This is a genomic window from Bacillus sp. N1(2025) (genome assembly GCF_053470005.1).
This window is the reverse complement of sequence record NZ_JBLTJB010000005.1, coordinates 226,451-284,121: the sequence shown is the minus strand read 5'-3', so window position 1 is coordinate 284,121 and position 57,671 is coordinate 226,451. Positions and strand designations below refer to the sequence as shown.

The following is a 57,671-nucleotide window of genomic DNA, read 5'->3' as shown; positions in this document are numbered from 1 at the left end:
GAATGAGGCAAAGACATGAGAAAGGCTTTTTCCGGTACTGCTGCCGTTTCGATAACCCCTTTCACAAGCATCCGGCACTTCTGCGTTTTTGAGCGGCGGTATGGTATACTAGCTGTCAAATGAATGGGCTTGGAGGACAACATGAGAATTTTAAAGTACGCGATTTTAGGGCTTTTGCGAAAAGGCGAATTGAGCGGATATGATATATCGAGCTATTTTAAGGAAGAGCTCGGCCAGTTTTGGAGCGCAAAGCACAGCCAGATTTATCCGGAATTAAAAAAACTGACGGCTGAGGGATTTATTACGTTTCGCACTGCGATTCAAGGAACGAAGCTTGAGAAAAAAATGTACACGCTGACTGACAAGGGAGAGCTGGAGCTTGCTGCCTGGCTGACGAAAAAAGACCCGATTCCGGAAACGGTGAAGGATGAATTTATGCTGAAGGCTTATTTCATCTCAGCTTTGACGCAGGAAGAAGCGGATGAGCTATTCACCGACCAGCTCGTAAAGCGGCAGGAGAAATTGTCCGATCTGGAAAACAGTTATCAAGAACTGATGACATCGTCCGCGGAGGCGGATTCATTTTCTTCTCCTGATTTCGGCCATTATCTCGTGCTGACAAAAGCGCTTGAGCGGGAACGGAATTATATTTCCTGGCTTGAAGATATTTTGGCTCTCATCAAAAAAGCATAAACAAAACGGGGCGGCTCTGTATCTGCAGGCCGCCTGTTTACGTTCTGAGAACCGCATTGATAAACGAATCAGCCATTAAAATAAGAAAAAGCAGACTGAAATACACAATCGAATAAAAAAACATCCCCTTCGACCATTGCGTGTCATCCGCCGCCTGAAAGCCTTTGATGCTCCGGTACAGCCACATGGCTCCGAGCAGGAGAGCGGACGCGGTATAAAACGGGCTGACGTCTATATAAAGAGGAACGAGCAGCGAAACCGCAGTCAGAACGGCGATATAGCGCAACATTTTTATTTTTGTGACGCGATTGCCTTTTATGATCGGCAAAAGCGGAATGCCGGCGGCACGATACTCTTCCTTTCGCCTGATTCCGATCGCCCAGAAATGCGGCGGCTGCCACAAAAACATAATCGCGTATAACAAAATTGCGGGCATATCAATGTACCCGGTCAGCGCGCAATAACCGATTAAAGGCGGAGCCGCCCCCGGAAAGCTGCCGACAAATGTGCTCCAGACGGATTGTCTTTTAAACCAAAGCGTATAAACGACGGCATACAGCAAAAATGCAAGCAGCCCAAGAACGGCGGTCAGTACATTTAGCGAAGCAAGCATGATGAATCCGCATGCGCCGAGACATGTGCCGTACAGGATCATGACCGGCGGCGGTATTCTCCCCGTGACGCTTGCGCGGGTGCGGGTTCGCGCCATCTTTGCGTCCATGCCGCGGTCAAAGAAGTTATTAAAAACAGTGCTTGATGCCATGACTAACGCCGTTCCGATCATAGCAACCGCCATGGCGGCAAATATACCGGGCCCTCCGCCCGTCCTTTCCGGCTGAAGCCATGCGATCCAAAATCCGCCCAATGCGGCGAGTGAATTTGAGATGATAATCCCCGGTTTGGCAAGAATGATAAAGTCCTTGACCGTCATCCGGTTTCCGTTATGCTTCATAGACTGTTCCGTCTGTGCTGCATTTGAGTTCATTTGTTCAGGTTCTCCTTTTTCGGCTTATCATATCAGGAAGAATCAGGAAGTACAATTGTTTTGGACATTTTTCACACAATTGTAAATTGTGTACGAAAAGCCGCATCTTGTGACCGGATGCGGCTTTTGCCTTTTTCTATTCAAAGTCTGCCCATACGGCTCCCCGATCTGCTGAACGGACACAGTTTTCAATCCAGCGGATGCCCTGAGCTCGGGCCGGCGATGGCGGCCTCTACGCGTCATTTTTGCGCCTCACTGAGATGTTCGCTCTCTTAAGTCACAGATGTTCTTCTTTACCGAGCCTTTTCAAGAAAACTTCAGAAAAATAAAAACCCTTGCCGGTTAGACGGCAAGGGTTGTTTCTTACAGTGTAAATGCGATATCCGCCCCTGATACAGGGTCTTTGACGAATACGCCCTCTTCTTTTTCTCCGATCTCAAAGCCGGCATCGGTCAGCGCTTTTGTCACACGTGACAGCTCTTTTTGATGCGGCAGCGCGATGGTGTAATAATCCAGCCCGCTTGCATTTCCCGGTTTCGGCGGCGCATGTTTTCCGGCCCATATATTCAGACCGATGTGATGGTGATACCCTCCCGCCGAAACAAACAGAGCGGACATGCCCGCGTAATTGCCGACAATGTCAAAACCGAGAATATCGGTGTAAAACGCTTTGGCTTCCTGTAAGTCCGTCACATGAAGATGGATGTGGCCGATAACAGTTCCTTCTGGGAGACGGCTTTTCCGTTCAGCTCCGGCTTCTTCCAAAAGCCCGTCCACATCGACGGGCGCCGTTTGCATGACATAATTGCCCTCTGCATCCCGGCGCCACGTGCTGCGGGGACGATCGGCGTATATTTCAATACCGTTGCCGTCCGGATCAGACAGGTAAAGAGCCTCACTGACCGCGTGATCCCCCTGACCGAGCGCGATGCCGTTTTCAATCAGCCTGGCCAATGCGATGCCGAGTTCTTTCCGGTCAGGCAGAAGTATCGCGAAATGGTACAGGCCGGTGACAGACCGCTCCGGCAGAACGACGGCGCTTGGATTTTCTTCAAGCACCAGCAGAACGCGTTTTCCGTCTGCTGACAGTCTTGCTGAACGATCTGTCTGCGAGATGACTTGAAAGCCGATTACATTCCGGTAAAAGTCGAGCGAGCGTTCCATATTTTTAATGGTCAATTTGACATAACCGATTGCCGTATCTTGATGAATGCCGGTCATTTGAACGCCTTCTTTCTTATGCTGAAAAAGTTTCTCCCTTTTTTGATTTGAAAAGGAGCTGATCCAATGAAAGCAGACGGCTTCCTGAAAGCGCTAAGTGAATTGACGCAACCAGTAAGATGAAATCAAATTCCGATCCGCCCATAAATGGTGAGGAAAGCTTCGCCGTGAAAATGGCGCCGACTAATGTGACGGCAAACAGAACGCCGATAATGCGCGTTGCCAAACCGAAAAAGATCAGAACCCCGCCGACAAGCTCAATCGTCGCGATGACATAGACCATAAAGGCCGGAATCCCGATGCTCTGGAAAAATTGCGCAGTTCCTTCCAACCCTTGAAACTTGGATAAACCGTGAACAAAAAAGATAATACCTGTTACAACCCTTAAAAGCAGTGTTCCTGTTTCGAATGATTTATTCATAAAATCCTCCTTGAAAATTATTATCACTTACTTTATGTAAGCTAGTATATATACATAACTTATTTACGTCAAGTAATTTTGTTACATTTAACGAAAATAACTTAAAAGTACTATTTGCCTTCGCGAAAAAAAGACCTCCGCACTCTGTCGGAGGTCTTTTTCCCTATCTATGATTCCCGGAACTGGCTTTCATATAATTCTTGGTAAAACCCGTTCTGGCTGAGAAGTTCGGCATGGGTCCCTTTTTCAGCCATTTCGCCGTCTTTCAGTACAAGAATCTGATCGGCTTTTTGAATCGTGTTCAGCCTGTGAGCGATGATGACGCTTGTTCTGCCCGCCATTAAACGGCCGAGCGCTTCTTGTATTTTCACTTCCGTCACCGTATCAATGTTGCTCGTCGCTTCATCCAAAATGAGCAGCACCGGGTCCGCCAGCACAGCTCTCGCGATGGAAATAAGCTGTTTTTGTCCTTGGCTGATGCCCGCGCCGTTTTGGGTAAGGACGGTATCGTAGCCTTTCGGGAGCCGTTCGATGAATCCGTGGGCATTGGCGGCTTTTGCGGCTGCCTCCACCTCTTGATCAGATGCGTCCAGACGGCCGTAACGGATATTTTCCCTGATGGTGCCCTGAAAGAGAAAGGAATCCTGCAGGACAAACCCCATGTTTTTTCTCAGACTGGATCTCGTCAGTTTTTTGATGTCCGTTCCGTCAATGAGAATTTTTCCGTTATTCGGCTCGTAAAAACGGGCGATCAGGCTCGTAACGGTTGTTTTACCCGCTCCGGTCGGTCCGACGAAGGCGATTGACTGTCCTTTCGGAACGCTGAAGGACAGGTGTTTTAAGATCAGGCTGTCTTCCTGATAGCCGAAGGAGACATCTCGGAATTCAATTTCTCCCGTTTTGATCGGCTGGTACAGCGCATGCTCTTCATCTTCCCGCTCCTCTTTTTCATCCAGCACGTCAAACACCCGTTCAGCCCCGGCGATGGCCGATAACATCGTATTGAACTGATTGGCTAAATCATTTAAAGGGCGCGTGAACTGCCGCGAGTATTCGGCGAATACGACGATGGCACCGATCGAGATCCATCCCTTCAGCGCAAACAGCCCGCCGACCGCCGCTATAATCGTAAAGCTTAAATTGTTTAAAGAGTTCATGACTTTCGGAATGAATCCCGAAATTGTCTGCGCCCAAAACCCCGATGATTGTAACGCCGCGTTTTTTTCTAAAAATTGTTCCATGACGCGGTCTTCCCTCGAATAGGCTTTAATGACCTTCGCCCCTGATATCGACTCTTCAATAAAACCGTTCAGCTCGCCGAGGTTTTTCTGCTGCTGTTTAAACAGCAGTCCCGTCCGGTTGGTGATCCATTTAATGCTCAAAAGCATGATCGGAATAATCAAAAGCGTGATCAATGTTAAAAGCGAACTCATGTACAGCATGACGGCGATTGTGCCGACGAATGTAATGACGCTCGACAGCACTTGAATGACGGATGTATTTAAAGTGGAGCTGACATTTTCGATATCATTGGTGACCCGGCTCATCAAGTCCCCGAGCCGCTGTTTATCAAAAAACGGAATCGGCAGCTCATGCAGATGGGTAAACAGCTCGCTCCGCATTTTAAACACGGTGCTTTGCGAGATATTGATCATCCAATAGTTTTGAAACCATAAGGACAATGATTGCACGAGGTAAATCACAAACAGTATGAACAGCACCCCCGCCAATCCGTCTGTCGTCTGTCCGACGATAAAATGATCAATCGCTTTCCCGATGACGAACGGTCCGAGCAGGCCGAATATGGCGCTTATGACTACCATGATGATCACAAGGGTTAAAAGCCCTTTTTTCTCGGCTACATAAGACCAGATTCTGCGCAGCGTGCCTTTTGTATCTTTTGCTTTCGCGCGTTTTCTGCCGCCTTCATTTGATTTGAGCGGTATTTTCGGATATCGGAAAGGTTTACGAATGTCTTTTTGCATTGTCAGCTCCCTCCTTTCCGAATTGTGATTCATAAATCTGCCGGTACAGATGAGACTGTGCCATCAGCTCTTTGTGCGTGCCTTTGGCCAGCAGTTCGCCGTCTTCAAGCAATAAGATGGTGTCAGCCTTCATCGCAGTCGTTATTTTCTGCGTAATAATCAGTGTCGTGCATTCATAGGATCTGATCGCTTGTAAAAGCTTCGCTTCCGTCTGAAGATCGAGCGCGCTCGTACTGTCATCTAACAGCAGGAGGGACGGCTTTCTGATAAAAGCGCGCGCGATGGAAATCCGCTGCTTCTGCCCGCCTGACAAATTGACGCCCCGCTGTCCCAGCACCGTGTCGTATCCGTTTGACAGCTTCATAATCGTTTCATGGATTTGCGCGTCTTTGGCCGCTTCCATTACTTCATCTAGTGAAGCATCCTCCCGCCCCCAGGCGATATTTTCACGGATGGTGCCCGAAAACAGAAGCACTTCCTGCGGAACATAGCCGATTTCCCTGCGCAGGCCGCAAGCGGAGAATTCACCGATCGGTTTGCCGTCTATGAAAATACTGCCCGAATCAGCCGTGTACAGACGCGGAATCAGCTGAAAAAGCGTTGATTTTCCTGAGCCTGTCGCGCCCATAATGGCAACCGTTTCTTTCGGGCTGGCAGAAAAGGACACTTGATGCAGCGCGTCTTTTTCCATGCCCGGATAGCGGAAGGACACTTCGCGAAACTCAATCCCGCCTGCAAGCGCCCGTGCCGGGTCCTGCCCCGTTCCCTCGCCGCCTTCTGTTTCCAGCACCTCGCCGATTCTTTCCCCGGAAGCCTTCGCCCGGGAAAATACCATGATGAGAAAAGGAAGGACGGACAGCGCGCCTGTAATCCGCGTCGCATAGTTAATGACGGAAACGACATCGCCGACCTGCGCTCCGCCCTGAGCAATGCTTTTGGCGCCGAACCATAAGATAAACAAAATACAAATGTTCATCAGCAGCATTAAAATCGGCATCGCCGCTTCCACGAGACGAAAAGCGGAGACCGTTTTTTCCATCAGCTTCGTATTCGATTTCAAAAAACGTTTCACTTCGTGGTTTGCACGGAGGAGCGCTTTAATCAGTTTGATCGCCGTCAGGTTTTCCTGCATGATCGTGTTGACCTGATCAAGCCGCTTTTGCACAGACCGAAACAGCGCGCCGCCTCTTTTCAGCACCCACAGCAAAAACAAAAGCAAAATCGGCACCGTGATCAGCAGAAAAAACCCGAGTTTCGCATTGACGGTCAGCGAGAGAATAATGCCGCCCGCGATCATTAACGGCGCACGAAGCATAAACCGGAGACTCATGAAAAGCATATTTTGGACCTGTGTCACATCGTTTGTCAGCCGGGTGATAAACGATGTGGATGAGAATTGCGCAAACGTCGAATAAGAGAAGGATTGAATTTTTTGAAAAATCCCTTTTCGCGTATCATACGCATAGCTCTGGCTGATGTGGGCGGAGTAGAATGAATTTAAAATGCCCGATGCGAATGAAACAGCGGTCAGTCCGATCATCACGCCGCCCCACAGCCAAACCGTACCGAGATCCTGCTTTAAAATTCCTTCGTCAATGATTTTCCCGATCAGCAGGGGCTGTATCAGCTCTACCGCAAGCTCGATGAGCATGAAAAACAGAGCGATTCCCGCCAAAAGAGAATACGGTTTTACATATGATAAAGCCTTTGACATGTGTAAGCCTCCAAATCCTTTGTTCAATATTATTATTTTATGCCTTTCCGGCAAATGAATAAAGAAATTTGGTGTGCCGTTTTTTCAATAATCTGCGAAAAAGATAAAACCTTCCCGGGGAGGGGAAGGTTTTGACCTTATTGATCCAATTGCTGTTCAATACGCTCCCGCATTTGCGGAACGCCTAATCCGACAATGACCTGAAGCGCCCTGCCTTTTCTGACGACGCCGTGGGCTCCCAGCTCTCTGAAATCGGCGTCACTTTTGACCTTTGATTCATCAGCGACAGTGACGCGGAGACGGGTGGCGCAGTTGGTGACCTCCGTAATATTGTCCTTTCCGCCCAGCGCTTCAATATACAAAGCGGCTGTATCCCGCTGTGTTTCGTCTGCCGCCGCTGTTTCTTTTGAAGCCTGCTTCCGTTCTCTGTACTCCTTTTTCGAATAGAGCTTTGTTTCCTGCCCTTCCTCTTTTTCTCTGCCCGGTGTGGCGATGTTGAATTTGAGAATGAGGAAACGGAAGACGAAAAAGTAAATAGCGGTAAAACACAACCCGATGATGATCTGGTATACATACGTCAAGCCGTGGCTTGACGCCAGCGGGATCCAGTTCAAGGTCGCAGCTTCGATCAAACCGCCTCCCATATTTCCGACGACGCCGGCCATATACATGACGGTTGCCATGGAAGCGGCAAGCAAAGCATGAACCGCAAATAAAAACGGCGAGATAAAAAGGAATGTAAATTCAATCGGCTCTGTAATTCCCGCGACAATGGACGTCAAGGTGACCGGGATCAATAGGCCGGCGACGATTTTTTTCTTTTCCTTTGAAGCCGTGACGTAAAAAGCGAGCGCGATTCCCGGAATGCCGAAGATTTTCGAGTTGCCGTGAAGCGCGAAGCCCCCCTGCGGGAACAATTCTTTCAGCGGTTTGACGCTTTGAGAGTATTCCCCGAGATGCTGCGCCCAATAGGTGACGATACCGCCTTCAGCCACAGCCGGACCGTAAACAAACGGCGAGTAAATAAAATGATGCAGACCGGTCGGGATTAAAATCCGCTCCAGGAACGTGTAAATCCACACGCCGATCGCCCCGGAAGAAACGAGAAAACTTTGCAGCGATCCGATTCCGGACTGAACCATCGGCCATACGTATGCCACCGCAAGTGAAATCGGTATCATAATGAAGAAAGAAATGATAACGATGTATGAAGATCCTTGAAAAATCCCCAGAAAATCCGGCAGTTTTTTATCAAAATAACGATTGTGCAAATACACGACAATAGATGAAATAAAGATGGCGCCGATAATATTCGTATCAAGCGTTTTGATGCCGGCGATCATCGTCAGCCCGCTCGTTCCGCCGGCTTCCTGAGTCATATCGACATGAAAAGCCCCGCCCCAAACCGTCAGAATCGCATTGATAAAGTAATTGAATGTCAGATAAACTGTAAGCGCTTCCAAACAGGCTCGTGCCTGCGCTTTTTTCGCTAAAGCGACAGGTATGCCGATCGCAAACAGGAGCGGCATTTGATTAAAGACGGTCCAGCCGCCCTGTTCAATGACGTACCAGCATTGATACCAAAGCCCGTCAGGATCAGCCAGCGGCCCCATCAGCGTTTTATTTTTAAACAGCGTACTCAGACCGACAATAATACCGGAAAATGCAAATAATAAAACAGGCACAAACATCGCGCTGCCGAAGCGCTGGACTTTTTGCATCATTTCACGTGACCTCCCGCTATTTATCAAAATTTTCGAGCTCTTTATAATCAACATATGCACGGAATAACGCTTCGCCCACCAGAAAAAACGGGGCAAATGCGACGATTTCCGTTTTATCGCTTAACGTCACCGGCTTGCTGGTCGCATAAAGATTATACGGCGTCGTTTGCGCCAGTACGTTGTTTTTCAGATTGGTGATTGAAATAAACGGAACTCCCTTTGCGGACAGGGTCCTTACCTGCGGAATTAATTCGGGTGTTTCACCTGATAAAGAAATAATGATGAATACGTCATCAACCTTAAAATCATCACACATGATATCAAACTCTATAATGTCCTGAATTAAAATCAGATACTTCCGCCGGGATACAAACATCCGCTGCAGCTCACGGGCGCACACCCTCTGAGCCGTGCCCGATCCGTAAACGAAAATCCGTTTTGCTTCATCTATCAGCCGGCACATCTCCGTCATATCTTTTGACTTCACGTATTTTACATTGGCTTCAATATCATCCAGCAGCTTTTCAAACGTCATATTCTCGCCCTCTTCAGGCTGATCCTCCCATTTCAGAAAAACCCGGAATTCACTGTAGCCGCTGAAGCCCAGTTTTTGGGCGAGCCGCAGGATGGAAGACCGAGAGACATTGCAGGCTTTCGCCATGTCATTGATACCGAGATGGTAGCACGTATGTTTATGATTCAATATATATTTTAAAATATAAAAATCGTTGTCATTTAATTTCGCGTAATGCTGGTTAACCAGTTCTTCAAGACTCATCCCAAAAATCCCCCCGTTTTCTTTCTATTATATAGAATAACAGATAAAGAAAACGGGGACGATTGTCATCAAGAAATATGAGATGGACTTACATCAAGTTCAGGCCAGTAGTCCTTATTAGCCTCCATCAGATCTTCAAGAATCAGTTTTGCCACACGGGCGTTCGGCACTGTTTTTGACAGGATCAGCGCCTGCCACAGCTTTTGAAATGACCGCTCTTCCCACGCTTCAGCCGTCAGTTTTTCGACAGACACCTGCTGTTCCATCAGGCCTTTTTGAAATTGCGGTATGTTCCCGATTGAGAGCGGTTCAGGTCCGTTTGAACCTACGAGACAAGGAATCTCAACCATGGCTGACGGATCAAAGTTTGCGATCGCGCCGTTATTTTCAACGATTAACAGCATTCTCTCCCCTGTGTTGTAAGCGATGGCCCGGGCAAGGTCGACGATATAGGAAGCATGATCATCAATTTTAATTTCACTGTTCTCCGATGATTGTTCGCGCGTAATCATATCGCATTGGCTGAAAATGAAAGCTTCGCGCCCTTCCATGACTTCGTTGGCTCTCGTATGGTTCGGGTTTGATTTTTTCACCATATCATCCGGGAATAAGTAATATTGCAGATATGTGTTCGGAAGCGTATCCGGGTCAGCCGCCTGAACGTCGCACGCTTTTTTGAATGTGTCATTCCAGCTTGCTTCAGTCTGTTCGGCCTCCGTCTTCGGAACGTAGCCGTATTCACGGACATGCTCTTTCAGCTTCGGCATTAAATCATTGCCATGCCGGTCTGTGATGGACGTCCACCAGCCAAAGTGGTTCAAGCCGTAGTAACGGACGTTCATTTCTTTCCGTGAAGATAATCCGAGGATGTTCGCCATGCGATCCTCAATTCCGACCGGCATGTCGCAGATGTTCAATATTTTTGAATTCGGTCTGAGGCGCCGTGTAGCTTCAGCCACAATCGCCGCCGGATTGGAGTAATTCAGCATCCATGCGTCAGGCGAGTACGTTTCCATATAATCAAGAATCTCCAGAACACCGCCGATAGAGCGCATGCCGTATGCGATTCCGCCCGGCCCGCATGTTTCCTGGCCGACCACGCCGTACTTCAGCGGGATTTGTTCATCGAGCGCGCGCATCGCATATTTTCCGACGCGGATATGCGCCATGACGAAGTCAACATCCGTAAAAGCCGTCTCTGGGTCATCAGTCGCCAAAAATTCAATGTCCGGCGCTTTTTCTTTTATGAATACCTCACACGCACCCGCAATCCGCTCCTGCCTTTCTTTATCATTGTCATAAAGTTTCAGCTTTCTGATCGGAAACTCTTCCAGGTGATTCAAAAGCATTAATACAATTCCGGGGGTAAATGTGCTGCCGCCGCCTGCAATAACGATTGAGAATGATTTGTCTGTCATGTGAAGCCCTCCTCTGATAACGTTTACATTTTATTTATATCATGAGAAGGTCCGATCTGTACCGGGTTTGGAGGAGTTAGATCATTTAATCATTTTTAGTTATTTTTCTCAAAAAGCGGGAAAGTTCCCACAGGTACGAAAGAGGCCTGCTGTCATCAGCAGACCCATTCTCAAAAATGCTCTTGTAAATCAGAAAGCAGCACTTCCTGCTCAAATTGTGGATTTCCGATCGGAAAAATTCTGGCTGTTTCCTTGTCTTCGTTGACATGCTGAATATAAATCGGGACTCCTTCATATGTCACATACGCCATGGCGGCGGATTCCGAAATGTCTTTCGCACGCTGTGTATTCACGTTTCAAACCTCCTTTAGGCCTTACACATAACGTGTCCGGCAGCCAAGAGAAGTATGCTTGTTTCTTACAATTGTCCGGCGGTGAGTTTGAATTTTTTGAGGCGTTTGTAAAACGTGCTCCGCGGGATTCCGGCCATTTTGGCGGCCAGCGTGACATTCCCCTTCGCTGATTCAAGCGCGTTTACGATGATGTTTTTCTGAATGTGCTCCCGGATGGAGACGGGGGACGCTTCTTCCTGTTCATAAGACTCGGCCGCCTCTTTAAGACCTGACGCTTCAAGCAGGGCTGCGATGGGGCGCCCTGACAGCCGTCCGTCCGGGAACATGACGGAAAGACGTTCAAATACATTAAACAATTCCCTGATATTCCCCGGCCATTTCCGGCTCTTTAATAGGTCTAAAAAGTCATCAGGAAGCTCCCCCCGCCAGCCGCGATTTCGCTGAAATTCAAGGAAGAGTCCGGGAATGTCTTCGGTGCGTTCTCTTAATGGAGGGAGATGGATCGGACAGACGTGAAGCCGGTAAAATAAATCTTCTCTCAGCTTTTTGCATTCGACAAGCTGTCTCAGATCAGTGTGGGTGGCAGTGATGATTCTGATGTCGACGGGAATCTCTTTTGTCCCGCCGACCGGGGTGACTTTCCGTTCCTGCAGCACCCGTAACAGAGCGACCTGCATGGAGTGTGATATTTCTCCGATTTCATCGAGGAAAAGCGTGCCTTTATCGGCTTTTTGCAAAGCGCCGTTATGTCCTTTCCGTTTGGCCCCGGTGAAGGCGCCTTCCGAGTAGCCGAACAGTTCGCTTTCAATCAGCTTTTCGGGGACCGCTCCGCAATTGACGGCGATAAACGGACCGTTTTTCCTGGAGCTGTTGTTGTGAATCGCCCGGGCGGCAACCTCCTTTCCCGTCCCGGTTTCTCCCGTAAGACAGACGGTTGCGTCCGTTCGGGCGACAAGCTCCAGCTGCTGGAGCATATGTCGGGATGACGGGCTTTTGCCTGCCGCACCATGGAATATAAAAGAAGGCTTTTCTTCTCGTTTGGACAAGTAAATGCACGTGCAGCCGTTCTCCTCCCGCTTCGCCTGCTTGATGTGAAAGCCCTGTTCCTCAAGCTCGCGCAGCGTATGTCCGGTAAAATGCTGAACGGGACGGCTTGCGGCGATAACCCGGCTCATTTCATTGCAAAGCACGATCGGATCGTGAGACCGGGTAAGCCCGGCGAATTTGCTGATCATGTCAAGTTCTGTCATTTTGATCTTTAGGGCAAGCTCCCGTTCCGCCGTATAAGCGATGGAGGAGGCAATTCCGAGCATAAAAGGCTGAGCGCGGGCGGCGGGGCAGGAAATATCAATGACACCCGCCAGCCGTCCGTCTTCATAACGGATCGGCGCGGCGGAACAGCTCCATTGATGAGAAGCGAGCGAATAATGTTCAGAGCCGTGTATCATGACCGGCTCATTTGTATAAAGAGCCGTCCCGATCGCATTCGTGCCGACGGCTGTTTCCGTCCAGCGGGCGCCTTTTAAGAAATTGATGCGGTTCGCTTCATGAATGGTGCGCGGGTGGCCGTCAACTGAATGGACAACGCCGTCTGAATCAATCAGGAGAACCATCATTTCCATTTCCCGCATTGCCGTTTTCATTCTTTCTGCATACGGCGTTGAGGCCGCTAAAAATAACGCATGCTTTTCGGCCTGCCTTTCTATATGATCTGCCGGCATTACATTCGGCCCCTTTTCGAGATAAGGATTGACGTCGGCTTTTTTGCAGCGGTGCCATGAGGCGGCCACCCGCTTCTGAATACGGGATTCATCAAGCACGCCTTCTTTCACAAAGCGCTTCCAGGTTTTAAAATCATTCCGAATGACATTCATTGTATTCGCTCCCCCCTGTTCAGACCATCTTTTCATATATTGTAGGGGAAAAATAAAGCGCTTTCAACGAAAAATACCCCTTCTCATCTGAGAAAGGGTATTCCGGTTATACAGAATGCACCGCAAGTCCGGTGACATTCAGCAGGGCTTCCTGAAGCGTTTCTGACAGAGTCGGATGCGCCGCGATAAAGTGCTCCGACATATCCGCCGTCATTTCACCGTTCATCATCATGACCGCCTGACCGATCAATTCCGTCACGTCCGGCCCGATCATTGACACGCCGACGATTTCTCCGAATTCCGGTTCGGCAATGATTTTCATTTTGCCGCCATGCTGATGTTTAATTAACGCTTTTCCGTTAGCAGAAAATGAACATTCTCCGATTTTCACATCTCCGTATGTTTCTCTCGCCTGTGTTTCCGTCAGCCCGACAGCGGCCATTTCCGGCGATGTATAAATACAGCGGGGCACCGCCCGCATATCGACTTTGCTGTCCTTTCCCGTGGCATGCGCGGCGGCTGTGATTCCTTCATGAATGGCGGCATGCGCGAGCTGCATTCCTCCGGCCGCATCGCCGCATGCGTATATATGAGGCACATTGGTCTGCATATGGTCATTGACTTCAATACCGCGCGGAGAATACCGGATGCCGGCCTGCTCCAGATTCAGCTCTTGCAAACGCGGTTTTCTCCCGATTGCAACCAAAACGTGATCAGCCTGCGCCTCAAATTCTTTGCCGTCTTTTGTCCACACGGCAGTTTTCCTTTCTTTATCAATCCGTTGAAGGGCGGCTTTTGTCTGAATATCAGCCCCGCTGTCTCTTAAAGAGTCTTCGAAAACGGCGGCGATTTCCCCGTCTTCTGCCGGGAGCAGCCGGTCAGCCGATTCAATCACCGTCACTTTCGTTTTAAACCGGCTGAATAAAGAGGCAAATTCACAGCCGATCACACCTCCCCCGACAATAAGCAGAGAAGAAGGGATTTTCTGTAAAGAAAGCGCATCTTTGCTGTCGATCACCCAATCGCCGTCAAATGGGGCAAACGGCAGCTCCGCCGGTTCAGATCCGGATGCAATCAATATCCGATCCGCTTCCAGAATGTCTTTTGCGCCTCCTTCTCCTTCAACAAGCAATGTCTGCTCTGTGAGAAATGAAGCTGTCCCGCTGATGACTTTAATCTGATTTGCTTTCATTAAGTATTGAATTCCCTGCACGAGCCGGCTGACGATTTGCCGTTTGCGCCCCTGCATGCGGGCCCAATTGAGTGTAATGTTTTGCGGCAGTTCGATGCCGAATGTATTTGCATGCCTGATTTTATCGAGCACATTCGCGCTTTCCAAAAGCGACTTTGTCGGGATGCATCCCTCATTGAGACAAGTGCCTCCAAGCGGCCCTTTGTCGATCAGAACGACTTCTTCTCCCCTCCGCGCGGCAGTCACGGCAGCTGCATATCCGGCAGGCCCGCCGCCGATAATGGCTAGTGTCAATCTCTTCACCCTCTCTATAAAATCAATCCGGCCGGCTCTTCAAGCAGCGCTTTGACCGTTTTCAGGAAGTCCGCAGCCGGTGCGCCGTCACATACTCTGTGATCAAAGGTAAGGCTCAGCGGCAGCATGGTGCTTTTGACAAGCTCATCTCCTTTAAACGCCGGCGTTTCATAGCTTGCGCCCACTCCGAGAATACCGGCTTCAGGCGGATTAAGAATCGGGGTGAAATGCTCAATTCCGTAACCCCCGAGATTTGTAATAGAAAATGTCGATCCGCGCAGGTCATCTCCGGAAGCATTGCCTTCCCGCGCCCGTTGTGCCGATGTGCTGATGTGATCCGCAAGCTCAAGGAATGAAAGCTTTTCCGCATCCCGGATCACCGGCACGACGAGACCGTTTTCAAGAGAAACCGCCATCCCGAGGTGGACATATGGATAGGTGATGATCCGCTCCTCTTGATAAGAGCTGTTCAGCTCAGGATGCTGTTTCAGCGCAAGCACCGCGGCCCGGGATACGAAATGTGTGACCGTCAGTTTAACACCGCTCCGCTTTTTCGCGCTGTCGGCGAGCTGCCGCTGCCATTTTACAAGCTCCGTAATGTCCGCTTTCATCGTCAGCGTCAGCTGGGCGCTGTTTTGCAGGCTTTTGTGCATTCGGTCTGCAATCACTTTTCTCATCGCTGAAGCCGGTTTTCCCTCCGGCTGTGCCGTCTGAACCGAAGACTGCGGTTCAGATTCCGTCTTCATGGCCTTGATGACGTCAGCTTTTACGATTCTGCCTCCGGGCCCCGTCCCGTTCAGCGTATCAACTTTCAACCCGGCTTTCTCCGCCATTTTTCGGGCAACGGGAGATATTTTCACGCGGTGTTTACGCTTTTGCCCGGCTTTAGGAGCGGGCATATGTTCAGGTTCAGATTGCGGTTTCCCTGCATTTTCAGGAGCCGGCGCCTCCTTCTCCCGCACTTCTTCGCCGTTTTCCCCGATATAACAGATGGGCGTTCCCGGCGGGACTCCTTCTCCCTCTTTGACTTTAATATGAAGAAGCGTGCCGCTTTCAGGCGCTTCTATTTCCATTTCTATTTTTTCCGAGTTGATGCTGGCGATGCTTTCTCCCTTTTCAACCGGGTCGCCGACTTTTTTATTCCAGACGGATACTTCACCTTTCTTCATCGCCATTCCCAGCTTCGGCATTACTACTTTTACAGCCATTCTATATCCCTCCTTTAATTCATTGCCGGCTCGCCAAGCAATTCAAGCGTGACGCTGACAATTTGGTCTGGTGTCGGCAAATATTGATCTTCAAGCACCGGCGAAAACGGCACCGGTGTATGCGGCGCTGTAATCCGCTTAATCGGCGCATCAAGCAAATCAAAGCCCTTATCGGCGACAATCGCAGCAATATCCGTGGCGATGCTGCAGCGCGGATTGGCTTCGTCTATGATGATCAGCCGGTTTGTTTTTTCTAACGATGTGAAAATCGCTTCCTCATCTAAAGGAGACAGACTCCGGGGATCAAGCACCTCGGCGTCGATGCCTTTCTCAGAAAGCTGCGCAGCCGCTTCAAGCGCGGTATTGACCTGCTTGCCGACCGCAAACAGCGTGATGTCGCTGCCTTCGCGTTTGATATCCGCTTTTCCGAGCGGGATTGTATAATAATCTTCCGGCACCTCGCCCTTCATGTTGTAGGACGTTTTATCTTCAAAAAAGAATACCGGATCATTGTCTTCTATTGCCGAAAGCAGCAAACCTTTGGCGTCATATGGATTGGACGGCACAACCGTCTTCAGACCCGGGATGCTGGTGAACAGGCCATACAGCGCCTGCGAATGCTGAGCGGCTGCCCGGAACCCGGCTCCGTATGTGGTGCGGACGGTGATCGGCACTTGCGCTTTACCGCCGAACATATAGCGGAATTTCGCCCCTTGGTTGATCACCTGATCAAAGCACGTGCCGATAAAATCGTTAAACATCAGTTCCGCAATCGGTCTCAGCCCCGTGGATGCCGCAGCCATGGCCGCACCCATGTAGCCCGCCTCAGAAATCGGTGTATCCAGCACTCGGCTGCGCCCGAATTCCTGTACGAGCCCCTTTGTGACCCCCAGTACACCGCCCCATGCTTCATCATCTTGCAAATGATCGACCGCCGCTCCCCCGGCGACATCTTCACCGATTACAAGCACATTGTCGTCTTTTCTCATCGCAAGCTTCATTGCTTCATTGATCGCGTCCGACATGCTTATGACTCTCGCCATCTCACATTCCCCCTTTTTCATATGACACGTAGACGTCTGTCAACAGCTCAGACTCTTTCGGATATGGACTCTTTTCGCTGAACGAGACGGCTTTTTCAATCGATTCGCTGACACGCCGTTCGATGTCTGACAGTTTATTTGCATCTGTTTCTTTTAGAAGATAGTTTTTAAATCCTTTGATGGCATCCTTTTCTTCAAGATGCTCAGTCTTTTCATCCTTTGTTTTATAAGTTTGGGCATCCCCTTCGAAATGGCCGTAGTTTCTGTAAGTCATACATTCAATCAAAGACGGGCCTCCGCCGTTTCTTGCTCTTTCTATCGCTTCCCCGGCTGCCTGATAAACCGCTAAAATATCTTTTCCGTCCACCGTGACCCCCGGCGTGTTGTAGGCAGCCGCCCGATCGGCGATTGAATCACAGGCTGACGCGTACTCAAATGTCGTGGCTTCGCCGTAACCGTTGTTTTCAGCGATGAACACGACAGGAAGGTTCCATACTGCCGCTAAGTTCAGCCCTTCATGGAAAGTCCCTTGGTTATTGGCTCCGTCCCCAAAAAAGCAAACGCTTACATTTTTAGTTTGTTTATATTTAGCCGTGAGCGCTGATCCGCATGCGAGCGTGAATCCGCCCCCGACGATTCCATTTGCGCCTAACATGCCTTTATCAAGATCCGCAATGTGCATAGAACCGCCTTTGCCTTTACACAGTCCGGTCGCTTTTCCGAATATTTCCGCCATCATGCCGTCCAGATCACAGCCTTTGGCGATACAATGGCCATGTCCCCTGTGCGTGCTTGTAATGCTGTCGCCATCATCTAAATGAGCGCACACCCCCGCAGCTACCGCTTCTTCACCGGCATACAAATGGACGAATCCGGGAAGCACTCCTTGTGCGAAAAGTTCATGCACTTTGTCTTCAAAGCCCCTGATTTCCAGCATCTTTTGGTACATCCACAGCGCTTTCTCCTCAGTTAATGACAAGCCTTCTCGTTTTAACAATTCCATTTTGTGCGCCTCCTTCTATTTAGGGTTCACACTTATAAATGCAAGAAGCATGCCAGCCTTTGAAGCCCGTAAAATGAATGTTTTTATTTTTACAATGGAGACAGTTTGAGACAGGTGTCTCATTTTGTCTCGATCTGTTCCCTTTGTCTCGTTTTATGGCATACAAAAAAGACCGGGCATCACCCTGTCTTTGACAATGATCGACGTATTTATTTCCTCGGAAATCTTTTAACTGCTTCATTCTTCTGCATACAGTCTATCGTGGCGTTTGAGTGGTTACACTCTTTTTTTCATATCCACGTGCTGCAGTTCATGCTTTTCTTCAACAGCCCGATTCAGCGCTTGAAGCATGTAGCCAATGCCTTTATACGATGACAAAGGCCAGGTGATATGCTGATGCTCTCCGATGACGGCGTTTAGGACGCTTCGGTATTTTTTCCCGCCAAGCATGACAAGCTCCTCGATGTCGGAGAAGCCTTTTTCATGAAATTGACGGCGCAGCTCGTCCGCTGCCATGATCTCCGGATGACCGGTTCCAAAAGTGACATCGTAATTTCCGGGAACAATATCATCCGGACGAAGGAATCCGTGCTTCGCCGACAAAATCACCCACTCATCGAAAAATGCTTTCGCATATCGCTCGCACGCCTGATGAAACGGGCTGAGATAAGCGTCTTCCGCCCTTACCGGACCTGTATCTGAATGGACATCCCAAATTTTTTTCTTGCCGCAGGGGATGATGCACAGTCGTTTCATTTTTCTCTCCCCCTTTATGATGTATCTCCTATCAATGTACCATTATTCGTTTATTTCTGCATGACGAAACTGGCCATGGATCTGTCTGGGTAAAAACTGCACACAAAAAGACCCGGAATTCAAATCGAAATCCGGGCCGGATGAAGGTTGTTTATGTCACTCTTGCTCCATCCCATCAAGATACTTTCTCTCAAAGTCATCGAGCAATGCACGCACTTCATCTGTTGACTTTGTATTCATGCATTGATTTCTTAATTCACTTGCTCCCCGGAATCCGCGGAGATATATCTTGAAAAAGCGGGGGAGCGGTTTATATGCTCGGGCTTCTGCTTTTGAATATTCATCATGAAGATCCAGATGCAATCTCAAAAGATCAAGCAATTCCTTACTGCTATGCTCTCTCGGCTCCTTTTCAAAGGCGAATGGATTAGTAAAAATGCCTCGTCCAATCATAATCCCGTCAACACCGTATTGTTCAGCGAGTTTCAAGCCGGTTTCACGGTCAGGAATATCCCCATTGATCGTCAAAAGGGTATCCGGCGCTATCTCATCACGAAGTTTCTTGATTTCCGGGATGAGCTCCCAATGCGCATCTACTTTACTCATTTCCGCTCTTGTACGCAGATGAATGGAAAGATTCGCAATGTCTTGTTTCAGTATGTGTGTCAGCCAGCCGCGCCATTCGTCTATGTCCGTGTAGCCAAGTCTGGTCTTCACACTGACCGGCAGACCTCCTGCTTTCGCCGCCTGTATTAATTCGGCTGCAACTTCAGGACGGCAAATCAGGCCGCTTCCCTTTCCATTCCCCGCCACATTAGGTACAGGACAGCCCATATTGATATCCAGGCCCTTAAACCCTAATTCCGCCATCCCAATACTCATTTGGCGAAAGTTTTCAGGCTTATCTCCCCATATGTGGGCAACCATCGGCTGTTCATCCTCCGTGAAAGTCAAACGGCCGCGCACACTATCCTTCCCATCCGGGTGACAATAGCTTTCTGAGTTTGTAAACTCTGTGAAAAACACATCAGGTCTGCCTGCTTCACTCACAACATGGCGAAAAACGACATCCGTCACATCTTCCATTGGTGCCAGTACAAAAAATGGCCGCGGTAATTCACGCCAGAAATTATCTGTCATAACAAATCCAAATCCTTTCATGATGGGATACAGCCAAACCTTTATCCCAAAATTAAAAACTGACCATGCTTCTTTTACACTTATAGCATGTGTCAGCACTTCTTATCAAACGATAGTAAATTTTGAACATTTCACTTTTTACTCGTTAAAAAGTGAAAAGCAAACTGAAGTAGAATAGATATGATAGAACACCTTACAACTCCTTAACCATATAATCGGTTCGAAAGAGAAAAAAGTGTGATGATTATCTACACCTATTTTTTTTATATTGTGGTTTATTAGTAGTAGCGCTGACCTTCATCTTTCTTAGGGCCTTACTTTTGCTCTTTTTGGACAAAAAGGATTCCAACCTAAATAGAATATCATATGAGTTCTCCCTATTACCAATGCAAAATATTTGTCCTGTTATCGAAGATAAAATATTTAACGCTGCACCATATCCGTATCTCAATATCATTTACGGAAAACGAATTTCAAGAAATAATATGATTAAGCAAAATGAGTTGGGGATGGTATGGAGTAAGGGGATGGGAAGAGAAAATAAACTCGAACTTAAAAGAATTCAAACTTCAATCTGGACCATTTGAGATTTGCTCATGGTTTAGAAATAACCAACGCAACAAGTGGCTTCTGGCTCTATACAGTATATGTACTAAGGGTCGATTGGCTTTCAAACCCCTTATGTTAATATCTTTATACAATCACCTATATATGTTTGTATAAGATTACGATTCGGTAATCCTGATCCAGAACCAATAAAATAGACTGCTGACTAAGTGTCGCAGTCCTCACTCATAAGATTAATAAGAAAGTGTTCATTTTCTTTCATCATTAAATAAGGCATCAGAAGTTATTGCTTTCATTTCGAATATCCTTTGTTATACCTGTGATTATTTGTATAACAGTGAAAACCCCCAAGAAAACAGTGACAATATTAAACCATGGATTATCATAGAATGAAAGATATGTTTGAAAGAAATTCAGTTCAGCTATGTTTGCCGGGAATCCATTCATTTCTCTATAATTAGGACCCCATCCCGTTAATTCTGCAAAATTAAAATAAAGCTGTGAAACTAAAAATGCCAAAACCGTGAGAAACCAACTTTTTTTATATACTTTACCCATTTCATTATCCATTTCCTTTTCTGCAATACTTTTTAGCCAAGTGTCAATCTAACATCATTATATGATGAAGCATGATTGTCGCGATAATTACTTATTAAGGATATAACCATCGCAGGTATTACTGTAATAGTTGTTATCACTTACGATTCCGCCTCGGCGCTATTATTTAATTGTTGTAATGCTAATACGTTATACATTAAAGTAAGCCACCTTTGCCTTTTGCAGCTTCTACATCAGAACCTTCAAACAGTTGTTGAAGTTCCAATACATCTCTTATTCGATTCCACCTCCTTTTTATCATTTATTACAACTATTGCTAATAGTATTCTTTAAGAAAGGAGTTTACAAAATATTAACGGGAATTACAAGTATTCACGGAACTTGAACGACTTGTTATTGCTGCTGGTTCACAACAAGATCTTCATATTTTGTCTGTAATGCCGTTTCCAAACGGAAAAAAGAAAGTGTTAATAGAAAGCAGCCTGCTGGCTGTTTTTCACTTGCTTTTCCATACGTTTTTTCAACTCTTTTTATCAGTTAAATAAAGACAAAAAACAGGTAGGACAAGGGCAAAACATGAAAAAACCCGGAAATCGGAATTGTTTATTTACCGAAATCCAGGTCTGATTACGAATTGTTTATTTTAGTTAGACGATTTTAATACAAGCTTCGCCACGGCTTCTACATGAGCCGTCTGCGGAAACATATCAACAGGCTGAATATATTCGACGCGATAGTCCTTCGACAGCGTCTGCAAGTCTTTCGCCAGTGTGGAAGGATTGCAGGATACGTAGACGAAGCGTTTCGGTTTTACTTTTTTGATGGTATCTAAAAATGTTCTGTCACAGCCCGTTCTCGGCGGGTCGACGATGACCACGTCAGGGCGGAAGCCTTCTTTCGTCCATTTCGGGAGCCAGTGTTCGGCTGTTCCTGTGACATATGCCGCGTTTTTGATGCCGTGTTTTTTGGCGTTTTTCTTCGCATCGTCAATTGATTCTTTAATGACGTCCATGCCGCGGATCTCTTTTGCGCCGCTTGAAACCCACATGCCGATCGTACCGACGCCGCAATACGCGTCTACGACTTTTTCTTTTCCTGTCAGCTGAGCCGCTTGTTTCACTTCGTCATACAGCTTAACCGTCTGCTCAGGGTTGAGCTGGAAGAAGGCGCGGGCGCTCAGTTCAAATGACACGTCACCGAGCACTTCTTGAATGGCATGGCTTCCGGCCAGCGCTTTTGTTTTGTCACCGAAAATGACGGATGTGCGCGCGCCATTGATGTTTTGAATAATCGATTTCACTTCCGGCAGACGGTTCTGAATGGCTTTGACGATCTCGTCTTTATTCGGCAGTGTCTCTTTCGCGGTGACAAGCACGACCTGCACTTCGCCTGTTTCAAAACCGACTCTCGTCACGATGGTGCGGACATCGCCTTTTTTGGTCCGTTCGTTATAAACGGACACGTTGTGTTTTTCCAAAATACGGCGGACGATACCCGTTGTTTTGTTTGTTGCCGGATGCTGGACAATGCATTCCTTAATCGGGACGATTTTATGGGAATCAAGTCCGTATAAGCCGGCAATGATGCTGCCGCTTTGCGAGCGTCCGACTTGGAACTGGCTTTTGTTCCGGTAATTCCAAGGGTTGTCCATTCCGATCGTATCTTTAATGTTCATTTCTTCGACATTGAATCTCGTATGACGTTCCAGAGACTGAATGACGATGTCGCGTTTTTCGCGAAGCTGCTGGGTGTATGCCAGATGCTGAAGCTGACAGCCGCCGCACTGGTCGTAGACCGGGCATGGCGGCGTGACACGGTGTTCAGACGGCTTGCGGATTTTTTTGACGCGTGCTTCTGAAAATTTCGGCTGCACATTTGTCGCTTCGGCAACGACTTCTTCACCGGGCAGAGCGCCGGGAACGAAGACAACTTTTTTCTTAAAATAGCCGACGCCCTCTCCGTTAATGCCGAGACGTTTGATGGTCAGCGGAAATGTCTGTCCGATTTTCAATTCGGCAGGCGCCTTTTTTTGATGTTGATTCACGTTTTTTTCTCTCCGTTTCTATATAAAGCCTTTCTCATGGGAAAGCGGCTGATTTGAAATATCACATCTGTTCAGTATAACATGCAGCCGGCGGTTCCTTCATGTTTTTCACTGGAAGTTTCCAAAAATCCTCATCATTCAATGCTTCTCCACAAGTACAAGGACGCATAGCTTAAATACGGCGCCCATTCGCTGCTTACCTGAAGCATCAAGTCTTTTGACGGTTTATCCTCTAGGGCGAAGCGGCGTTTGACGGCGTTTTGCAGGCCGATGTCCGCCAAAGGAAACAGATTCGGGCGGCCGAGACCGAACATGAGGACGTTTTGGACGGTCCACGGGCCGATGCCTCTGATGGCGATCAGCTTTTTCATAATGTCTTCATCCGATAAATGGGTAAGTTCCGCCAGATTGAGCGCTCCTTCTGCAATCATCCGTGAAATGTCAATCGCATATTCCGCTTTTCTCATGCTGAACTGGAGCTCCCGCAAGTCCTGATACTCAAGCGCCGCGATCGTTTTCGGCTCGGGGTAGCACCAGACGCCGTCTTTTTGTTCACCGAAGGCATGGACGAACCGTTCCGTTAAGGTAAATGCGAAAGACAGGTTGAGCTGCTGGTGGATGATGCATTTCATGAGACAGTTGTAGACGTCATACTCCAAGACGAGCGGGGTTCCCGCATGTTCCTCAAAAAGCGCCGACAGATTTGTTTTTGAGAAATGATCAAGCACAGGCTGAAGCGGCTGTTCCCACTGAAAAATGTGTTTGATCCGTTCAATCATCTCCTCGCGGTCCGTTTCTCCGCTGACGAGGAAGACCGGGTCTGCGGCGGTGCCTTCCCCTTGAACCGTGATGACAGACAGTTTGCCGTCCCGTGTTCTGAGCGGCACTTTGATTGATCTTGCATGAAGATCGACCGCATTCAGCGGATCGAGCGACAGCCTTTCAAGTACTTTATCAAAATGATACGGCGGCGTGACCGAAACCGTTTCCTTCCACATATGCTCCACCCCTTTTTGTCCAAGTATATCATGAAGCGGCCGGGCGGCAATTCGTATACTTTTCTTCATAACGCCGCATGATATAATGGCAGGCGGAGGGTTGTTTATGATACATATAACCGCAATCACAACACATAATGAGATATTAAATAATATCCCCCTATCACGTACAGAACAACCGGACATCGCATGGTACTGGGTTGATTTTTTCGGCGCTGAGATGCATGAAATCGAGCTGCTGCGGGATTATTTTCACTTTCATCCGCTTGCGATCGAGGATTGCTTTCAGCACATGCAGCGGCCGAAAATCGACCATTATGACGGCTACCGTTTTTATGTGCTCCACGCCTTGAACCCGGACACACTGGAAATGGAAGAGGTGGACATTTTTCAGTCCGACCGTTTCATCGTCAGCTTCCATTTGCACGAATCGCCCGGCGTCTCAAAGGTGAGAGAACGGTTTTTCGCTTCTCCGGGATTAGCCAAAAAAGGGCCCGGGCACATCACTTATATGATTATGGATCAGCTTGTCGATGAATATTTCCCTGTGCTGTACAAAATTGAAGACCGGCTGAATGAAATTGAAGACAGCAGAACACATAAATCTTACGGCACATTAATGAATGAAGTGTTTGAATTGCGGACTGATCTTTTGAACCTGAGGCGGACGATCATTCCGATGCGCGATTTAATGTACCGGATTTTGAGCCTTGACCATGTAAAAGAAAGCCGTGAAACGAAAGCGTATTTCAGCGATATTTATGACCACCTGTTAAAGCTGGCTGAGCTGATCGAGTCAAACCGTGATATGACGTCAGATTTGCGGGACAGCTATGTGACGCTGAATTCAAACCGGATGAACGCCATTATGATGACATTAACCATCGTCTCGACCATTTTTATCCCGCTGACGTTCATCGCGGGGGTTTACGGCATGAATTTCGATAACATGCCTGAGCTTCATTGGAAATACGGGTATTTTATCGTTTTGGGCGTAATGGCCGTTCTTGTGGCCGCCATGCTGTTTTGGTTCGCCCGCAAAGGCTGGTTTAATATTTTCAAGTAAGAACGGCTGCCGGCTGTTCTTTTTTTTGAGAAAACATGATAGTCTGGAAAAAAACGTAAAGAGGTGTGCGCCGTTACCATCTTTTCTCACAAAATCATTTCTTCTGTCCTCCTGGCTTTCAGTGTCATGTCCATTGCCCCGCTGTATAACGGCCGTACGGTGTCTGATTACATCTTTGAGTCGCTCGGCTATTCCTCTTGGCCGGAAGATGGAGCCCATATCTCCGTCATCCCCGGGGTCCTGCTTTACTTTGCGGCGTTAATCTGGTGTGCCGCCGCGTTCAGGCGGACGCTTCCCGCAGCGGGGCTGTTTCTGATCTTTCTCAGTATGGGGGCCGCTTCCGGTATCAGTCCCGCCACTGAATATGCTGCTTTTTCCTTAAAACAGTTCGCGCCCGAAAAAGAGGCTGTCGAATATTTGAAGCACCGCAGCGAATGCAGTCATCTGGTTGAGCGAAAAAGAGCGGGCATGAGCTGCACGCTTTATATCAATCATTACGGAAAAGGGGAACAAACCATTTCTGTCACCCCGGATTTATCAGAAAACATAAAGGACGTCACATTCAAATCAAAAACATTCACTGTAAAACCCCGTTCAAAAACAATCATTAAAACGCGGTTTACCGGATTTTATAAGGGGAAAGCCGCCTCAGACTCCGGATGGTCTTCCGAACCTGAACTGAAAGTGGCAATCCTGTACACAGCGGATTAACCATTTTGCATGTATAATGGTGGAAAACTTTTCATTGGAGGGACTGTCAAATGAAGATCGCCATCGTCGGACTCGGCAATATGGGCCGCCCCATCGCCGAAAATATCATGAAAGCCGGATACAGCCTGACTGTATATAACCGGACGAAAGAAAAAGCGGCTGACCTGCTGGAAAAAGGGGCCGAATATGCCGAAACGCCCCGCCAGGCAGCTGAACATGCGGATATCGTGCTGTCCATGCTGTCAGACGATGAAGCCGTAACAGACGTGACTTTCGGAGCTTGCGGCATTATTGCCGGGTTATCTGAAAACGGCATTCATATTTCGATGAGCACGATCAGTACAACGCTGTCAGAACAGCTTTCCGCCGCACATTCGGGCAGAGGGCAGTCCTTTATCGCCGCTCCCGTCCTCGGCCGCCCCGATGCCGCCGAGAAGGCCGAACTCCGCATCATCACAGCCGGACCGGCAGAAGCGAAGAAAAAGGCCGAACCGCTGCTTAACATCCTGAGTCAGCAAGTATTGGACACTGGTGAAGAAACAAAAACGGCCAATGCCGCGAAAATCAGCGTCAATTTCTTGCTCGTGTCCATGCTGGAGGCGTTATCTGAATCATTCTTAATGATGGAGAAATACGGGTTAGAACGGAAACAATTTTTAGAAATCGCCGGCGCGCTCTTTGGCTCTCCCGTCTATCAAAATTACGGAACCATGATGGCTGAGGAGAAATTTGAGCCGGCCGGTTTCAAAATGTCTTTAGGGCTGAAGGATACCAATCTGGCGCTCGCCGCCGCTGAACAGGTTTCCGCAAAACTCCCTCTTGCCGAGCTGGCCAAGAGCCATTTTGAAAGCGGGGTCGCACAAGGCTTCGGGGATCTGGATTGGGCTGCTTTGATTAAATGTATCAAATAAGCAGTGAAAACCTCTCCCGTTTAGGAAAAATGAAACCAATGTGTTAGAGAACACATTGGTTTCTTGGCTATTATAAGCGTCTGTTTCTTTGTAATCATTCCATTCATGTCCGTATTAATTTTATTTTTCCAAATGCAATGCCGAATGTTGTTTTTATATAAGGGGTGCTGTCAACCCATATTCTCCCTTGATTTTTCTCAATTAATGCTTTGGCAATTGAGAGTCCTAAACCGCTTCCCGAGTGTCCTGAGCTTCTGGATAAGTCTCCCCTGTACATCCTCTCAAATACCTTCTCTGATTCTGTCTTTGGTATCCCCGGCCCCCTATCCCAGATCAGCAGTTCAAATTCTTTGTCATTCTCTTTAAGTTCTATGCCAAGAACCTTTCCTTCTTTTCCGTAAAGGATGGCATTCTTCAAGATATTCTCAATAATTCTAACGATACTTAGACGATCCGCCATAATAAGACACTTTCTTTCAGGAATATTTATTTTAAGCTCTAATTCATTTCTTTTTATCTCCGGCAAGTATTCAATCAATAACTCTCTGGTTACTTCAGAAAAGTCAATAATATCTGGCTGCATCGGCATTTCATCTGCATCCAGTTTAGCCATGTTAAATATTTCATCAATTAACTGCTTTAAATGATTCGACTTCTTTGAAACAATGTTTACGTATTCTTTCTTTTCTTCTTCCGAGGCTGCAATATCGTCTTTCAACGCATCTAAATATCCTATAATTGATGTAAGCGGTGTGCGAATATCGTGTGATATGCTTGATAACAGGCTTTTTCTCGCTGCGTGCGTTTGAATCGTTTCCACCTGTATTTTCTCTAACTTCTCGATCAATTCGTTTATTGAAAAAACCATTTCATTAAATATCGGAGCCCCATTCGCAAATATTCTTGTCGTTAAGTTCCCATTTAATGTCCGCTTAACCGCATGGATCATTTGAATGAGCTCATTGTTGAATTTGCAGTAAATTGTAATAAGGATTACAGACAAACCGATCAGCAGACCATAGACAACCAATTTAACAGTGTTAAGCTCTTGGTGCTGCCAGTCATATAAACAATTGAGGCAAATCAGTGTAATCTGCAGAAACATAAGATATATGATTTTACGACTCATCTTTCTCACCTGCAAATTTGTATCCTATCCCCCAAACTGTTTGTATAAATTGAGGATTAGATGGGTCTTTTTCTATTTTTTTTCTCAGCTTTCTTATGTGAACCATCACGGTATTGTCATCTTCTAAGTAATGATTGCCCCAAACATTCCGAAACAACTGAGCCTTCGTAAATACCTGTTCCGGATTGGAAGCCATAAATTTCAGCAGCTCCAGCTCTTTTGCGGTTAATGATATTTCTTCACCTGCAACGCATACGATATATCTTTTCACATCAATTGATAAACCTTTATATTTCAGCAGCGGCTTCTCTTCTGTTCCGCTGCCGCTCCCTAAAATGAAAAACCTTCTCATCAGAGCCTTAATTCTGGCCACAACCTCGTTTACGCTAAAAGGTTTTGTAATATAATCATCTGCTCCTATACTCAACCCTACAATTTTGTCAGCTTCATGGTCCTTTGCAGTAAGCATAAGTATTGGCACATTGGTTTTTTCTCTTAGTTTTCTGCATACTTCAATCCCATCCATTTTTGGCATCATGAGATCCAATATTACGAGGTGATAAGTATTTTGTTCAAATAATGCCAAAGCTTCCTGTCCATCCTTTGCAACATCTGCTAAATAAAGTTCCCGTTCAATGTATTTTTTTAATAAATCTCTGATCACTTTTTCATCATCAGCGATAAGGACACGAATTTCTTTCACTTCATGACACCCGCCTTCATATTTTTTGTATTTATGTAAGTAACAGTGGGTATTCATTATTACATGATATGCAATCTATCATGTGATCTTTTAGCCAATTTTCAGTATTTTATATAAACACAGGTGTATTCAATTTGTCGGCTTATGAAAATTGTAACGCTCAGCTTCCAAATATAACTTTGACACAAACGTCATGATATTTAAAGAGTAAGCCCTAATTCCAACAAGATCAGTATTTCGATTATGTTTTTATGTCGGGAATTTGTCCCCTATCCGCTAAATTATTACCTGTTGATCAATCATCAATATGAGTTTTTTGTTTGTGCTCGAACGAACAAAAACACCTGGTTCATACAGGTGTTTCTCATCCGCCTAAACATTTTTCGACCTCTCTTTTCGGGGTAAAATACAGCCCTCCCCCTTTTCATAAAGAGTAAGAACTTTTTTAGTCAATGCAAGCCTTGGTACAATCCAATACGATAACACAGCTGATATAATTCCAAAAAGAGCTCCTGCAGCAACATCGAAAGGATAGTGTACACCTACCCATATGCGTGAAACAGCTACACTAAGCGCAAATATGATCCAGATCCAGCCTGTTTTTTTATATACAAGCCAAAAAGAAAATGAGATAGAAAAGAATAGGATGGTGTGATCGCTTGGAAATGAATTATCCACCGCATGATCTACCAGTTTGTTAACATTTGAAAGAACTGCAAATGGTTGATGATTGGAATAGAGTTGACCGGCAATTTTCCCGATCATCTCTGCTATAATGAATGCCACTCCCGCCTGTATGACCATCATTCTGTTTCTATCATTTCGGGTAAACCAGAAAACAAGCATAACGAGTGCTAAAATAAACACTGCATATTCAGCAAGTATGACCATTGCTGAGTTTAGAAATGGATATTCTTTTCCCAGATCGTTTACAGCACGAAAAGCGGTCATATTCATCTCTGAAAAAGACACTTATACCATCCTCCTATTTAAACACTCATTTATATTTTCACGGAATTTATGCGGCACAAATCAATCGGCTTTTCACTTGAAAGTCTTTCATAAACATTAATGTATATCCGCTTTGTTAAAATAGATCACCAAGGAAGCAAATCCCAATATTGAGATTAGGGCAATTCCTGCATAGGAGTACTCCGGAGGATAAGTAGGGAGAAGCGTATTCATTGAAATGTCTCCGGCTGCTGCCCACGGGAACAATCCTCTGTGTTCTGAGTTAGCTGTCATAATATTTATCAAAGTAATTAGGATTGTAAAAATAATGGTAGGTACGTAATTCTTTAGAACAACTGTGATCAGAACAATAGGTGTTGATAAAACAAATAGTAAAACTCCCCCAATTGCAAAGTGCAAAAATGATTTGAGTATGAGTGATTGGCTGAGACCCGGGAATTGCAAGATCACACCCAGTAATAAAGTAAGCCCCCACGCAACTAAAGTTAAAAAGAATATCCAGATAAATAGCAGCAATAGTTTACTAAGTATCAGATTGATTCTGGAAACGGGTATGGTTAAAAGGTTTTTCAGTGTATCATCCATGTATTCCCTGTTAAAAATATAAGCGGCAACAACTCCATACAGCGGAACCCCCACTACCAAGACTGTATATAAGTTAGCGTTGCTGAAAAGTTCATGAAATTTTATGACAGGAGCGGGATTCTCAGTCTTTATCTGTACATAAGATGCAACGACAACCATAAATGGGACGACCGAAGCTCCTATCGTACTTATTAGAAGCATCGCAGACCTTCTGAGTTTTAGTAACTCTGCATATAACAGATTAACCAATGGTTCCACCCCCAACCAATTTTGTGAAATAATCCTCCAGGCGGTCTTCACTCATCAAAATTTTAAACACCTCAATATCGTTCTGAACAAGTAATTTATTAATTGCTCCCTGTTGTCCAATATGCGAGAAAATGCGGATAATTCCGTCACCATGTACTTCGTAGTCAAAGATCTGAAAATGTTTCTCTAAAAGCATCGCAGCTTTATTATCATTCGAAACTTGAAACTCAAGAAACTTTCGATTTCTCTTCCGGAGAGTATCAAATTCGGTTTCCTCTAACAGTTTTCCCTCGTGAATAATGCCCAAATGATCAACTAATTGTTCAATCTCAGACAGGATATGGCTCGATATCAGCAGAGTAATTTTTCTTTCTTCAGCTAATGTTTTAATGAGCCTTCTCATCTCTTTAATCCCAATCGGATCTAAACCATTCGTCGGTTCATCTAATATTAGTAATTCCGGATAGTGAAGAAGAGATCGGGCGATGCCAAGTCTTTGCTTCATTCCCAAAGAGTATTTGCCTACAAGCTTTTTGGTTTCATTCTCTAATCCCACAATTTCTAATGCTTCTTCAATTGCATTTTTTTTGTGAATTCCAACGATCCTGGCATTTATTTCAAGGTTTTCTTTAGCCGTGAGGTTTCCATAGAATCCTGGTACTTCTACAATTGAACCAATTCTTTTTAGAATGTCTTTCTTATTCGTATGTAAATCCTCACCGAATATCTCAATCTTTCCATGAGTAGGCTTTATCAGGCCCAGCAGCATTCTTATTGTCGTTGTTTTACCTGCCCCGTTTCTCCCCAGAAACCCGTAAATATCTCCTTCATTAACTGTTATGTTGAGGTTATCAACTGACTTTTGTTTTCCATAAACTTTTGTTAAATTTGTCGTTTTAATTATTTCCTGCATTGATCCAGACCTACTTTCCTAATGCTTATGTACAATAGTATAGGAATGCGTTTTTAACTGGAGATTAACTATTTCTTAACTATCTCTTAATTAGAGGGGCAAAAAAAACCTGCCCCCTTTAACTGGGAGCAGGTTTCATCTCAGTGATGTTTATGGCGTAAGGGTTTTGACGCCTGCATCAAGATAAGACTATATGATGAGGCGCTTCCCGTTACAAAGACGGCAGCTTCATTTCTTTCTCAAACATCAGGTCATCAATGCTTTTAAACGTGTAGCCTTCTTTTTTCAGATCGGTAATGGCATCGTCCAGAGCTTCTGAATTGTCCTTTGAAACGGTGTGAAGAAGGTAGATCGCGCCGGGATGCGCCTGCTTTATCATGTGATCATAGGCGTATTGTTTCCCTTTTTGCTCGTTAACCTTCCAGTCGACAAATGCGACGGACCAGAAAACGGTTTGGTAGCCGAGGCGCTTCGTTTCTTTGAGGACATATTCGCTGAACACGCCGCGCGGCGGACGGAGATACAGATTGTCCCGCTTTCCGGTAATGTTGTACACAGCTTCCGTGACGGAATCGAGTTCGTCTTGAATCTGATCGCCCGTTTTTGTCGTCAGATCAGGATGATGAAAAGAATGATTGCCGATGATATGGCCTTCCTTTGACATCCGTTTAATCAAATCAGGCTGCTCTTTCACAAAATGACCCGTGACAAAAAAAGTGCCCGTGACGTGATGTTTTTTTAACACATCAAGCACTTTCGGGGTGTACCCATTTTCATATCCGTTATCAAACGTTAAATAGATGGTCTTTTCTTTCGTATTGCCCAAATAAAAAGCATCATATTTTTTGACCAGATTGTCCAGCTGTCTGCCGGCATCCGGCGGCTGATGATTGACGCTGCGTTTAAAGCCCCAGTTTATCCGTTCATTCGGAACGGCCTCTGCGCTGTTGATGCCTCCCGCAAGTAAAACGGCCATGCAGCAAATTGAACAAAACCATTTCATGACCAGCACTCCTTCTGCATTTTTCCTTATTTTGCAGTAGGCCCTGCCCTTTTATACAGCCGCATTATGGAAAAAGAAAAACCCCGGCATCCGCCGGGGTTTATTCCCAATCCTTTTTAAAGCGTTCGTATTTTGCTTCCAGATCATCAAGCATGCCGATGAGCCGGTCTATATCTTCAACGTCCGTTGATTCAGGGTCTAATGAATCAATGACATTCATAAACATATCGAGTCTGTTCTTTAGGTAATCGAGCTGCTGATCTTTGCTGTTTACTGCATTCCCCATACTTCCACTCCATTCATTTTTTATAATGGTAGCGTATTTTTTGCCGTTTTTCAATGGTTCCGCTACTTGCGATCTTGGCTGATCAGGTCTAAAATTAACAGTTGGCAGACGTTAGTATGCCCCATTTATAAAGGAGTTAGATAGTCATGACACAAAACACAACACTGCGTCCGATCACACCGGAGTACGATCCTTGGGAAGCGTACATGGATGTCGACCAGTATGGAGATATGAAACTGACGAACGTTGAATTCACAACGACGACTTTGTGCAATATGAGATGCGAGCACTGCGCCGTCGGGTACACGCTCCAGCCGAAAGACCCGAATGCGCTGCCGATCGACCTTTTATTAAAGCGGCTTGATGAAATTCCTCTGTTACGCTCTATCAGCATTACGGGCGGCGAACCGATGCTTTCGCTGAAATCGGTAAAGGAATACGTCGTCCCGCTTTTAAAATATGCGCATGAACGCGGCGTGCGCACACAGATCAATTCAAACCTGACGCTTGATATCGGGCGCTACGAACGGATTATTCCCTATTTGGACGTTCTTCACATTTCTCACAACTGGGGAACGGTCGAGGACTTTGCCGACATCGGATTTGCGATGATGGAGAAGAAACCGACATTTGAACAGCGGGCGCGCTATTTTGACAAAATGATTGAAAACAGCCGCACGCTGGTCGAAGCAGGTGTAATGGTTTCAGCGGAAACGATGCTCAACAAACGGACACTGCCGCATATCGAACATATTCACCGGCAAATTACCGAAGAAATGAAATGCCAGCGGCACGAAGTCCATCCGATGTATCCGAGTGATTTCGCCAGCGCGCTTGAATCACTCAGCCTGAAAGACATGAGACAGGCCATCCATCATCTGCTCGACATTCGAGATGAAGAGACATGGATGCTGTTCGGTACGCTCCCGTTTTACGCATGCAGTCCTGATGAAGAAGACCAGAAGCTTCTCCGCCGCCTGCGGGAAGCGAAAAACGTTACGGTGCGAAACGACCCTGACGGCCGCTCCCGCCTGAATGTCAACATTTTTGACGGAAATATCATTGTCACGGATTTCGGCGATACACCGCCGCTCGGCAATATTAAAACAGACAGCCTTCCTGAAGCATATGACAAGTGGAGACAGACGAAGCTGAGCAAAGAGCTGAACTGCCGCTGCACAAACGTCCGGTGCCTCGGTCCGAACGTCCTTGTCAAAAACAGTTATTATCAGGACACGGATTTTTCATTACGAAAAGCCAGAGGTTAACAGAAGATGGAAACGACAATTACGGACATTTTGAAAAGCAAAGTGGTTGAGATCATCATCGTCGCTCTCGTGCTTTACGCCGGTGTTTTTCTGATCAACCGCTTTGTCCAGGTGTTATTTAAACGCACAGATTTCTTAGAGGAACGGAAAGGGAAGACGATTGAGAGCCTCGTCCGGTCCATCACCCAGTATACGGCGACGATCGGTTTTATCTTTTACGTCATTTCTTTATTTGTTCATGATTTCGGCCGAATTTTAGCCGGGGCGGGTGTTGCCGGTATCGTCATCGGTTTCGGCGCCCAGTCGTTAATCAAGGACATTTTGGCCGGTATCTTTTTAATATATGAACGCCAGCTTCATAAAGGCGATTACGTGACGATTAACAATCTGTTCAACGGCACAGTGGAAGAAATCGGACTCCGTTCCCTCCAGATCCGTGAGTGGACCGGCAAGCTGCTTACCATATCTAACGGTGAGGTCAGACAGCTTCAAAACTATAACATTGATTATATGCGGATTACCGAGTCCGTCGTGATCAGTTACAAGGAAGATCCCGAGCGGGTATATGCCATCTTAGAAAAAGCGTGTGACATGCTCAATGATGAGCTTCGCGATTCATTGAAACGGGATGAATTTCTCAATGCGGCGGAGCCGTTTCAAGTGCATGGAATTATGAGTCTGAACAAATTAACCAGAGGCATTGAATTTACCGTCAAAGGCATGGTTCAAGACACAGAATACTTCTCGGCGAGCCTTGCGGTGAGACGCGTTCTTGCCCGGGAGCTGTACAACAACAATGTTCAATTGCTTGAGGAAATGTATCACACACAAAAAAGCTGATTCCCAAACCGGAATCAGCTTTTTTTATTTATCTCGGCTGCGCTGTCGTTTGAAAACCGAATGTGACATGATCCTGCACCGGAATCCAAGCCCCGATTCCTTGCGAAGTCACATTTTTGACGACAAGTTTCCGCTTGCTGCCTTTCAGCACCAAATACACTTCACCGTATGTTACTTTTCCTTTTTCATTAACGGCTGGAGCGTAGGCGTGCAGGTAGCCGAGCCGCTGCGGAGAAATTTTGTAGGTTTGATCGCGTTTTGTGCCTGCGCCGATAACCGTTTCAAACGCGAGCGGCAGTTTTGTTTTCTTCATCGCTTTTTGCATCATCATGCTTTTTACGTCTTCTGCGTTCGGCACCTTCGCTGTAAGCCCGCCTTTGATTTTGTATTGCTGTTCTTGGGCGTATGAGATAACCGCGGTTTGCTGTCCGCCCCGGTTATCCGCTCTGTTTGTGTTGATTTTTTTATATTCCCAGTTGGCGACCGTTTCGTTCGATTGATAGCCGAGCGCCCATTTCCCGAGAAATATTGTCGCCCGGTATCCGATGGCAAGCGGTGAACCGGAAACCGAGGATTCATTCAGCATCTTTATCAGATGCGGATTTTCGATATTGATCTCTGATGTATCTAACAATTCCTTTGCCAGTTTGCTCGGCTGAAGCATCGGCTGGTCCTGTGAGGCATTCGGATACGTATTTTCCTTTGAAATGCTTACGACAGAGTTGGGAACTTTAAACGGTTTCTTTGCACCGGCAGATGGCGTTGCGAAAAAACTAAAGGATAACAGCAGAATCAGTGTGGCATGAAACAGCTTTCTCATCATATCACTCTTTCTATAGCATTTTCCTTTAGTCTTTTCCTCCGCAATCGTTGTTATCCGCATTTTTTACAGGTTAAAGCAGGAAAAAACCGATCGCCATGATGACATAAGCGGCAAGGAGCGTAGCCCCCTCAAACCAGTTCGAATCACCGTCATTTGAAATCATCGTCATCAAAAGGACGGATGATATCATCGCGACAAGCTCGGGCAATGTGAATACAAGCGGCATATTGACCGGAAAAAAGATGGAACAGATCACAAGAACCGGAGCCACAAACATGGCGATCTGCAAAGTCGAGCCTACCGCGATTTCAACGGCGACATCCATTTTGTCTTTGTACGCCATAATAATCGCCGACGCATGCTCTGCGGCATTTCCGACGATTGCGACGATAATCACTCCGATAAACAGCTCGCTCCAGCCGAACTGTTCAGCCACCGCATGAAACGTATGGACAAGGTTTTCAGATATGTAGGCGACGATAATGGTTGAAATAAATAAGACGGCTGTCGCTCTTTTCCCCGACCACTCAGGCTGCTCCTCTTCTTCCTTTGCCTCCGGCTGATTCGGCTGATAAACACCGCGGTGGGTGACGAGCTTGAAATAAAGAGCTGCCACGTACAAAAGGATCATGATGATGCTGATGCCGACACTCAAATCAAGCTTGTTTTTTTCCCCCATATCCATGGAAAACACTTCGGGAATGACAAAAGCTACGATAATGGCAAAAATCAGCAGGCCAGAATTATGACGGGCATCATGAATATTGAATTCCTGCCGCTTGTATTTCAAACCGCCGATAAAAAACGACAGTCCCGCGACGAGCAGAAGATTGCCGAGCACCGAACCGGTCAGTGAAGCAAGCACGATGCCCGTCAGCCCTTCTTTTAAGGCAAAAAGCGATATAATCAGCTCTACCGCATTGCCGAACGTGGCATTCAGCAGACCGCCGATCCGCGGTCCCGCGATAATGGCAAGAGATTCGGTCGCTCTCCCCATATAACTTGCAAGCGCAATAATCGTCAAGCAATAAATAATAAACAAAACCGCTGACGGCCAGTGCATCAGGCCGCCGATGACTGAAAGCGGCACTCCCGCCGCAGCCGTAAAGAAAAAAATCCGATTCATATCTGCCTGGCTCCTTTTTTCGAATGAGTCTTTTTATATCCTTCTCAAAAACTCCCTCAATTACACTTCCGCGGCAGCCCGAATTGGCATTTTCAGGTTGCCGGACGCGACAAATCCGTGTACGATCAAGAAAGAGACTGAAGAAGGAGAAATACGCGATGTCACGACTGTACTTCTTTATTTTGGTTCTGCTTGTTTCCATCTCCGGATTTTCCCAAGGCATGCTTCTGCCGGTGATCTCCGTCATTTTTGAAACGAACGGAGAATCCGCAGCCATAAACGGACTTCACGCAACCGGCCTTTATATCGGTGTGCTTCTGGCGTCGCCGTTTATGGAGGCCCCGCTGCGCAAGCTCGGATTCAAACCTCTGATGGTCATGGGCGGATTTCTTGTTATCATCAGCTTATTCAGTTTTATTTGGCTTCAATCCATATGGTTATGGTTTTTTCTGCGGCTGCTTATCGGAATCGGGGATCATATGCTGCATTTTTCAACCCAAACGTGGGTGACGTCAAAGTCAACGCCCCGAAACAGAGGAAGAAACATTTCGCTGTACGGACTGTCCTTCGGGCTTGGATTCGCTGTCGGCCCGTTCATGGTCCCTCTTGTGAAAACAAGTCCTTCCCTTCCGTTTATCGTATCCGGCTGTATCAGTCTTGCCGCCTGGCTGTTTGTGTTTGCCTTACGTAACGAGTACCCGGCGCAAGGTCCGGATGAAACATCCGGGGATAACAGCGCAAAACGGTTTTACCGCGCTCTTCTTTTCGGCTGGGTCGCTTTTCTCCCGGCTTTCGGGTACGGTTTTTTAGAAACGGCGCTGAACGGAAGCTTTCCCGTGTACGCCCTGCGTTTAGGCATATCCGTTGATGCCGTCGCGCTGATATTGCCCGCTTTTGCTATCGGAAGTATTGTATTCCAGTTCCCTCTCGGTTTATTAAGCGATCGATTCGGGAGAAAACGTGTCCTGCTCGTCATCTTATTAACGGGTGCCCTTTGCTTTTTGACGGCCGGACTGTTTCCGTCACCTTCTGTCATCGGCTGCTGCTTTTTCACGGCGGGAATGGCGGTCGGCAGTATGTTTTCCCTCGGCATCAGCTATATGAGCGACCTGCTGCCGTCCCATCTGCTGCCGGCGGGCAATCTGCTCTGCGGCATTTCCTTCAGCCTCGGCAGCATGATCGGCCCGGTGGCGGGCGGCTGGTATATGCAGCGGTTTGAAAGCGCCAACTTGTTTTACTTTATTACGGTGATTCTGGTCTGTATTTGGCTTGCGCTCGTCTTCGGGAAAACAAAGCACAGTCCCGCATCCGAATCCCATTCTTTTCCGGCCTCATAAAAAAGCCGCCTGATCTGAGTCAGGCGGCTTCTTTCTAGTGGTATCCGTTCTGCCCGTTAGCGCTTCCGCTTGTTTTATTCTTCGGGCCGTTTTTTGAGTTTTGTTTATTATGGCTTCCGCCTTTTTTCGTATGCTTGGTCATAATCGATTCCCCTCCGTTTTTCAGCTTGAACGTCATCCGTTCCTCTATAGCTTGCTCCCGCGGTACGGATTTTCATCAGGAAGCTTTTTACGTTTATGTAAAAGCGCGTTGATTTCTCCTCCTAAAATCAGCAGTGTTCCCGTAAGATAAAACCAGATCATAAGGACGATAATTCCCCCGATGCTCCCGTATGTGGCGCTGTAGTTGGCAAAGGTGCCGACGTAAAATGAGAACAGCATACTGACGATAATCCAGCCGGCTGCCGCGAATACGGCTCCCGGCAGCACAAAACGGAGGGAAAGCCTTTTATTCGGCGCGAAAATGTAAAGCGCGGTAAACACGATTAACAGGATAAGCGGACTGATACCCCAGCGGACAACCGACCACACCTGCAAAAACAGGCCGGAGGCGCCGATGAAATCTGCGGCCAGCATTCCGATTTCTCTGCCGAACACCGGCAGAAGCAATGCGATTAAAATCGTAACCACCATCGCGATGGTTAAAAAAATTGAGGTCAGGCGAATGATGATAAATGAGCGGTTTTCCTCGACTTCGTAGGCATGGTTAAATGCTCTGACAATCGCGTTCATACCATTCGAAGCCGACCAGATGACGGCGATAATCCCGAATGACAAAAGCCCGCCGCTGCGCTTGTTCAGCGTTTGCTCCGTAATGGATTTCACCATGGACATGGCGCTGTCGGGCGCGTATTGATCGACCGCCCCGAGCACGTCTTCTGCAGATATGGGAAGATAGGCGGTGAGCGTCAGCATGAAAATCATCAACGGAAACAATGACAGCAGGAAAAAATACGCCAGCTCCGCCGATTTACTTTGTCCTTCATGCAGAGAAAACCTTGCAAACAGCTCCTTTATAAAACTCATGACATCCCACCTCAATGATCGTTTTTCGAAAAATGCTCCTTCGTTTCTTTTAACAGGTCAATGACCTGCGGCGTCGTCTGCTTCAGCTTGGTGATCTGCCCGTTTAAAAAACCCAGATCTTCCGATACGGTATTGGCGAAGATTTTCACTTGATCCATTTTTGCGGAAGCCTGCTGCTTCAGGGCTTCAGGATGTTTCCGGTAAAATGCCGCACGCCGCCTGCACGCGTCCATGTTCCGGAAACATGCCTCTCTCGTCGGCTTATGTAATAAGGACAGTGCTCCTCCGGCGGCAGCGCCGATCAGAATCGCTTTTGCCATGATGCGTGTCTGCTTCATCGGTCAATCCCCCTTATAAATGATGGTCTTTCTTTATTGTCTCCAGCAAATGACGGCACCCGGATTCGACCAAAGCGTACACCTCGCTGAAATTCCCGGTATAATACGGATCGGGCACGTCCGCAAGGTCCGACTCCGGTACATAATCAAGCAGCCTTGCAATACGCGGCGCCGCTTTTTTATAACCGGCCATGCTGCGCAGATGTCCGATATTTTCTGCATCCATCGCAATGACGTAATCAAAATCGGTCAGATCAGACTCACGGACCTGCCTCGCCGTGATGCCGCTTGCGCTGATCCCTTTCTTCTCCAGGATCTCCTTTGTCCCTTCATGCGGCGGATTTCCCGCATGCCAGGCGCCGATTCCCGCTGAATCAATGTTAATCTGCCCGTTCAGCCCGTTTTTCTTCACCATATCAGAAAATACCGCCTCTGCCATAGGCGACCGGCAAATATTTCCCAGACAGACAAACAGCACATGTATCATATCGATAACCTCCCTATTCTTTCCCCGCATTTTGAGGATCAAAAACCTTATCATCATCTTAGCAACTTTTCTGCGGCTGTGGAAATAAGCTTTTATTCTAAATGAATTCTGTTAGAATAAAGGGTACGAAAACGGTCATGAAAGGATGCATGAATTTGCCGAGCCAACAAACAGAAACGTTAAACAAAATGATTGAAGACATTTCGCAAAAGCTCAACATGCTCAATGTCGGCGTCATCAGAGCGGAAGATTTCAGTGATGAAAAAATAGAAGATCTTACATACCTTCATCAAATGGTCATGAAAAAAGCATCATTCAGCCCGAGTGAAATGCAGGCCATTGCCGAGGAGCTCGCCTCTCTCAGAAAATAAACCCATGTCAGACCTGCCGAAAAACGGCAGGTCTTTTTTTGATTTAAAAAAGTAAAAAAAGTTCATCGGTTTGACACATATAAAAAGAAGGAGTATAGTAACTGTGAACTTGGTAGAACGATATACTAAATGAGCGGGCCGCTTATCTTTTTTTATTTAGTAGAACGATATACTCGTTGTGATCTCAGCGTTATTCAAGTTTGTTTTTCAACCGTTTTATCAAACAGTTTTCAAAGAAAGGCAGTGGTTCAATAAAGGGGAATGGTGCTGTTCTTTTATCAATTTAAAAAATAATTTAATTCTTTATTAACCGCATTAGGGGATGTCATCATGAAAAACATATACACCAAAATGGCAGCGGGTCTTTATATTAACTATTTCCTGCTGGGCATGATCAATATTATTATCGCATCCAATATGGAGGCATTATCAAAACAGCTTCATACATCCGCAGCCGGGGTCAGCTATTTGGTCTCCGCCATCGGAATCGGGAAGCTGATTTCGCTTCTGTTTGCCGGGAAGCTTTCGGATACATTCGGGAGACGGCCGTTTATCGTATCGGGCGCCTTTCTGTATCTGATTTTCCTAATCGGAATTCCGCTTTCGACAAACTATACAGCTGCGTTTATCTTCGCCATTTTCGCCGGGATCGCCAATTCCTTTTTGGATTCCGGGACATATCCGGCGCTTATTGAAGGATTTCCGAAAAACGCAAGCTCTGCAACCGTGTTAATCAAAGCGTTTGTATCCATCGGCGCGACGGTGCTTCCGTTTTTTATCGCGTTTATTGCGGACAGGCATTTGTTTTACGGCTGGACGTTTTTCGTACCGGGCATTATTTTCTTCCTGAACGGCTTTTTCCTGTTAAAAGTTCCGTTTCCGAATCATAAGCAAAAAGAAGACGGCGGCCGGACGGAAGCCTCTCCGTCTGATGACGCGTTCACATCACAGCCGTCGATATGGCGTGAAGGCCTTGCGATCATTCTGTTAGGCTTTTCATCTACGGCGCTGTTTATGCTCGTTCAAGTATGGCTTCCTAAGTTCGGGCAAACCGTTTTGGGCATGCCTGAGGTGCAGGCCGTCAAATTGTTGAGCTATTACAGCATCGGGGCGCTTGTATCCGTATTATTGCTGGCTGTGCTGTTAAACAGAGTGATTCAGCCGATTACGGTAATGGTGCTGTACCCTGTGATCGCGGCAATCGCGCTGCTTGCTCTGATTTTCATTCATCAGCCGGCCGTATCAGTCATCAGCTCCTTTGTCATCGGACTTTCAACTGCGGGCATTCTGCAATTGGCGATGACGGTTATGGCTGTTTTATTCCCTAAAAATAAAGGTACGATCACATCTTTTGTTAATATAGCATCAAGCTTATCTTTTATTGTCATTCCGCTTGTAACGGGAGCGATATCCAAAGCGGCCGGCCTGACGCCTGTTTTTCTGCTTGATATCGGAATTGCGGCCGTCAGCGCCCTTCTCGCATTGTTTATCGGAATCCGCTTTAAGCAAGTGATGAAAGCCTGACTATTTTTTAAGGGAGAGGATTTATCATGCAATCTATCACGATCAGAAACACGGTCATCGGCGAAGGGCTTCCGAAGATCATTGTGCCGCTGATGGCGGCCGGAGAGAAAGAACTGCTCGAAGAAACGGAAGCCGTCAACAGGCTTCGCCCGGATATCATTGAGTGGCGGGCGGATGTGTACGAGCATGTTGACAGCCTGGATGCCGTAAAAGGCATGCTTGAAAAGCTGCGGAAAGCCGCAGGCGCAACACCGCTGCTTTTCACATTCAGAACCCATAAAGAAGGCGGAAATAAAGTTATTGATGACCGCTTTTACATTGAATTGCTTAAAACCGCCATCGAAACAAAACATATTGACCTTGCAGACGTTGAGTTGTTTACGGGAGAAGCGGAAGTCAAATCAATTGTGAAAACCGCTGAAGATAACGGCGTATATGTCGTCATGTCCAATCATGATTTTCATCAGACACCGAAAAAAGAAGAAATCATTTCCCGGCTGCGGAACATGCAGGCGTACGGCGCGCACATTCCGAAAATTGCGGTGATGCCGCAAAGCACTGAAGATGTTTTCGTCTTATTGGATGCCACTCACACGATGAAAACACAATACGCAGACCGGCCGATCATCACGATGTCAATGGCGGGGACAGGCCTGATCAGCCGCCTGGCCGGCGAAGTCTTCGGGTCAGCGTGCACGTTCGGAGCGGGCAAAGAAGCATCAGCGCCCGGACAGATTCCCGTTGAAGAATTGCGCAGCGTACTCAGCATTTTAAATAAACATATGTAATCAGCGTTTTTCTGCCCTCAAAGCGGGATGAAAAACAAATGAATGGACTAACGGAGGAATACATCATGAAGAAAGATTTAGGACGGATTAACGGAAAAACTCAGCTTATCGGATTATTCGCGACACCGATCGGACACTCTTTATCTCCGGCGATGCACAACCTGGCGTTTAAAAAATTAGGATTGAACTACGCTTACCTCGCGTTTGAAGTCGGCAATGAACAGCTGGAAGATGTGGTAACGGGAATGCGCGCCTTAAACGTCAGAGGATTCAATGTCTCGATGCCGAACAAGATGAACATTCTCCCTTACCTCGATGAACTCGCGGATTCAGCGAAATTCACCGGCGCGGTGAATACAGTCGTTAATGAAAACGGCAGACTGATCGGACACTCGACTGACGGTATGGGATACGTCCGCAACTTAAAAGAACACGGCATCGATATCACAGGCAAAAAAATGACGCTGGTCGGTTCCGGCGGGGCCGCCACTCCGATAGCGATTCAATCCGCATTGGAAGGCCTCGGAGAAATCTCTATTTTCGCCCGTAATGACGCGTTTTTCGAAAAAGCGGAAGAAAACGTCCGCATTATCAATGAAGAAATGAAGGGATCTTCTTGCAAAGCGAAAGTCTTCCCGCTCGAAGATCAAGATGCGCTGCGTGCTGAAATCGCTTCAAGCGATATTTTCACAAACGGAACAGGTGTCGGCATGAAACCGCTTGAAGGCTTGAGCGTCATTGAAGATACATCCATGCTCCGTCCTGATTTGATTGTGACAGACGTCGTTTACAACCCCGTTACGTCGAAATTGCTTGAACAAGCTCAAGCGGCCGGCTGCAGCACCATTAACGGCCTCGGCATGATGCTTTGGCAGGGCGCCATGGCGTTTGAATATTGGACAGGCCGTGAAATGCCGGTTCAGTATATTAAAGAGCAAATGTTTGAATAACCTATTGTAATAGAAGCGCCGAAGGACACTCCGTCTTCCGGCGCTTTGTCATTTTCTCCCCTCTCTCTTTCTTCTCATGCGCCAAAACGCTTATAATGGATGTAACGAATAAAAACCAAGTGAGGAATGCGACGTATGAAACAGCAAAAAAAACGCCGAGTGACATTGCAGCAGGTCGCTGAGCATGCCGGCGTCTCAACATCCACCGCTTCATTAATCGTCCGCAACAATCCGCGAATTTCCGAAGCGACCCGTGAGAAAGTGCTGCAATCCATGCGGGAGCTGGGGTACGTATATGATCGGGTCGCCGCGAATTTACGATCACAGACGTCCACAACGGTAGGATTGATTATTACTGACATTTCCAATACGTTTTTCTCAGAGTTTCTGATCGGCGTTCAGAATACGCTTGAGGAAGTCGGATTAACGGTGCTGTTAGGCACGACATTTGATTCCGTCGCCAAGCAGGAACAGCTGATCTCGACCATGCTGGAGCACAGGGTCGGCGGATTGATTTTGTGTCCGGTTTCAGGTACAGCTGAGGAAACCCTTTCCCGCCTTGAGCAGCTTGACATTCCGCTCGTGCTCGCCGTCAGGGAGATTGCCGATGCAGATTGTGATTTTGTCGGAGCCGATTATGAGGAAGGCACCTATAAGGCAGTGCGTCATTTCATTGAGAAAGGCCATCAGGAGATTGCGTTTCTGGGCGGCGTGAAGCACTCATCAACATGGACGAAGCGTATGAAAGGGTTTAAAAAAGCGCTCCGTGAAGCGGATCTGGATGTGAAAAATGAATATGTCATTGACAGCGCGCCGACCCGCGAAGCAGGCTGTGAAGCCGTGACGGAGCTCCTCCGCCGGTCTGAGCGCCCGACCGCGATTTTCTGCTTCAGTGATTTGGTCGCGTTCGGCGTCATGCAAGGGATCAGAAAAGCCGGGCTCGTTCCGGGCGAAGATATTGACATTATCGGCTTTGATAACGTGCCGGAAGCTGAAATTTCTTATCCCCCGCTTACAACCGTTTCTTCCTTTCCGCGGCAGTCGGGAAAAGAAGCGGCTCAATTGCTGCATCATAAAATCACCAGTTCCCAGCACAAAAAACAACGCATTATTCTGGCGCCTGAGCTGGTCATCCGGGAATCTTCACAAAAAAAGCGGAACGCCTGATACGGCGCTCCGCTATTATATTACGCAAGCAGTTTTAATGATTCGCGGTTGAATGCCGGAATGTCATCCGGTGTGCGGCTTGTGACCAGCTGGTTCTGGCAGACGACGACTTCTTCATCCACAACATTCGCGCCCGCGTTTTCCATGTCGATTCGGATTGAAGTAAACCCTGTCGCTTTGCGCCCGTCCAATGCTTTCGCGTTGATGAGAAGCTGAGGTCCGTGGCAGATGGCGAACACCGGTTTTTTATCATCCATGAACGCTTTGGCAAATTGGACGAAACGGTCATCCGCACGCAGCATGTCAGGCGAGAATCCGCCCGGGATCAGCAATGCGTCAAAGTCTTTCGGATTCACATCATCGATGGACGCGTCCACTTTCACTTCCGCTTCCCCTTGTTTGCCTTTGACTGTTTTTCCTTTTTCCTGTTCAATTACGGTTAATTCATGACCCGCATCTTTAAAAGCTTTCGCAGGTTCAGTATACTCGACATCCTCAAAATAATCCGTTAATACAACTGCAATTTTTTTACCCATAGTTACTACCTCCTGCTTGATGAAGTCTACATAAATCCATGTACCCCAGCCACACTAACATCAAACATAGGTAACGCGTTTGCCGCTCATCCGTTTTACATAGGTCATTATCCTCATTTTTCATCTTTTTACAAGAATCATCATGAAATCTATATGAACTTTCACAAAATATTCTTACAATGGTACTGCATGACAAAATTTGTTGAAAGGTGGAGAACAGGTGAGAATACAGAAAAGACGATGCAGCGTCAATATGACACTCCGTATTCTGCTGCCCCTAGTTATGATACTTAGTCTAATCCTCCCAACATCACCCATTAAAGCAGAAGAAAACAAATCCTCCAGTGTGAATCTCAGCATTTTAGCCACAACTGACGTTCACGCTAACATGATGGACTACGATTACTACAGCGACAAACCGACAACGGAATTCGGGCTGGCCAGAACGGCTCAGCTTATTGAGAAGCACAGGCGCGAAAATCCGAATACGCTGCTTGTCGATAACGGAGACCTGATTCAGGGGAATCCCCTCGGAGAATACGCCGTAAAATATGAGAAAAATGATATCATTTCAGGCGCAAAGACCCATCCGATCATTGAAGTGATGAACAGTCTGCATTATGACGCAGGAACACTCGGCAATCATGAATTTAATTACGGGCTTGAATTTCTGGACGGGACAATCAAAGGCGCTGATTATCCGATCGTTAACGCCAATGTGAAAACATTAAGCGGCGAAAACCGTTATACGCCTTATGTCATAAAAGACAAAACCGTCACGGATGAAAACGGCGGCAAGCATCAGATAAAAGTCGGCTACATCGGCTTTGTTCCTCCCCAAATCATGACGTGGGATAAGAAAAATCTCGAAGGCCGCGTTCAGGTCGAAGACATTGTGGAATCCGCAAAGAAAACCGTTCCGAAAATGAAAGCTGAAGGAGCCGATATCGTCATCGCCCTCGCCCACAGCGGCATCGAAAAAAAAGCGCAGTCTTCCGGAGCGGAAAACGCCGTTTTTGACCTGGCAACGAAAGTCGGCGGAATTGACGCGATCGTATCCGGCCATCAGCACGGGCTTTTCCCTGATGCCGAATACAAAGGCGCTGATCAATTCGACGTCGATAAAGGCACGATTAACGGCATCCCCGTTGTCATGTCAAGCAGCTGGGGCAAATATGCCGGCGTCATCGACCTCCGGCTTGAAAAAACAGACAGCGTGTGGCATGTGGAAGATGCAAAAGGCAGCATCGAGCCGATTGCCGGCAATGTGACGTCGGAAAACGAAACCGTCGTCAATACCGTCAAAAAAGCGCACGAAGGCACTTTGAAATACATCAGAGAACCCGTCGGCCAGACAAAAGCCGATATCAACAGTTTCTTCGCCCAAGTCAAAGATGATCCGTCCATTCAAATCGTAACGGATGCGCAAAAATGGTACGCCGAAAATAAGATGAAGGATACGGAATACAAAGATCTGCCAATCCTCTCGGCGGGCGCTCCGTTTAAAGCCGGCGGGCGGAACGGCTCAAATTACTATACAAACATTTCCGCTGGCGACCTCGCCATCAAAAACATCGGCGATTTGTACCTGTATGACAACACGGTTCAGATCGTCAAGCTGAACGGAAGCGAAGTGAAAGACTGGCTCGAAATGTCCGCGGGGCAATTTAATCAGATCGATCAGGCAAAAGGCGGCAGCCAAGCGCTTTTAAATGACGCCTACCGCTCATACAATTTTGATGTCATTGACGGTGTCACCTATCAGGTCGATGTCACAAAACCGGCGAAATACAACGAAAACGGAACAGTCATTCATCCCGATGCAAGCCGGATCGTCAACCTTTCTTATCAAGGAAAGCCCGTCAGCGCCAAGCAGGAATTTCTGATCGTCACAAATAATTACCGCGCTTCAGGCGGCGGAGGATTCCCTCACTTAAGCAATGATAAAATCGTATACTCTTCTGCCGATGAGAACAGGCAGGTCTTAATGGATTACATCATCCAGCAGAAAACGATTAATCCGCAGGCTGATCATAACTGGTCCATCCTTCCGGTCAAAGGGACAAACCTGACATTTGAATCTTCCTTGGCTGCAAAGCCGTTTGCCGACCGCGCAGATGACGTCGCCTATATCGGTGAATCACAAAACGCGGGCTACGGACAGTACAAGCTCCAATTCAAAGATGATGAACCGGGCACAAAGCCGCCGAAAGATGATGCATGGAAACTCACCGTTATGCATACAAACGACACGCACGCCCACCTTGATAACGCGGCGAGGCGGATGACGAAAATCAAAGAAATCAGAAGCGAAACCGACCGCAGCATTTTACTGGATGCGGGAGACGTTTTCTCAGGCGATCTCTATTTCACAAAGTGGCAGGGGCTGGCTGATTTAAAATTGATGAACAGCATGGGCTACGACGCAATGACCTTCGGAAATCATGAGTTTGATAAAGGTCCGGGTGCTCTCGCCAGCTTCCTGAGCGGTAACGGGAGCGCGGCTGATCCGTCCGGAAAATACAATTTTCAAGCGCCTGACTTTCCGCTCGTCAGCTCAAATGTCGATGTGTCCAAAGAGTCAAAACTCAGACCATTCATGAAAAAAGCAGACACATTTACGGCAGGGAAAAAGAAAAAAGCAGGCATCTATCCATACATTCTGCTTGATGTAAACGGAGAAAAAGTCGCCGTATTCGGCTTAACGACAGAAGATACGTCCGTCACATCAAGCCCGGGAAAAAGCATTGTCTTTCATGATGCCTTCCAATCCGCACAAGATACGGTAAAAGAAATACAGAATAAGGAACATGTCAATAAAATTATCGCCCTGACCCATATCGGGCATCAGCGTGATCTCGATCTCGCAAAAAAGGTAAAAGGCATCGACTTAATCGTCGGCGGACATACGCATACGCTTGTAGATAAAATGGAAGTTGTCAAAAACGAAGAGCCGACCATCGTCGCCCAGGCAAAAGAATACGGCGAATATTTAGGCCGTGTCGATGTCGCATTTGACAAAAACGGCGTCGTTCTGCCGGAACAATCCTCTCTTCAGGCGCTGCCGGTGAACGAGCAGACGAAAGAAGACCCGGATCTGAAAAAAGAGCTTGATCCGTTTAAAAAAGAGCTCGTCTCAGTTAAAAATGAAAAAGTCGGTTCAACGAAGGTCGCACTTGACGGCCAGCGCGAGCATGTCCGCTCCAAAGAAACCAATCTCGGAAACTTCATCGCAGACGGCATGCTGCAAAAAGCGAAGGAAGCGGCCGGCGCCCAAATCGCGATCACAAACGGGGGCGGCATCCGCGCAGGCATTGATAAAGGAGACATCACACTCGGCGATGTGCTGAATGTGATGCCGTTCGGCAACACGCTTTACGTCGCGGATTTAACCGGAAAACAGATCAAACAAGCCTTGGAACAAGGGTTAAGCGGAATTGAGGCTCAAGGCGGCGCCTTCCCTCAAGTTGCCGGTTTAACATACACGTTTACACTGAATAAAAAGCCGGGACACCGCGTTCTTCAAGCTGCGGCCGTACAGGATGACGGCAGCGTAAAGCCGATTTCTGATAAGAAGACATACAGAGTCGCCACCAGTAACTTTGTCGGTGAAGGCGGAGACGGATATTCCGTCTTTAACGAAGCGTCCCATAAAGAAGACCTTGGCTTTGTCGACTATGAGGTCTTCACCGAGCAGCTTGAAAAAGCGGGAAAAGCGGTGGAACCGAAAGTTGACGGCCGCGCGCAGGAAGTGTACCTGCCGACGAAACAAAAAAACGGCTCGTGGACGCTTGAAGATGACAGCGCATTTGCCGTCTATGCCAAAAACGCCAATACGCCGATCGTGTATTACGATAAGAATGACGGCGCCAAAAAGCCGATTGATCTCAGCGTGACAAAAAAACAAATCGGCCTGTTAAAGGACAGAACATCGGATTCTTCCCTTACGATCCTGCATGACAAGTTCAGCATGAAAATGCCGATGGCAAACGCTGCTTCAGCTGATACACGATTCGGCGTGACGCCGAAAGGAAAAGTAAGCGGGGCGCTTTCAAATGTATACGACTTTACAATGAAGCAGAAAAACAAAGACATCAAAACATTCAAAGCGCCGGTAAAGCTCACCCTGCGTATTGAGAATACGAAAAAGGCGAAACAGCCGGGCATTTACCATGTAGACCGGAAAAAGAACGTCTATACAAAAACAGACAACGGTTCGGTTTCACACGATCTCGTCACGGGCTATACAAATCATTTCAGTGAATACACCATATTAAACGCAAACACGAAGAGCGCGCCGCCGACAAGCGGAGATCACGGCTCCGGAAAGCAGCCAAGCGGACAAAAACCGTCATCCGGCACTGCGCAGGACGGAGTATCGCCGGGCGGCCTGCTTCCTGATACGGCCACAACGATGTATTCCATCCTTCTTGCCGGGTTACTCATCAGCGCGCTCGGAACCGCACTGTATCTGTATCAAAGAAGAAAAGCAAAAAAAGTGAACGAAGCATAAAAAGACCGCTTTTATCGGGCGGTTCATCCCAAGAGCTCTCCTGATCTGATTTCAGGGGAGCTTTTTCTCTCGGTCCCCCTCTGAGTCGACAGCCGTACGGCCGAGTGATAAAATATGAACGTTATTCGCGAAAGACTGCATCCGCATCGTTTAACACTTCACGGCAGGGCCTCTCTTTCACACGGCGCCGCCTGTTTGGAGGACTTTTTTTGAAGATAACAGGAAACAAACAAAACCGCATGTCTTACAAGAAAAAGCTGTTTTACGTGATAACAGCGCTCTGTTTTATCAGCTCGCTCATTTTCGTCACTCACAACGCTTCTTTTTATGAGCGCCCGATTGCCAAAGTGACGAAAACAACATTGGAACACCAGTCTGACGTACAGGACATGCATAAAAACAAAGATAAGATTTTCAGTCAGACGATCACTGCCAGACTTGAAAACGGCAGTCAGAAAGGACAGCTCATTCATTTGTCCAATCAGTATTCATCATCCGGAGCGAACGATCAGAAATATAAGATTGGCGATGAAGTATTCGTTTCTATTGATAAAGGGAAACCATCAAACAAAGATATATCGGGAAGCATTATAGATAAAAAACGGGATAAACAGCTCTTGCTGATCGCTTGGGTTTTCATCTTCACCTTGCTTATCGTCGGCAAAAAACAAGGCTTCTTTTCGATCGTCAGCCTGATGTTTAACGCCGTTTTACTGTCGTTTGCATTAGATTTGTACAGGAAGCATCCTAATATAGGTTTAATTTTCATCTGCGGTATCTGTATTCTCATCTTTACTGTCATCTCATTGCTGCTTGTCAGCGGTTTTCACGCGAAAACATACGCCGCCATTGCCGCGACACTCGCAGGCACTTTCGTTTCCCTGCTGATTACGTATCTGGTGATGCTGGCAACCGGAGAGAAAGGTCTCAGATATGAGGAAATGCAGTATTTAACCCGCCCTTATCACACGGTGTTTATGGCCGGGGTATTTATCGGATCACTGGGAGCGGTCATGGATGTAGCCATTACCATGACGTCATCTGTCTTCGGATTATATGAAGAAAACAAGGGTATCTCATTACAAGCTCTCAGACGTTCCGGGATGGAGATCGGAAAAGACATCATGGGGGCGATGACCAACATTCTGTTTTTTGCTTATATAAGCGGCTCTATTCCGATGATGCTGTTGTATTTGAAAAATGATTCCCCGATAGGATTCACTCTTTCTATGAACATTTCCTTGGAAATAGCCAGAGCATTGGCCGGAGGGATCGGAATCGTATTAGCCATACCCGCCAGTCTGTATGCTTCTATCTTTTTTATTAAACGAAAGAAGGCAAGCTCATGAATGTCATCGTAATTCTCGCGGCGATTTTATTTCTATTAATGGTCATCATCGGCGGAAAAAAAGGAGCGAGGTCTTTTATTGCGTTATTCTTAAATTTCGGTGTTCTCTTTCTCACCATCATTTTCATGACAGACCCGCATATCAATCCGATTGTTTTAACATTGCTCTCTTCCGCCGTGATTTGCAGCATTACTCTTTTTTATATTAATGGAGGAAACGTCAAAACCGTAACCGCCTTTATTTCCGCAATGCTGACGATTGCATTGCTGCTGTTTTTTATTATGTCTGTAACAAAACATACTTCGATTCAGGGATTCGGTGAAGAAGAATTGGGTGATATCGGCATATTCACACTGTTTGTCGGGGTGGATTTTGTGAAGGTTACCGCAGCCATGATCATCATGGGCACGATTGGGGCGATTATCGATGTCGCGATTTCCATTACTTCACCCATGCGGGAAATTTACAGTCATAATCCGTCCATGAGCAGAAAAGATCTGTACACATTCGGATTAAGCATCGGGAGAGATATTTTAGGAACGAATACGAATACGTTATTCTTTGCTTTTTTCGGCAGCTATTTGGCTTTAATTATCTGGTTTAAAGACTTATCATACTCAGCTGAAAAAATTGTGAACTCAAAAGTATTCAGTGCGGAAGCCGTCACCATTCTTTGTGCCGGAATCGGGATCGGCATCATCATTCCCGTTACATCCTGGATCACCGCCTGTTTTTTAGCAAAACCAAATAAACATTAAAAGCTGCCGGGACACGCCCGGCAGCTTTTTTTATCTTATACCCACTTTACTACGTCTTTTGAGGCAGATCTTGTTTTCGGGCGCGGATCTCTGACACGGTAGCCGAATGCGGCCATAACAGAGATGTCGAAACTTCCGTTTTCCAGAAGCCCTTCTTCTTCAAGAATCCGGTGAATTTCTTTGTAGTTGAAGCCTTCTACAGGGCAGGAGTCGATTCCGATCTGCGCAGCGGCTGTCATCATATTGCCGAGGGCGATGTAAGTCTGTTTGGATGCCCAGTCAAACAGTGCGCGATCTGATTCAAGCAGATTGAAATCATTTTTCTGGAAGTCTTCCGTTTTGCTGATATAGCCTTCATACATATCTTCCGGCATTTTTTTGACTTCCCGCAGGTGGTTTTTGACATAGTCGGCGTCAAAACGGATATCCTTTGCCGTCCGGGCAAGCAGAAGTACGAAATGGCTTGCGGTCGGCAGCTGCTTTTGCGCCCCCCATGTGAACTCGCGGAGTTTTTCACGAAGCTCCGGGTTTTGAACGACGACAAATTTCCAAGGCTCCAAACCGAGTGAGCTTGGGGATAATCTTCCCGTTTCTAAAATGAATTCAAAATCGCTTTCTGAAATTTTTTTCTCAGGATCAAATTCCTTTGTGGCGTGTCTGAATTGATACGCTTCGATGATCTGCTGTTTTTTATCTGACATTCATGATCTCTCCTTTTCAATCGTTATGTACTATTGTAGCCAATATTTTTGAAAGTACCAGTACGCACATTTTTGTTGGATAGTATTCATTTTGATACTGACAAAAAAACGGGCTGCCGCGGCAGTCCGTTTTTATTTTTCCCTTCTCGCAAAGTCGACGAAACGGAATTTATCGAGCCTGTGCCGGCTTTCCGTGTACTGAAAGAGGCTGGTATCCTCCAAAAAGACGCGGTTTTTCACGACCGCCATATGGCTGAATCCGCCGAGATCCAAATACTTCCGATCCTCTTCCCCCGCCGGCTCCACGACAATTTCCTTTTGCGCGTAGCTGATGGACAGGCCGAGCTCTCCTTCGAGATACTCATAGATCGAATCTTCGCAAATCGCCTTCGTCAATAGAGGCACATGTTTTTTCACAAAGTAATCCTTGTCCAAAATAATATGTTCTCCGTCAATCCGTCTTGATCTGACGACTTCCCACACCTTTTCATCCGCTTCTGCACCAAGCTCTTTTGCGGCTTCTGTGGGAGGCAGGATCAGCCCGAGACGGTGAACCGCCGTTCTCGTCTCTTTTCCGAGCGTTTTCGAAAGCTCTTTGAAGCTGATCAGGCCTGAGACGGGAAAACGCATTTTTTCTCTATCTAATATGACGGAGCCTTTGCCTTTGATTTTCTGGATGTAGCCGTTTTGCGCCAGCATATTGAGCGCTTTGCGGACGGTTTCTCGTGATGTGCCGTATTGATCGCACAAATCATTTTCAGACGGAAGAACGTCTTCAGCCTTCCGCTGGCCGCTTTCGATCTGCCGCACCATATCTTTATAGATTGTGATGTATTTATTCACTTTCATTTGACCACCCAGATTAGTGTATCACGCTTTTGTCAGATGATAAACGATCGATTCATACGGACGGAGCGTCAATCGTTCCGGCCGCCCTTCCCTCGGTTCATCATTCGTCAGCAGCACCGTAAACCGCCAGCCGTCCGTGTCTTTAAGCGGAACCGTAAAGTCAGCTTCTTTCCCGTAGAAGTTGTTGATGCACAGCAGTTTTTCATCCTTGCCGTGTCTGACGTACGCCAGAACCGCCGGATCGTCTTCAGCAAGCAGCTCAAACGTTCCTTCAGTCACGATGTCATATTCCTTTCTGAGCTTGATGAGCTTCTGATAATGGTAGAAAATTGAATCCGGGTCCCGCAAAGCCGCTTCCGCGTTAATGTCCCGATAATCATCCGCCGCCGGAATCCAAGGCGTTCCCGTCGTGAAACCGCCGTGCGGCCCGCTGTTCCACTGAATGGGGGTTCTTGCATTGTCTCTTGATTTCTCTTTTAAAATGGCGATAATGTCATTTTCGGGCACGCCTTCTTCCTTCATCTTTTTGTAAATGTTCAATGATTCGACATCGCGGTATGAGCCGATGTCATCGAATTTCGGATTGCCCATGCCGATCTCCTCACCTTGATAAATGTAAGGCGTGCCCTGCATCATATGAATGGCCGACGCCAGCATTTTGGCTGATTTTGTGCGGTATACGCCGTCGTCTCCGTATCTGGATACGGCCCGCGGCTGGTCATGGTTGCACCAGAATAATGCGTTCCAGCCTCCGCCTTTTTGCATCTCCGTCTGCCAAAACGCTAAAATCCGTTTCAGCTTCAGAAAATCAAACGGAGCGAGCGCCCATTTTTCACCATTCGGATAATCCACTTTTAAATGGTGAAAGTTAAAAGTCATATCGAGTTCTTTATTCTCAGGGTTTGTGTACCGGATGCAGTGGTCAGCCGTTGTCGAGGACATTTCACCGACCGTCATGCTGTCATATTTCGAAAACACTTCCCGGTTCATCTCATGGAGAAATTCGTGCACGCGCGGCCCGTCCGTATAATAAGGGCGCCCGTCACGCCCATCCTCGGCATCAGGAAACGATTGGTCTTTAGAAATGAGGTTGATCACATCCAGCCGGAAGCCGTCGATCCCTTTTCGGAACCAAAAATGCATCATGTCGTAAACCTGTTTTCTCATCTCTTCATTTTCCCAGTTCAAATCGGCCTGCGACACATCAAATAAATGCAGATAGTGCTGGCCTGACACCGGGTCGAGCTCCCAAGCGGAACCGCCGAATTTTGATTCCCAGTTGTTCGGCGCCCGGCCGTCTTCCTTTCCGTCTTTCCAAATGTAAAAATCCCGATACGGACTGTCGGGTGACGAGACCGCTTCTTTGAACCACCGATGCTCGACTGATGTATGGTTTACGACAAGATCCATGACGACCTTGATTCCTCTTTTGTGCGCTTCATCGAGAAGGCGTTCAAAATCCTCCATCGTTCCGTATTCTTCATAAATGGTGCAGTAATCGCGAATGTCATAACCGTTGTCATTCTGCGGCGAATCGTAAATCGGCGTAAGCCAAATGACATCAATCAAAAGCTTCTGCAAATAATCAAGCTTCTCGATAATACCGTTCAGATCACCGATCCCGTTTCCCGTCGTATCATTAAAGCTCTTCGGATAAATTTGATATACTGCTGCCTTTTTCCACCATGATGTGCTGTCTGTTTTCATTTTTCTTCACCGCCTGTAATGTTTTGAATTGAAAGGGAAAAGGGACAGCCTGATAGAAGGCGCCCCGCAGGTTTTCTATTTTTGCCGTTTCAGCCGCGCATACCCGTATGTTCCCGCAAACGGGAGAATCAGCACGATCAGCATTCCGATCGCAAACGGACCCCAGTACTGACTCATAATGGAGAAGATCCCCGGCACGCCGCCGACTCCGACCGAGCTTGCGAGAACGCCTTTGACGGAGATGAACATCCCCGCGATTCCCGAGCTGATCATGGCGATCACAAACGGAAATTTGTAACGCAGATTCACGCCGAAAATCGCCGGCTCGGTAATGCCCAAATATGCGGAAATGCCGGCCGTCAGTGAAAGCCCCCGCTGTTTTTTATCTTTTGTAATCAGCATCATGGCCAAAGCCGCCGATCCTTGAGCGATATTTGACAATGCGAGCATCGGCCATAAAAATGTGCCGCCGAGCTTTGAGCCGATTAATTGAAGATCGACCGCGAGAAACGTATGGTGCATCCCCGTGATCACAAGCGCCGAATACAGCCCTCCGTACAGCAGGCCTCCGATGGCGGAGAATTGGCCGAAAACGGCAATCAATCCCGCCGTCAGCGCGTTACCGATCGCAAAGGTAATCGGACCGATGATGACAAAGGATAGAAAACCGATGACCAAAAGCGTCACCGGCGCGACGACCAACAGCTGAATGCCCTCCGGCGTCCGTTTCGTCAAAAAGAGCTCAAGCCTGGCAAGTAAATAAGACGCCAGCAGAATCGGAAGCACCTGACCTTGATACCCGACTTTCTGCACCTCAAGGCCGAACAGGTTCCACACCGGAATATCGCCGCTCTGCTCGGCAGCCCCGTAGCCCCATGCGTTTAACAGATCAGGATGCACCAGCATCAGCCCGAGCACGATGCCCAAAAGCGGGCTTCCTCCGAACCGCTTCACTGCCGACCAGCCGATTAAAGCCGGCAGAAAAGCGAAAGCCGTCCCCGCGATCAGATTAATCATATTGGCGAGATCCGCCCATTGCGGATACACTTGGACAATCGATTTCGTGCTGTAGAAAATGCCTTCCGCCGTTAAGATATTGTTCAGACCCATTAACAGCCCGGCCGTGACGATCGCCGGCAAGATCGGAATAAAGATGTCCGCAAGCGTTTTCACAGCACGCTGTAAAGGATTCATTTTTTGCGCCGCCGCCTTCTTCACGTCATCCTTGGACGCTTCACCCATCCCCGTTTCCTTCACTAATTCCGCATATACTTTGTTGACCGTCCCCTGCCCGATCACGACTTGAAACTGCCCGTTTACCGCAAAAGATCCTTTGACAATGTCTATTGCATCAAGCATTTTTTGGTTTACTTTGGTTTCATCTATTAATGCAAACCGCAAACGCGTCACACAATGAGTCGCCGCCTCAATATTTTCGATTCCGCCGACAGCTTCAGCGATCTGCCGCGCAGCCCGGTTAAACTCACCCATGCCAACCCCTCCGTAACCGTTTTCATTTTGTCTTACAAACTTGTATATACATGTTTATGACTCTATTGTAATGATGTATATACATGTCGTCAATCTATTTTTATAGCGCTTTCATCACAAATATACTGCGAAAGACCCTGAAACAAAAAAAGCCCCGCCGGAACCGGGCCTTGACTTCTTGTTTTATCGGGAACATGTCCGGGCGGAATTCACAACAGGAGCACAAAAAGCATACAGTACTGTACAACTAAGTTAAAGAGGTGTGAAGAGATGCCATCCACTGTTATCAACCTGTACTATTTGAAGATTAACAGTATTTCTGGCAACGGATCTATTACGATTGGGGAAGCGGCATACAACAGTCCCACCACAAATAACAAATCACAAGGACTGAACTCTTCATTCGGCGATACGTCACCTATAGAATCGATGATGGAGAACTTGTTAAATGATCCTGATGTCAACGACCAGACAGCCATCGGAACCGCAGATACCGCAAATATTACGCCGGTGCCGCCCATTATAGATTAAAGGGGTTTTTATGAATGCCTTACCAAATTAACGTCGTCAATATAAAAGTAAACGGAGCAACGCAAAACGGAAACGTCGATATCGGTCAGACCGTACAAAACAGCCACACCGCCAACAGCAAATTTGTCGGCGCGAACTTTTCTTTAGGGGATTTTTCGCCGGCCGCCGGATGTTTGAATTCGGGCCATCTTGACCCTGACGTGAGCGATCAGGATCAGATCGCCAACCCGTCAATGCCGATCGCAAATCAAATATAGGGAGGTTCTGCCGAAGTGGATATCGAGAAAATGAGAAAGTGGCTTGAGATTACGAACGAGCACAAGCCCAGCGACTTTTGGACCAATGTCCTGAAACGGAAATCTCCCGAAGATTTTTTCTCCTTACAAAAAAACACCCTGACTTATGATATTTATCAGGATGAACAGCACACATTTGTCATTGTGGAAATGCCCGGCGTTTACGAAGAAGAATTGACATTGAGGCTGCTGTCAAGAACACGGCTGCATATAAGAGGAAACATCACACCCCTTTTTCCAAAGAACATGGGCGTCTGCCAAAACCGGTATTACGGGGAAATCGATGAGACGATTGAGCTTCCTGAACCGGCTGAGCCCCACCTGTTACAGGCGCAGTGCGTAAACGGCCTGCTCCACATTTCCTGCCCGCGCCTTATGGAGCACATTCCTTTTCAGAA

At 47.1% G+C, this 57,671-nt stretch carries 55 protein-coding genes (1 of these 55 cut by a window edge); 18 read left to right on the top strand and 37 right to left on the bottom strand.

The genetic code is table 11. The features are described from left to right. The first annotated feature begins 141 nt into the window (after nucleotides 1–141). Nucleotides 142–693: a PadR family transcriptional regulator gene (locus ACNFN4_RS14120; RefSeq protein WP_014304649.1), complete on the top strand. Its 552-nt coding sequence runs from the start codon at nucleotides 142–144 to the stop codon at nucleotides 691–693. Nucleotides 694–730: 37 nt separating this feature from the next. On the opposite strand, the gene cyoE is transcribed toward ACNFN4_RS14120, so the two are convergent. The 19 genes from cyoE to ACNFN4_RS14025 form a co-directional block, all read right to left on the bottom strand. Further along, a complete protein-coding gene (cyoE, locus tag ACNFN4_RS14115) occupies nucleotides 731–1,678 on the bottom strand; it encodes a heme o synthase (protein ID WP_128496514.1) in 948 nt (315 codons plus the stop codon). A 363-nt stretch (nucleotides 1,679–2,041) separates the two neighbouring features. Further along, nucleotides 2,042–2,899, bottom strand: coding sequence for a VOC family protein (locus tag ACNFN4_RS14110; protein ID WP_103527057.1), 858 nt, complete (start codon nucleotides 2,897–2,899; stop codon nucleotides 2,042–2,044). Nucleotides 2,900–2,915: 16 nt separating this feature from the next. Further along, the gene (locus ACNFN4_RS14105; RefSeq protein ID WP_012117101.1) at nucleotides 2,916–3,320 is read right to left on the bottom strand and encodes a DoxX family protein; all 405 of its coding nucleotides are present in this window, start codon (nucleotides 3,318–3,320) and stop codon (nucleotides 2,916–2,918) included. 167 nt (nucleotides 3,321–3,487) lie between these two features. Beyond that, nucleotides 3,488–5,305, bottom strand: a complete 1,818-nt coding sequence (locus tag ACNFN4_RS14100; RefSeq protein ID WP_448200262.1) for an ABC transporter ATP-binding protein — start codon at nucleotides 5,303–5,305, stop codon at nucleotides 3,488–3,490. Next, the gene (locus ACNFN4_RS14095) at nucleotides 5,286–7,019 is read right to left on the bottom strand and encodes an ABC transporter ATP-binding protein (RefSeq protein ID WP_191389578.1); all 1,734 of its coding nucleotides are present in this window, start codon (nucleotides 7,017–7,019) and stop codon (nucleotides 5,286–5,288) included. Before ACNFN4_RS14095 ends, ACNFN4_RS14100 begins: the two co-directional genes overlap by 20 nt. 137 nt (nucleotides 7,020–7,156) lie before the next feature. Continuing rightward, nucleotides 7,157–8,743: an alpha-glucoside-specific PTS transporter subunit IIBC gene (locus tag ACNFN4_RS14090; protein ID WP_014417220.1), complete on the bottom strand. Its 1,587-nt coding sequence runs from the start codon at nucleotides 8,741–8,743 to the stop codon at nucleotides 7,157–7,159. Between the two features lie 16 nt (nucleotides 8,744–8,759). Next, on the bottom strand, nucleotides 8,760–9,521 hold the full coding sequence (locus tag ACNFN4_RS14085; protein WP_014417219.1) for a MurR/RpiR family transcriptional regulator: 762 nt from the start codon (nucleotides 9,519–9,521) through the stop codon (nucleotides 8,760–8,762). A gap of 68 nt (nucleotides 9,522–9,589) precedes the next feature. Beyond that, nucleotides 9,590–10,939: a maltose-6'-phosphate glucosidase gene (gene glvA, locus ACNFN4_RS14080; RefSeq protein ID WP_448200261.1), complete on the bottom strand. Its 1,350-nt coding sequence runs from the start codon at nucleotides 10,937–10,939 to the stop codon at nucleotides 9,590–9,592. Nucleotides 10,940–11,109: 170 nt separating this feature from the next. Next, nucleotides 11,110–11,292, bottom strand: a complete 183-nt coding sequence (locus ACNFN4_RS14075; RefSeq protein WP_003155535.1) for an H-type small acid-soluble spore protein — start codon at nucleotides 11,290–11,292, stop codon at nucleotides 11,110–11,112. A 65-nt stretch (nucleotides 11,293–11,357) separates the two neighbouring features. After that, nucleotides 11,358–13,166 carry a sigma-54-dependent Fis family transcriptional regulator gene (locus ACNFN4_RS14070; RefSeq protein WP_448200260.1) on the bottom strand — a complete coding sequence of 603 codons (1,809 nt, stop codon included), beginning with the start codon at nucleotides 13,164–13,166 and terminating at the stop codon, nucleotides 11,358–11,360. 106 nt (nucleotides 13,167–13,272) lie between these two features. Continuing rightward, on the bottom strand, nucleotides 13,273–14,652 hold the full coding sequence (gene lpdA, locus ACNFN4_RS14065; RefSeq protein ID WP_109566790.1) for a dihydrolipoyl dehydrogenase: 1,380 nt from the start codon (nucleotides 14,650–14,652) through the stop codon (nucleotides 13,273–13,275). Nucleotides 14,653–14,666: 14 nt separating this feature from the next. Continuing rightward, nucleotides 14,667–15,860, bottom strand: a complete 1,194-nt coding sequence (locus ACNFN4_RS14060) for a dihydrolipoamide acetyltransferase family protein (protein ID WP_191389576.1) — start codon at nucleotides 15,858–15,860, stop codon at nucleotides 14,667–14,669. A gap of 14 nt (nucleotides 15,861–15,874) precedes the next feature. Continuing rightward, entirely contained in the window at nucleotides 15,875–16,903 is a 1,029-nt protein-coding gene (gene acoB, locus ACNFN4_RS14055) for an acetoin:2,6-dichlorophenolindophenol oxidoreductase subunit beta (RefSeq protein ID WP_007408525.1), read from the bottom strand. A 1-nt stretch (nucleotide 16,904) separates the two neighbouring features. Next, nucleotides 16,905–17,906 (bottom strand): acetoin:2,6-dichlorophenolindophenol oxidoreductase subunit alpha, encoded by a 1,002-nt coding sequence (acoA, locus tag ACNFN4_RS14050; RefSeq protein WP_022552766.1) that lies wholly within the window; start codon nucleotides 17,904–17,906, stop codon nucleotides 16,905–16,907. 276 nt (nucleotides 17,907–18,182) lie between these two features. Next, nucleotides 18,183–18,662, bottom strand: a complete 480-nt coding sequence (locus ACNFN4_RS14045; RefSeq protein WP_017419128.1) for a DUF6884 domain-containing protein — start codon at nucleotides 18,660–18,662, stop codon at nucleotides 18,183–18,185. A 156-nt stretch (nucleotides 18,663–18,818) separates the two neighbouring features. Next, a complete protein-coding gene (locus ACNFN4_RS14040; RefSeq protein WP_007408522.1) occupies nucleotides 18,819–19,802 on the bottom strand; it encodes a tRNA dihydrouridine synthase in 984 nt (327 codons plus the stop codon). An 843-nt stretch (nucleotides 19,803–20,645) separates the two neighbouring features. Beyond that, nucleotides 20,646–20,927 (bottom strand): YfzA family protein, encoded by a 282-nt coding sequence (locus ACNFN4_RS14035; RefSeq protein WP_089072480.1) that lies wholly within the window; start codon nucleotides 20,925–20,927, stop codon nucleotides 20,646–20,648. A 643-nt stretch (nucleotides 20,928–21,570) separates the two neighbouring features. Further along, nucleotides 21,571–22,971 (bottom strand): 23S rRNA (uracil(1939)-C(5))-methyltransferase RlmD, encoded by a 1,401-nt coding sequence (gene rlmD / locus ACNFN4_RS14030; RefSeq protein WP_029974025.1) that lies wholly within the window; start codon nucleotides 22,969–22,971, stop codon nucleotides 21,571–21,573. A gap of 134 nt (nucleotides 22,972–23,105) precedes the next feature. Then, nucleotides 23,106–23,969 (bottom strand): DNA-3-methyladenine glycosylase family protein, encoded by an 864-nt coding sequence (locus tag ACNFN4_RS14025; RefSeq protein ID WP_022552763.1) that lies wholly within the window; start codon nucleotides 23,967–23,969, stop codon nucleotides 23,106–23,108. A gap of 106 nt (nucleotides 23,970–24,075) precedes the next feature. Here ACNFN4_RS14025 and corA point away from each other — a divergent pair, with 106 nt between their 5' ends. From corA to ACNFN4_RS14010, 3 genes are all read left to right on the top strand, one after another. After that, entirely contained in the window at nucleotides 24,076–25,035 is a 960-nt protein-coding gene (corA, locus tag ACNFN4_RS14020) for a magnesium/cobalt transporter CorA (RefSeq protein WP_137988141.1), read from the top strand. A gap of 63 nt (nucleotides 25,036–25,098) precedes the next feature. Beyond that, nucleotides 25,099–25,746, top strand: coding sequence for a hypothetical protein (locus ACNFN4_RS14015; protein WP_014720870.1), 648 nt, complete (start codon nucleotides 25,099–25,101; stop codon nucleotides 25,744–25,746). Nucleotides 25,747–25,796: 50 nt separating this feature from the next. Next, nucleotides 25,797–26,657: an NAD(P)-dependent oxidoreductase gene (locus ACNFN4_RS14010; RefSeq protein WP_014417208.1), complete on the top strand. Its 861-nt coding sequence runs from the start codon at nucleotides 25,797–25,799 to the stop codon at nucleotides 26,655–26,657. A 103-nt stretch (nucleotides 26,658–26,760) separates the two neighbouring features. Here the strand turns inward: ACNFN4_RS14010 and ACNFN4_RS14005 are convergent, their stop codons facing one another. From ACNFN4_RS14005 to ACNFN4_RS13975, 7 genes are all read right to left on the bottom strand, one after another. Next, nucleotides 26,761–27,786: a sensor histidine kinase gene (locus ACNFN4_RS14005; RefSeq protein WP_094296486.1), complete on the bottom strand. Its 1,026-nt coding sequence runs from the start codon at nucleotides 27,784–27,786 to the stop codon at nucleotides 26,761–26,763. After that, nucleotides 27,776–28,489, bottom strand: coding sequence for a response regulator transcription factor (locus tag ACNFN4_RS14000; RefSeq protein WP_014417206.1), 714 nt, complete (start codon nucleotides 28,487–28,489; stop codon nucleotides 27,776–27,778). Before ACNFN4_RS14000 ends, ACNFN4_RS14005 begins: the two co-directional genes overlap by 11 nt. Nucleotides 28,490–28,861: 372 nt before the next feature. Further along, nucleotides 28,862–29,461 carry an undecaprenyl-diphosphatase gene (locus ACNFN4_RS13995; protein ID WP_448200259.1) on the bottom strand — a complete coding sequence of 200 codons (600 nt, stop codon included), beginning with the start codon at nucleotides 29,459–29,461 and terminating at the stop codon, nucleotides 28,862–28,864. Nucleotides 29,462–29,557: 96 nt separating this feature from the next. Then, nucleotides 29,558–30,295 (bottom strand): ABC transporter permease, encoded by a 738-nt coding sequence (locus tag ACNFN4_RS13990; RefSeq protein WP_022552758.1) that lies wholly within the window; start codon nucleotides 30,293–30,295, stop codon nucleotides 29,558–29,560. Next, complete coding sequence (locus ACNFN4_RS13985; RefSeq protein ID WP_094296484.1) at nucleotides 30,288–31,208, bottom strand: ABC transporter ATP-binding protein; 921 nt, start codon at nucleotides 31,206–31,208, stop codon at nucleotides 30,288–30,290. Before ACNFN4_RS13985 ends, ACNFN4_RS13990 begins: the two co-directional genes overlap by 8 nt. A gap of 211 nt (nucleotides 31,209–31,419) precedes the next feature. Continuing rightward, a complete protein-coding gene (gene pdaA / locus ACNFN4_RS13980) occupies nucleotides 31,420–32,211 on the bottom strand; it encodes a delta-lactam-biosynthetic de-N-acetylase (RefSeq protein WP_014417202.1) in 792 nt (263 codons plus the stop codon). Nucleotides 32,212–32,311: 100 nt separating this feature from the next. After that, on the bottom strand, nucleotides 32,312–32,497 hold the full coding sequence (locus ACNFN4_RS13975) for an SE1561 family protein (RefSeq protein WP_003155558.1): 186 nt from the start codon (nucleotides 32,495–32,497) through the stop codon (nucleotides 32,312–32,314). A gap of 146 nt (nucleotides 32,498–32,643) precedes the next feature. Between ACNFN4_RS13975 and yfkAB the strand changes: the two genes are divergently transcribed. Both yfkAB and ACNFN4_RS13965 read left to right on the top strand, forming a co-directional pair. Then, the gene (yfkAB, locus tag ACNFN4_RS13970) at nucleotides 32,644–33,765 is read left to right on the top strand and encodes a radical SAM/CxCxxxxC motif protein YfkAB (protein ID WP_014417201.1); all 1,122 of its coding nucleotides are present in this window, start codon (nucleotides 32,644–32,646) and stop codon (nucleotides 33,763–33,765) included. Between the two features lie 6 nt (nucleotides 33,766–33,771). Then, nucleotides 33,772–34,605 carry a mechanosensitive ion channel family protein gene (locus tag ACNFN4_RS13965; RefSeq protein WP_095061137.1) on the top strand — a complete coding sequence of 278 codons (834 nt, stop codon included), beginning with the start codon at nucleotides 33,772–33,774 and terminating at the stop codon, nucleotides 34,603–34,605. A 28-nt stretch (nucleotides 34,606–34,633) separates the two neighbouring features. On the opposite strand, the gene ACNFN4_RS13960 is transcribed toward ACNFN4_RS13965, so the two are convergent. After that, nucleotides 34,634–35,428 (bottom strand): YfkD famly protein, encoded by a 795-nt coding sequence (locus ACNFN4_RS13960; protein WP_088056277.1) that lies wholly within the window; start codon nucleotides 35,426–35,428, stop codon nucleotides 34,634–34,636. A gap of 70 nt (nucleotides 35,429–35,498) precedes the next feature. Then, entirely contained in the window at nucleotides 35,499–36,554 is a 1,056-nt protein-coding gene (cax, locus tag ACNFN4_RS13955; protein ID WP_007408511.1) for a calcium/proton exchanger, read from the bottom strand. A 158-nt stretch (nucleotides 36,555–36,712) separates the two neighbouring features. Between cax and ACNFN4_RS13950 the strand changes: the two genes are divergently transcribed. After that, nucleotides 36,713–37,891, top strand: a complete 1,179-nt coding sequence (locus ACNFN4_RS13950; RefSeq protein ID WP_029974039.1) for an MFS transporter — start codon at nucleotides 36,713–36,715, stop codon at nucleotides 37,889–37,891. Nucleotides 37,892–37,925: 34 nt separating this feature from the next. On the opposite strand, the gene ACNFN4_RS13945 is transcribed toward ACNFN4_RS13950, so the two are convergent. Genes ACNFN4_RS13945 through ACNFN4_RS13930 form a run of 4 tightly spaced genes read right to left on the bottom strand, consistent with a single transcriptional unit; the run spans nucleotide 37,926 to nucleotide 39,742 of the window. Beyond that, a complete protein-coding gene (locus ACNFN4_RS13945; RefSeq protein WP_017419116.1) occupies nucleotides 37,926–38,069 on the bottom strand; it encodes a hypothetical protein in 144 nt (47 codons plus the stop codon). An 8-nt stretch (nucleotides 38,070–38,077) separates the two neighbouring features. Then, nucleotides 38,078–38,917 (bottom strand): YihY family inner membrane protein, encoded by an 840-nt coding sequence (locus tag ACNFN4_RS13940; protein WP_007408509.1) that lies wholly within the window; start codon nucleotides 38,915–38,917, stop codon nucleotides 38,078–38,080. Between the two features lie 11 nt (nucleotides 38,918–38,928). Beyond that, a complete protein-coding gene (locus tag ACNFN4_RS13935; RefSeq protein ID WP_103527060.1) occupies nucleotides 38,929–39,255 on the bottom strand; it encodes a hypothetical protein in 327 nt (108 codons plus the stop codon). A 13-nt stretch (nucleotides 39,256–39,268) separates the two neighbouring features. Continuing rightward, nucleotides 39,269–39,742, bottom strand: coding sequence for a low molecular weight protein-tyrosine-phosphatase (locus ACNFN4_RS13930; RefSeq protein ID WP_115941313.1), 474 nt, complete (start codon nucleotides 39,740–39,742; stop codon nucleotides 39,269–39,271). A gap of 155 nt (nucleotides 39,743–39,897) precedes the next feature. Between ACNFN4_RS13930 and ACNFN4_RS13925 the strand changes: the two genes are divergently transcribed. From ACNFN4_RS13925 to ACNFN4_RS13905, 5 genes are all read left to right on the top strand, one after another. Beyond that, nucleotides 39,898–40,113, top strand: coding sequence for a DUF1128 domain-containing protein (locus tag ACNFN4_RS13925; RefSeq protein ID WP_003155571.1), 216 nt, complete (start codon nucleotides 39,898–39,900; stop codon nucleotides 40,111–40,113). A 330-nt stretch (nucleotides 40,114–40,443) separates the two neighbouring features. Then, the gene (locus ACNFN4_RS13920; RefSeq protein ID WP_007408506.1) at nucleotides 40,444–41,637 is read left to right on the top strand and encodes an MFS transporter; all 1,194 of its coding nucleotides are present in this window, start codon (nucleotides 40,444–40,446) and stop codon (nucleotides 41,635–41,637) included. A gap of 26 nt (nucleotides 41,638–41,663) precedes the next feature. Then, nucleotides 41,664–42,425, top strand: a complete 762-nt coding sequence (gene aroD, locus ACNFN4_RS13915) for a type I 3-dehydroquinate dehydratase (RefSeq protein WP_053285223.1) — start codon at nucleotides 41,664–41,666, stop codon at nucleotides 42,423–42,425. A gap of 65 nt (nucleotides 42,426–42,490) precedes the next feature. Further along, nucleotides 42,491–43,375, top strand: a complete 885-nt coding sequence (locus ACNFN4_RS13910; protein ID WP_014720860.1) for a shikimate dehydrogenase — start codon at nucleotides 42,491–42,493, stop codon at nucleotides 43,373–43,375. Between the two features lie 135 nt (nucleotides 43,376–43,510). Then, nucleotides 43,511–44,542, top strand: coding sequence for a LacI family DNA-binding transcriptional regulator (locus ACNFN4_RS13905; protein ID WP_172870070.1), 1,032 nt, complete (start codon nucleotides 43,511–43,513; stop codon nucleotides 44,540–44,542). A 20-nt stretch (nucleotides 44,543–44,562) separates the two neighbouring features. Here ACNFN4_RS13905 and ACNFN4_RS13900 read toward each other — a convergent pair whose 3' ends face one another. Then, nucleotides 44,563–45,078, bottom strand: coding sequence for a type 1 glutamine amidotransferase domain-containing protein (locus ACNFN4_RS13900; RefSeq protein WP_003155578.1), 516 nt, complete (start codon nucleotides 45,076–45,078; stop codon nucleotides 44,563–44,565). A gap of 220 nt (nucleotides 45,079–45,298) precedes the next feature. Here ACNFN4_RS13900 and ACNFN4_RS13895 point away from each other — a divergent pair, with 220 nt between their 5' ends. The 3 genes from ACNFN4_RS13895 to ACNFN4_RS13885 all read left to right on the top strand — a co-directional run bounded on the left by ACNFN4_RS13895 (nucleotide 45,299) and on the right by ACNFN4_RS13885 (nucleotide 51,698). Beyond that, complete coding sequence (locus ACNFN4_RS13895) at nucleotides 45,299–49,591, top strand: multifunctional 2',3'-cyclic-nucleotide 2'-phosphodiesterase/3'-nucleotidase/5'-nucleotidase (protein WP_448200258.1); 4,293 nt, start codon at nucleotides 45,299–45,301, stop codon at nucleotides 49,589–49,591. Between the two features lie 209 nt (nucleotides 49,592–49,800). Further along, complete coding sequence (locus ACNFN4_RS13890; RefSeq protein ID WP_215797370.1) at nucleotides 49,801–50,940, top strand: YibE/F family protein; 1,140 nt, start codon at nucleotides 49,801–49,803, stop codon at nucleotides 50,938–50,940. Next, nucleotides 50,937–51,698: a YibE/F family protein gene (locus tag ACNFN4_RS13885; RefSeq protein ID WP_094296478.1), complete on the top strand. Its 762-nt coding sequence runs from the start codon at nucleotides 50,937–50,939 to the stop codon at nucleotides 51,696–51,698. The genes ACNFN4_RS13890 and ACNFN4_RS13885 overlap by 4 nt, the downstream gene beginning before the upstream one ends. A gap of 35 nt (nucleotides 51,699–51,733) precedes the next feature. On the opposite strand, the gene ACNFN4_RS13880 is transcribed toward ACNFN4_RS13885, so the two are convergent. From ACNFN4_RS13880 to treP, 4 genes are all read right to left on the bottom strand, one after another. Beyond that, nucleotides 51,734–52,399: an NAD(P)H-dependent oxidoreductase gene (locus ACNFN4_RS13880; RefSeq protein WP_029974056.1), complete on the bottom strand. Its 666-nt coding sequence runs from the start codon at nucleotides 52,397–52,399 to the stop codon at nucleotides 51,734–51,736. 132 nt (nucleotides 52,400–52,531) lie between these two features. Next, nucleotides 52,532–53,248: a trehalose operon repressor gene (gene treR, locus ACNFN4_RS13875; RefSeq protein ID WP_061861963.1), complete on the bottom strand. Its 717-nt coding sequence runs from the start codon at nucleotides 53,246–53,248 to the stop codon at nucleotides 52,532–52,534. Between the two features lie 21 nt (nucleotides 53,249–53,269). After that, nucleotides 53,270–54,955, bottom strand: coding sequence for an alpha,alpha-phosphotrehalase (gene treC, locus ACNFN4_RS13870; protein ID WP_104679048.1), 1,686 nt, complete (start codon nucleotides 54,953–54,955; stop codon nucleotides 53,270–53,272). Between the two features lie 75 nt (nucleotides 54,956–55,030). Continuing rightward, a complete protein-coding gene (gene treP / locus ACNFN4_RS13865) occupies nucleotides 55,031–56,446 on the bottom strand; it encodes a PTS system trehalose-specific EIIBC component (protein WP_104679047.1) in 1,416 nt (471 codons plus the stop codon). 270 nt (nucleotides 56,447–56,716) lie between these two features. Between treP and ACNFN4_RS13860 the strand changes: the two genes are divergently transcribed. The 3 genes in view from ACNFN4_RS13860 to ACNFN4_RS13850 are tightly spaced (at most 15 nt apart) and all read left to right on the top strand, a layout consistent with a single transcriptional unit that may run on beyond the window. Next, on the top strand, nucleotides 56,717–56,977 hold the full coding sequence (locus ACNFN4_RS13860; protein ID WP_007408496.1) for a spore germination protein: 261 nt from the start codon (nucleotides 56,717–56,719) through the stop codon (nucleotides 56,975–56,977). A gap of 14 nt (nucleotides 56,978–56,991) precedes the next feature. Further along, nucleotides 56,992–57,234, top strand: coding sequence for a spore germination protein (locus ACNFN4_RS13855; RefSeq protein ID WP_003155595.1), 243 nt, complete (start codon nucleotides 56,992–56,994; stop codon nucleotides 57,232–57,234). A 15-nt stretch (nucleotides 57,235–57,249) separates the two neighbouring features. Further along, a protein-coding gene (locus tag ACNFN4_RS13850; protein ID WP_007408495.1) for an Hsp20/alpha crystallin family protein crosses the window boundary here: on the top strand, nucleotides 57,250–57,671 show its 5' portion. 10 nt of this gene lie beyond the right edge of the window; the window shows 422 of its 432 coding nt (coding positions 1–422); it begins with the start codon at nucleotides 57,250–57,252; its stop codon lies beyond the right edge, outside the window.

What these genes read in the sequence shown, in the direction of transcription:
- ACNFN4_RS14120 (WP_014304649.1), top strand. Translation starts at nt 142, where the DNA reads ATGAGAATTTTAAAGTACGCGATTTTAGGGCTTTTGCGAAAAGGCGAA.
- cyoE (WP_128496514.1), bottom strand. Translation starts at nt 1,678, where the DNA reads ATGAACTCAAATGCAGCACAGACGGAACAGTCTATGAAGCATAACGGA.
- ACNFN4_RS14110 (WP_103527057.1), bottom strand. Translation starts at nt 2,899, where the DNA reads ATGACCGGCATTCATCAAGATACGGCAATCGGTTATGTCAAATTGACC.
- ACNFN4_RS14105 (WP_012117101.1), bottom strand. Translation starts at nt 3,320, where the DNA reads ATGAATAAATCATTCGAAACAGGAACACTGCTTTTAAGGGTTGTAACA.
- ACNFN4_RS14100 (WP_448200262.1), bottom strand. Translation starts at nt 5,305, where the DNA reads ATGCAAAAAGACATTCGTAAACCTTTCCGATATCCGAAAATACCGCTC.
- ACNFN4_RS14095 (WP_191389578.1), bottom strand. Translation starts at nt 7,019, where the DNA reads ATGTCAAAGGCTTTATCATATGTAAAACCGTATTCTCTTTTGGCGGGA.
- ACNFN4_RS14090 (WP_014417220.1), bottom strand. Translation starts at nt 8,743, where the DNA reads ATGATGCAAAAAGTCCAGCGCTTCGGCAGCGCGATGTTTGTGCCTGTT.
- ACNFN4_RS14085 (WP_014417219.1), bottom strand. Translation starts at nt 9,521, where the DNA reads ATGAGTCTTGAAGAACTGGTTAACCAGCATTACGCGAAATTAAATGAC.
- glvA (WP_448200261.1), bottom strand. Translation starts at nt 10,939, where the DNA reads ATGACAGACAAATCATTCTCAATCGTTATTGCAGGCGGCGGCAGCACA.
- ACNFN4_RS14070 (WP_448200260.1), bottom strand. Translation starts at nt 13,166, where the DNA reads ATGAATGTCATTCGGAATGATTTTAAAACCTGGAAGCGCTTTGTGAAA.
- ACNFN4_RS14060 (WP_191389576.1), bottom strand. Translation starts at nt 15,860, where the DNA reads ATGGCTGTAAAAGTAGTAATGCCGAAGCTGGGAATGGCGATGAAGAAA.
- acoB (WP_007408525.1), bottom strand. Translation starts at nt 16,903, where the DNA reads ATGGCGAGAGTCATAAGCATGTCGGACGCGATCAATGAAGCAATGAAG.
- acoA (WP_022552766.1), bottom strand. Translation starts at nt 17,906, where the DNA reads ATGGAATTGTTAAAACGAGAAGGCTTGTCATTAACTGAGGAGAAAGCG.
- ACNFN4_RS14045 (WP_017419128.1), bottom strand. Translation starts at nt 18,662, where the DNA reads ATGAAACGACTGTGCATCATCCCCTGCGGCAAGAAAAAAATTTGGGAT.
- ACNFN4_RS14040 (WP_007408522.1), bottom strand. Translation starts at nt 19,802, where the DNA reads ATGACAGATAATTTCTGGCGTGAATTACCGCGGCCATTTTTTGTACTG.
- ACNFN4_RS14035 (WP_089072480.1), bottom strand. Translation starts at nt 20,927, where the DNA reads ATGGGTAAAGTATATAAAAAAAGTTGGTTTCTCACGGTTTTGGCATTT.
- ACNFN4_RS14025 (WP_022552763.1), bottom strand. Translation starts at nt 23,969, where the DNA reads ATGTGGAAGGAAACGGTTTCGGTCACGCCGCCGTATCATTTTGATAAA.
- corA (WP_137988141.1), top strand. Translation starts at nt 24,076, where the DNA reads ATGATACATATAACCGCAATCACAACACATAATGAGATATTAAATAAT.
- ACNFN4_RS14010 (WP_014417208.1), top strand. Translation starts at nt 25,797, where the DNA reads ATGAAGATCGCCATCGTCGGACTCGGCAATATGGGCCGCCCCATCGCC.
- ACNFN4_RS14005 (WP_094296486.1), bottom strand. Translation starts at nt 27,786, where the DNA reads ATGAGTCGTAAAATCATATATCTTATGTTTCTGCAGATTACACTGATT.
- ACNFN4_RS13985 (WP_094296484.1), bottom strand. Translation starts at nt 31,208, where the DNA reads ATGCAGGAAATAATTAAAACGACAAATTTAACAAAAGTTTATGGAAAA.
- pdaA (WP_014417202.1), bottom strand. Translation starts at nt 32,211, where the DNA reads ATGAAATGGTTTTGTTCAATTTGCTGCATGGCCGTTTTACTTGCGGGA.
- ACNFN4_RS13975 (WP_003155558.1), bottom strand. Translation starts at nt 32,497, where the DNA reads ATGGGGAATGCAGTAAACAGCAAAGATCAGCAGCTCGATTACCTAAAG.
- yfkAB (WP_014417201.1), top strand. Translation starts at nt 32,644, where the DNA reads ATGACACAAAACACAACACTGCGTCCGATCACACCGGAGTACGATCCT.
- ACNFN4_RS13965 (WP_095061137.1), top strand. Translation starts at nt 33,772, where the DNA reads ATGGAAACGACAATTACGGACATTTTGAAAAGCAAAGTGGTTGAGATC.
- ACNFN4_RS13960 (WP_088056277.1), bottom strand. Translation starts at nt 35,428, where the DNA reads ATGATGAGAAAGCTGTTTCATGCCACACTGATTCTGCTGTTATCCTTT.
- cax (WP_007408511.1), bottom strand. Translation starts at nt 36,554, where the DNA reads ATGAATCGGATTTTTTTCTTTACGGCTGCGGCGGGAGTGCCGCTTTCA.
- ACNFN4_RS13950 (WP_029974039.1), top strand. Translation starts at nt 36,713, where the DNA reads ATGTCACGACTGTACTTCTTTATTTTGGTTCTGCTTGTTTCCATCTCC.
- ACNFN4_RS13945 (WP_017419116.1), bottom strand. Translation starts at nt 38,069, where the DNA reads ATGACGTTCAAGCTGAAAAACGGAGGGGAATCGATTATGACCAAGCAT.
- ACNFN4_RS13940 (WP_007408509.1), bottom strand. Translation starts at nt 38,917, where the DNA reads ATGAGTTTTATAAAGGAGCTGTTTGCAAGGTTTTCTCTGCATGAAGGA.
- ACNFN4_RS13935 (WP_103527060.1), bottom strand. Translation starts at nt 39,255, where the DNA reads ATGAAGCAGACACGCATCATGGCAAAAGCGATTCTGATCGGCGCTGCC.
- ACNFN4_RS13930 (WP_115941313.1), bottom strand. Translation starts at nt 39,742, where the DNA reads ATGATACATGTGCTGTTTGTCTGTCTGGGAAATATTTGCCGGTCGCCT.
- ACNFN4_RS13920 (WP_007408506.1), top strand. Translation starts at nt 40,444, where the DNA reads ATGAAAAACATATACACCAAAATGGCAGCGGGTCTTTATATTAACTAT.
- aroD (WP_053285223.1), top strand. Translation starts at nt 41,664, where the DNA reads ATGCAATCTATCACGATCAGAAACACGGTCATCGGCGAAGGGCTTCCG.
- ACNFN4_RS13910 (WP_014720860.1), top strand. Translation starts at nt 42,491, where the DNA reads ATGAAGAAAGATTTAGGACGGATTAACGGAAAAACTCAGCTTATCGGA.
- ACNFN4_RS13905 (WP_172870070.1), top strand. Translation starts at nt 43,511, where the DNA reads ATGAAACAGCAAAAAAAACGCCGAGTGACATTGCAGCAGGTCGCTGAG.
- ACNFN4_RS13900 (WP_003155578.1), bottom strand. Translation starts at nt 45,078, where the DNA reads ATGGGTAAAAAAATTGCAGTTGTATTAACGGATTATTTTGAGGATGTC.
- ACNFN4_RS13885 (WP_094296478.1), top strand. Translation starts at nt 50,937, where the DNA reads ATGAATGTCATCGTAATTCTCGCGGCGATTTTATTTCTATTAATGGTC.
- ACNFN4_RS13880 (WP_029974056.1), bottom strand. Translation starts at nt 52,399, where the DNA reads ATGTCAGATAAAAAACAGCAGATCATCGAAGCGTATCAATTCAGACAC.
- treR (WP_061861963.1), bottom strand. Translation starts at nt 53,248, where the DNA reads ATGAAAGTGAATAAATACATCACAATCTATAAAGATATGGTGCGGCAG.
- treC (WP_104679048.1), bottom strand. Translation starts at nt 54,955, where the DNA reads ATGAAAACAGACAGCACATCATGGTGGAAAAAGGCAGCAGTATATCAA.
- treP (WP_104679047.1), bottom strand. Translation starts at nt 56,446, where the DNA reads ATGGGTGAGTTTAACCGGGCTGCGCGGCAGATCGCTGAAGCTGTCGGC.
- ACNFN4_RS13860 (WP_007408496.1), top strand. Translation starts at nt 56,717, where the DNA reads ATGCCATCCACTGTTATCAACCTGTACTATTTGAAGATTAACAGTATT.
- ACNFN4_RS13855 (WP_003155595.1), top strand. Translation starts at nt 56,992, where the DNA reads ATGCCTTACCAAATTAACGTCGTCAATATAAAAGTAAACGGAGCAACG.